Source organism: Micromonospora sp. NPDC047134, from assembly GCF_040643455.1.
Classification (GTDB): Bacteria; Actinomycetota; Actinomycetes; order Mycobacteriales; family Micromonosporaceae; genus Micromonospora.
Map to the genome: position 1 here is coordinate 1 of NZ_JBEYUI010000023.1, position 56,621 is coordinate 56,621.

Consider the following 56,621-nt stretch of genomic DNA (forward strand, 5'->3'; position numbering starts at 1 on the left):
CCTGGGGCACCAGGATCAGTCCCAGGCCGAAGCCGGCGTTCCACACGGTCTCGTCGGTGACCGTGACCGGCCAACGCATCTCCTCTGCGGTGGCCCTTTTGGCCCCGTTGATCATGAGGTTGGCGGCAGTAGTTGATCTCCACGGTGCCGCCAACCTCATGATCAACGAGGCTGGGGTGGAAGTTATCCACAGGGCGGGGATTGGGTTATCCACAGGGGCTGCGGTGGGGGGTGGGGGCGGGTCAGGGTGGTGGGGTGGATCGACAGGGGCGAGTTTCGCGGGTGGCGGGCCGGCAGGACGGGCTGGTTCGTCGGGGGCAGGCGCTGGAGGCCGGCTTCACCCGGCATGAGGTCGACAACCTGGTGACCTTCGGGCGGTGGCAGGCCCTGGCTCGGGCGGTCTACCTTCCGCGCCCGGTCTGGGCGGTGCAGCCCTCCCGGCGTCAGCAGGTCCGGGCAGCGCTGCTGTCCCTGGGGCCGGCGGCGTTCGCGGTCTTCGGCACCGCCGCCGAACTCCACCGGATCGCCGGCCTACCGACGTCCGACGAGATTCACATCGGTCTGCCCTCGGCGGCCGCGAAGCAGGCCCGGATCAGACAACCTCACATCGTGCTGCACCAACTGGATTACCCGGCGAAATCGCTGGTCAGCCTGAGCGGTCTGCTGGCCACCGACCCCATCAGCACGGTCAGCGACGTCATCCTCCGCGTCCAGCGGTACCCGGCCGTCTCGGTGCTCGACTCAGCGCTCAACCGTGGATTACTGAACAAGGAGGACCTCGGGTCGATCGCCCGCCGGATCAGACGCAGGCGAGGCGCGGTCGCCGCGCGGGGCTACCTGACGGAAGCCGACGAGCGGGCACAGTCCCCGCTGGAAACCCGCGCCAGGTTGCGCTGCGTAGACGGCCGGGTGCCGCCCGAGACCCTGCAACTGGAGGTACGCGATGACGACGGCTACCTGCTCGGCATCGGGGATCTGGGCTGGCGCAGACGGAAAGTGATCGCCGAAGCGGACGGCCGAGGCGCGCACGACACCCCGGAGGCGATCTTCTCCGACCGCCGCCGCCAGAACCGCCTGGTCAACGCCGGCTGGTCCGTCCTCCGCTTCACCTGGCAGGACACCCTGGACCCGGCCTACATCCCCTGGGTAGTCCGCCAAGCCCTCTCCACCCCCTAACCCCGCCCGCTCTCCCTCTCATAGAACCCCGTTGATCATGAGGTTGACGGCACCGTGGAGATCGAAAACTGCCGCCAACCTCATGATCAACGGGGCTAGGAAGGGGTCAGGAAGGGGCTAGGAAGGGGACAGGAGGGGGTGGAGGGCGGCGACTATGGGGGTGTCGGCGGGGAGCCAGGTTACGGTGTTCAGTTCGGTGGCGGAGAGCCAGCGGAGTTCGTTGTGCTCCAGGGCTTGGGGGCGGTCGCCGTGCAGGAGGCGGGCGGCGTACACCTTGAGGACGCTGCGGCCGTGGGCCATCCGGACGTCGCGGCCTACCCGCTCGCCGATCTCCACGCGTACGCCTAGCTCCTCGGCGCATTCGCGGACGAGCGCTGCGGTTTCGGTCTCCCCCGGCTCCACCTTGCCGCCGGGAAACTCCCACATGCCCGCCACCTCTGGTGGCGCGGAGCGTGCACAGGCCAGTACCCGGCCGCCATCGATGATCGCCGCCCCCACGATCACCTTCGGCTCGCGTTGGGCGGCCTGTCTGTCACCGTTCGCCCGTTCGGTCCACACGGGCGTCCAGCGTGCCAGATCAATCGGCGGTTTGGGTAGCTTGGTCATCCGTCAGGCCAGGAATCCCCGGAAGTGTGGGCGTGGACACACCCCCCATGCAACGTAAGACTAGGAACACCGACAATGACACGGGGCGGCGACGATTTGGCCACAAGCCGGCAACGAAGCCTGGGAGGCGCGGTGATGCGTGCGCTGTTCGGCGGTCGTACGAAGCACGACTACCTCAGCGACGCCCTGACCCTGCTGAACGGGTGGACGCGTGAGGGCGAACAGATCCGGCGTACGTTGGTAATCGACGACAGTCAGCATGCCGCATTGACGGAGCGAGTCAAGGTGGTTGCGGACGCCCTTCACATCCGGCCGGAGATCAGCCGGCGCTCCGACCACACCACCCAGATTCGGGTCGGCCACGACAACTGTCCCCTCACCGAGGGTGAGGTCCTGTTGGCCGCTCGCATCGAGGACGCGTACCGGGCCGTGGCCGAACCGGGCGAGGGCCTGCCCGGCTGACCGGAAATGGACCGGCAGGTGGACTGGCGTCGGCCGCCTACCGTGGGCCCATGGCCAACCCCACGTACGACCGCAAGGAACAGTTCCAGCAGATCCAGAGCGGCCTGCTCGACCAAGAACAGATCATCGCCGTGTACGACGCCGTCGGCACCGGCACCGGGTTCATCGGGCTGACCGACCGGCGGGTGATCATCCAGGACCGCTCGTTCATCGGCAAGCGGTACGCCATCACCAGCATCCCGTACTCGAAGATCACCAGCGTCAGCGTGGTCAGCAACAAGTCCTGGGGTGGCTCGTTCTTCTCCACCGGCGCCATCGCCATCCACGTCGGCACGCACACCTACGAGGTGGAATTCCGGGGCGACCAGAAGAGCCACCACGTGCACAACGTGATCCTGCACTACATCAGCTGACCAGGCCACAGCCGCCGGGAACACGGGCCGTCGTGGTCGGCGCGCAGCACACACCGCCGGCCACCGACCACCCGCAGGTCACAGAAGACCCGATGGCGTACGCCCTGGGAGTCCTCGGCCGAGACGGTGGTCTCCCCCGGGTCGGTCCGGGCGAGCAGGCTAGCCCACCGCGCCACCACCCGACCCAGGCGTACGGCGGCGGCCAGGTCCCCGGCGACCACCGGCAGGTGGATGACGAACCGCTGACCCATCAGCGCTGCCCCGCGTGGACCCGCTCGGCCTGCTCGGACTGCCAGCAGCGCAGCGCATCCTTGATCCGGTCGGCCTCCTGCCTGCTGACGCCGAGGGCGTCGTAGACGCTGGCCAGGTCGTCGGCCACCTGATCCAGGAACTCACGCACCTCCTCCGGATCGAGCCCACGCCGCCAACGCCGGGTGGACCGGAACTGCCGACCCCGCACCTGCCACGGCCGCAACGGTGAGTACGCCGCCGACCGGTAGTAGCCCGGCTCGTGCGTCTGCCGAACCGACTCGCCCCGACCGGCCCACACCCACCGTCCGATACGCCGGAGGATTCCCACGCCCTCTCCCCTCCCGTTGTGGATCTTCTTGGAAGTGGGCACCCGCCAACCCGGGCAGGCGGGTGCCCACGGCCCTGCCACCGCAGCCCTCACCGGCAGTACGGCACCAGAGCAGCTCACCTAGACGGGTGACAGACGAGATGTCCTTCGTTCGATCACCCTCTGTCTCTGGCACGTTAGCCCAAGGATCATATGCGCACAAGCTCTTAGGATCTTATGCCTGAATGTGGACGTGCCCCGGTGGGGTCAAGGATTGAGCCATGAGCATCGATCCGCGTTCGCACACTCCGGTCTACGTGCAGCTCGCTGATCTTTTGCGCAACCAGGTCGAATCCGGCGAGCTACCTCCCGGGGCGCCACTCCCGAGCGAGGCGCGACTCAGCCAGGAGTACGGGATCGGCAGAGCCGCCGTGCGGAGGGCGATCTCAGTCCTGCGATTTGAGGGTCTGGTCACCACGAGCCGTGGCCAGCTCACGCAGGTGCGGCCGCGTCCCCAACAACGACTGGTCGAAGTGCAGTCGGGAAGCACGATCTCCGCCAGGATGCCGAACAGCAACGAACGCCGGCAGATGGACATGGACGAAGGTGTGCCGATCCTTGAGGTCCGCGCGCCGGACGGGACCGTGCAAACCTTCCCTGGCGACGAGGTAGCGCTTAGCTGCCCTTAGCTGGGCTTTCACGACACGAGCCGTCCGGCACCGACAGATCGTCACGCACTCAGTTGTTGCGTCACACCGACTGTCGCCGCCCCGCACTCGAACGATCGCTCGTGACGTAGACGTCATTGATAACGACGACCGCTAGTGGCCCCGATCGCCGCGTCGGAGCCACGGTCCCGGCCGCACGAAGCAACCGAGCGAGTTGGGGTCTCAAGTGGACGCCTGCCTACTCCAGGATGTCCAAGGGAGGCAGGTTGTCTACGATCTTCATCGTCTCCACACTGACCGTGACGATCCGCTTCAAAAGCGCGACTATGTAGCGCGGATCGTCGGACCAGTCATTCGGATCGTTGACGATGCCAGAATCCTTGTCGGTCTTGACCTGGTAGCGATCGATAATCCACTCGATGGCCGAGCGTGCGCCGAGCTGGTAGCGGTACGCCTCCTCAGGGATGCTACTAAGGGTAACCCTGTGGTTGTAGAGAATCGTTGACCGATCTGTCACGCCCTTCGCCTTAGGGAACTTCATTTTGCTAACCCGGTACAGCTCATCCAACGGAGTGGTCGAGGCATCACCTGCGACAGTCTCGACGATGCCCGGATGCGGCTCCACCCGCTCGTAACCGACATGCAGGTCGCCGAGTTTACGCCCAGCCTCGACGTAACCACGGAAGTCAGCCACCTTTGGGATTCGAGGCAGTGACTTTTTCAGATCAGCCGCGAAACGCTTCCGGTACTCAGGCGAATGCAGCAGACCATAGGAGTAATAAAAAATGTCGTCTTTGGCAATCGACTGGTCGCTATACGTCTCTCGATAATCCCTCAGCGCCACATCGCCGATGTTGTCCACCCGCTCATACTTGGCCGCTTGCTGGGCAGCAGCGAACAGGTCCTCACCGTCTCCGATCTTCTGGTAGCTGTAGCGCGGAAAGAATGCTCCACCGCTGCCAGCACCCGTCACATGAAGATCCGGGATGCTGTCGACCATAAGCACCGAGAAGGGCACCACCGATCCGTAACCGACGTTGTAAAACCCGATGTTCGGATGTTCCGGCGTCGGGAACAGGCGCCCCAACTGGTAGACCATATCGTTAAGACGCGCATCGAAAACCACATGCTGCTTGGCAAAGGGACGATACATCGAAACGAAGAGGCGTCGATCATCGAAGGAGTACCGAACACCCCTCGCAACATTAACTTTATCTATCCGGTTCCAGCTAATCTTAGTCGGATCGAAGTCGACATACTTTTCAGCATCAGCCGACTTAGGGGAAAGAATGGCCCTCGCCTTGCAGAAGGCCTTGAACCCTTCCACCTGCCGATTGTAGAACTCGACCATAGAGCCGATTTTTCGTCTAAGCGCAGACCCGGAATAGCTGTAAACCCAGGGATCACGCCCGGTCTTCAAGCCTCCGGAGTACACACCGAAGATGGCGCTCGCTCGCATGGCCCTATCCTTCTCACCAATAGGGCGGAACTTCAAGAATTGCTCGTCTCGCTGGTTAATCCAGTCACCATCAGCGCTAGGCGTTAGCCTACTCCACTCCACATCGTCGAGGCTTTGTGAGCCAATTATCCGAAGCTTTTCGTCGCGACTCAGATAGTCACCGATATCCCGATAGTGAAGCGCACATCGCCCAGCCTTCTCCACAACCAATCCACCCTTGACCAATATCAATACTGCTACGGTGTTCCGACTACCCGAGTCGAAAATCTTTCCGCCTTCGCGGCGAGACAGTTCACCGGCGGTGCGCTGGTTTCCCCGAAGGTTGTAGCAGTAAATTCCGTCAAATTCGCCAACCAAAGACTTACGCAGACCATCGGCGGTGTTGCCGTCGATGTAGCCGCCGTTGGAAACGAAGGCTATGACACCTTCGTCCTGGATGCGGTCGGATGCCCAGCGAATGGCGCGGATGTAGGAGTCGTAGAGCGAGTTCTTGTTCGTGGCCGTCGAGAGGGCTGCGTACGTTTGCTTGATGCGTTCGTCAAGCACTTCGTACTTAAGATTTTGATTGTTGTCGTTCTGGCTGTCCTGACCTACCGAATAGGGCGGGTTGCCGATGATGACGGTGATGTTTTGTTGTTGTTGGCGCTTGGCGCGTTCGCTGTTGCCTTCTAGGACTTCGAGTCCTTCCAGCTTGGCGGTGCCTTCGGCCAGTTGGAAGGTGTCGGTGAGGACGATGCCTTCGAAGGGGCGGTATTCGCCGCCGGCCAGGTCGTGGAAGGCGGCTTCGATGTTGACGGCGGCGATGTAGTAGGCGAGCAGCACGATCTCGTTGGCGTGCAGTTCGCTCGTGTACTTGCGGAGCAGGTCTTCCGGCTTGATGAAACCGGATTGCAGCAGCCGCACCGGGAAGGTGCCGGTGCCGACGAACGGATCAATGATCTGGACGCCCTCGTCCGACAGCGAGCGGCCGAAGTGCTTGTTCAGCGCCTGTTCCGTCGAGCGGATGATGAAGTCGACCACCTCGACGGGGGTGTAGACGATGCCGAGGGCGTCGGCAGTCTTCGGCAGGGCGGTCTTGAAGAACTTGTCGTACAGCTCGACGATGACCCGCTGGCGGCCCTCGTGGTTGTCGATGCCCTCGGCGCGCACCCGCACCGACTCGTAGAACTCGTCGAGCTTCTTGCTTTCGGCGTCGAGGCCCTGGTCGTCGAGGATGTCGAGCATCCGCTGCATGGCCTTGGAGACCGGGTTGTGCTCGGCGAAGCCGTAATCCTTGAACAGCGCATCGAAGACCGGCTTGGTGACGATGTGTTGGGCCAGCATGTCGATGGCGTCGGCCTCGGTGACGCCCGGGTTGATGTTGGCGCGCAGCTCGCCGATGAACTCCTCGAAGGCGTTGCGCTTCTCCGGCAGGGTCAGGGCGGCTTTGATCCGGGTGACGTGGCGTTCCGCGATCTGGGCGATGTCCCGCGCCCAGTCCTCCCAGTACTGCCGCTGGCCGACCTTGTCGACGATGCGGGCATAGATCGCCTCCCGCCAGTCGGTGACGGAGAAGAGTGCTTCCTGGATGCCCTTGGCGCTCTGGGCTTCCTTCGCCTTGGCGGCCTCGGCGCTGTCGGTCGTACTCGATCCGTCGCGGTCGCCGAGCGACTCGTCACCCGGGCCGATGCTGCCGATGCCGATCTTGTTGTCGGGCTTGTTCTTGTTCAGTTCGATCTGGTTGACGGTCGCGTTGAAGCGGTCATCGTGGGCGCGCAACGCCTGGAGGACCTGCCACACCGTCTTGAAGCGCTTGTTGTCGGCGAGCGCCTTTTCCGGCGCCATGCCGGCCGGAATGGCGACCGGCAGGATGACGTAGCCGTACTTCTTGTCTTTGGCCAGGCGCATCACCCGGCCGACGGACTGGACCACGTCCACCATCGAGTTGCGGGGATGCAGGAAGAGGACAGCGTCCAGGCTCGGCACGTCCACGCCCTCGGACAGGCAGCGGGCATTCGACAGGATGCGGGCGTTGGCCGGGCCGGGGTCCTGCTTTAGCCAGTCGAGCAGCCTGTTGCGCCGGAGCATGTTGAAGGTGCCGTCGACGTGCTCGACCTCGCAGCGCAGCACCTCGTCGTCGGCGTCGTCGTATGCGTCGACCACGTCGTTGAAGCGCTTGGCGATCGCGGTCGAGTCGGCGATCGAGCGGGCGAACGCGACGGCCCGCTTCATCGGTGCCTCGCCCTCGGCGAACCCGGTGCCATCGGCGAACGTGCCGGTGCGCTTCGCCATCGCGTTCCAACAGCCGATGATCTTGGCGGCGTCGTCTAGGCGCAGCTCGGCATCGTCGCCCGCGAACCCCTGTTGCAGCGTCCGCGCAACCCGGCCCTCGTCCACGGTGAGGATGAGCACCCGGTAGTCGGTGAGCAGACCCTGCTCGACGGCCTTGCCGAAGCCCAGCCGGTGAAACTCGGGGCCGAACATCGTCTCGTTGTCCATCGAGGCCAGCACCGCGTCCGCGTTGCGCGCCTCGGCCTTGGTCTCCTCGCTGTAGATGCGCGGGGTCGCGGTCATGTAGAGGCGGCGATCCCCACCGAGGTACGCATCGTCGTGCACCCGGACGAACGCTGACTCGCTAACGTCGGCCAGCGTGACGCCGGTCGTACGGTGGGCCTCGTCGCAGAGGATCAGGTCGAAGCGCGCCAGCCCCTTGCGCTGGGCCGCCGCCACCGTGGCGATGGACTGGTACGTGGAGAAGACGACAGTCATCCCCGGCTCGGCCGCGACCCGGGACATCTGCTCGATCAGCCGGTCCGGGTCGGTGGTGGCGGGCAGGGCCAGATCGTACGTTGCCATGTCGTTGTCGTCGCCCATGGCGGCCCGCTGCTTGCCGACCTTCGCGTCCGAGCAGACCGCGAAGGCACGCAGCGTCACCTCCGACTCGTACGACCATTCGCGCAGGCTCTGCGACAGCAGAGCGATGGAGGGAACCAGGAAGAGGACGTTCGTGTGCTCATTGCCGGATTCGGCGCGTTCCCGTTGCAGCCGTTCGGCGATCTTCAAGCTGGTGAACGTCTTGCCGGTACCACACGCCATGATCAGCTTTCCGCGATCATGCGTGGCGAAGCCGGCGAAGACATCGTCGATTGCCTCACGCTGATGCTTGCGGAGATCATGCTTCTTCCGCAACGTCAACTCGGCCCGGTGACCGTAACTCGGCATATGCCACTCGACCGGGCTCTGCGAGATTTCGACTAACCCGACACGGGTCACCGGCACCTGCTGATCGGCGAGCGCCGCCTCAGCGTGGACGTTCCACTTGTCGGTCGTCGAGATGATCAAGCGTCGGGTAAACCCACCCTTGCCGGAGGCAGTGAAGAAGGAGTCGATATCCCTCTTCTCCACCGTGTGCTGGGGCTCGTAGAACTTGCACTGGATGGCGCAGAAGCCACCCGTCTCCCGATCCTGCGCCACAAGATCGATGCCGGTGTCCCGCTTGTCGGCTGCTGCGCCCGGCCAGTCGGCCCACATCCACACCCGACTGAACTGCTCGGTCCACTGCGGGTCGGTGCTCAGGTATCGGAGCATCAGCTCCTCGAAGCGGCTGCCACGATCCCGATTACTCGGCGAGCTCTCGCGGATCGCCCTGATGACATCGTGCACGCTCGCGGTCGTCGTCACTACGCTTCGAGTCCCGTCACAGTCGGCGGCGAGCCACCAGCCCGCCGGGAAGGATCACCCACCGGAGATTTGCCAAGACTCTACCGCGATCTCCGGCCTCGGCCTGAGGTCGGGACCAAGCTCTAGGCCAGCCGGTGAAGCTTAAAGGTCTCGATAAGAAGCGTTCGAGACATGTGGAGTTACTCTGCTCGACGCGGAGCCGAGCCTGGCGGGGAGCTACCCTTATCGATAAGGCGCGATGCCGCGAGAAGGACCAGCACCAGCCGCGCCTAAACGGGCGAAAGGGTCGTTACCCATACAGGGTCGCCACCCTAGACGGCGGATCGCGATGAGGATGGACGGACTTAACCGACAAGGGGGAAGTCGGCATGCTGACAGATCAACGCCCACGGTTCGCACACATAGGTGCATGTCGAATACCCTCCGCCCATGTCGCAACCACCGTCGCCTCGCCGCCCTCGCAAGTCGACACCGAAGCAACAGCAGAGCAAGCGGCAGACCTCGTCAGATTTCAAGATCGAAGCTCTCCGCCTCCGGTATCAGCTATTCAGCAGGATGATCGATGGTGGGCGGATCTCGCTTTGGATCGCCTCCACCGTGCTGCCACTACGGGTCATCGCGGAGATCACCGAAGATTTCGCCGGCGAGACAACAGAGCTCACGGCCACCGTGAGCGTGACCATCGCCATTTCGATCATGATGTCTGTCGGTTGGACGATGACGGTCATCCGCAGCCAGGGCCGGAAGCGCGAGATCGATCGGCTCAGGTCCAGGAACGACGCCCTCGAGAAGACTTTGACCCAGTTCCGCCTGAGTACTGAACCAGATCAACAACCCGAGCCCGCGTGAGGGGAGGCTTCGAGATGAGTCCGAACACCGTTGTCATGTTCGTCCTGCTGGTCGTGGCGGCGCTTCTACCCCATGGGTTAGTGCTGCAGTATGCCAACTGGCAGCACAGCAAATTCCGCAACCGACTATGGAACCTTCGAGATGGACTGGCCGACGAATTACTGACCGGAAGAATCGAGTTCAGCCCATCAGCGGCCATCCTGCTCGACGTGATGGAGACACACATCCGTAACACCCGTCGTCACACGTTCGTCGATGTGTGGATCGCATACCACTTGCTTCGTGACATCAAGATTGCCTCGATCAGTGACCAGTTGAGGGATGACAGCTTACGCGCCGAGGACCGCGCGATATTGATGCGGTATTTCGAAGAGTTCCGCGAAGTCACCTTTTCTTACCTCAAGCGGAACTCTCCGTCCGGATGGCTAGTCTCGTTGCGACTCAAGCTCAGCCAGCCCGCAGAGCATCGTCAGGCGGTGCCCCGCCGTCCGATCAGCCCCGAACTGAAGCAGCAGGTTGAGCAGGTGGAGCTACGCGGGATACCGAAGCTGACACCACCGAGCCGAACGGTACGGCGTGGGCCGATCCTGGAGAATACAGTGACCGCAGCTTGACGCTTGATGCAGCGACTTTGATGGATGGTCAGTCCTAGCGACGGATTCGTCTTGACAGTCGACGGCTGCGGGCTCGCCGGTAACTGTGCGCGCTGGGGTCGACCCCGTGAATCTGCGGATCAGCGGGGTGTTTGCTCCATCGGTACGGGATGCGAGGCTGAATGCGTGGCCTCCCGGTCGACGGACAGGTGGAGAATCCCCGGCTGCCCAGCACCTTGGGCGCCTCGGTGTATCTGATCGCGGTGGAGTGTCACGGCACCGGGCTCACCCTGCGGCAGGTCGATGACCCCTTCGCCCAGGAGGCGATTCTCGGCTCGTACGCCCACAAGTCCCTGAACCGGCGCGACGTCCGCCCGCCGGTGGCCGGATGAGCTTGGTGGCGACGTTCGTACCGATCTGGATTCTCACCGCGGTCGGTTACGCGGCCTGTCGTTGGGGTTTGCTGGGCGAGGCGGCGGCGTCGGTGCTCGGCCGGTTCGTGTTCCATCTTGCGATGCCGGCCGCCCTGTTCCTGGCCCTGTCCCGGATGCCGCTCTCCGGGTTCGCCAACCGGCCGCTGCTCGCCTTCGGGGTGAGCACTGCCGTGGTCCTCGGATTCGGGTGGGTCGGGGCCAGTCGGCTGTTCGGTCGCCAGCCCGGCGAACGACCCATCTGGGGCATGGCCGCCGGGTACGTCAACTCGGCGAACCTCGGCATCCCGATCGTCACGCAGGTTCTCGGCGACGTGTCGTTCCTGGCGGAGGTGGTGCTGTTGCAGGCCCTGGTGGTGACCCCGGTGATCCTGGTCGCCCTGGACCGGCACAGCGACCCGGCCGGGCGGGTACGGGTCCGCCGGATCGCCTCCCTGCCGGTACGCAACCCGGTGATCCTGGCCTCGCTGCTCGGTGTCGTGTGCTCGGCTGCCGGCCTGCACCTGCCGTCGGCGGCCGAGGCGTCGCTCACCCTGCTGGCGGGCGCGGCGGCGCCGACCGCCCTGGTCGCGCTCGGTGCATCGCTGCACACAACGGCACCGGCGCGGGCAGAGCCGGTCAGGCCGACCGAGCTGGCCGTGATCACCGCGTTGAAGCTGGCCGCGCAGCCGGTCATCGCGTACGCGGCCGGGCTGGCCTTGGACCTGTCCGCGCCGCAGTTGCTCGCCGTGGTGGTGTGTGCTGGTCTGCCGACCGCGCAGAACACCTACATTTTCGGCCAGGAGTACGGCGTCGGCGAGGCGGTGGCCAATCGGGCGGTGGTGCTGACCACGACCCTGTCCCTGGCCACCCTGGCTGCGGTGGCGGCGTTGCTCGGATAGGCCCGTCAGCAGTGCGAACGAGCCGCATGGGTTGCGGAAAGCCCCTGTCCCACCCTCGCCGTCGTGGATCTGCACCCGGTAGTGTGCCGTGCCCTGTGCGCCGTCACCTGTGTGCTGTGCTGGGCGTGCGATGTGTGTCGGGGAGTCGAACCCCTGCGCCTGCCCTCGGCGCACCAGGAGTGAACCGGATTACCCGCCGGTTCTCGGGTTCGTGCACGCCTCCACGTCGGCTACCTGCTCCGCAAACTCTTCAGTCCAGCAGGTCGACCTCCCAATTCGTCCGCTGAATCAGGGTGTCGACCTCGCGGAGTTGCCGGGCGAGGTCGTCGGCCTGGCTGCGCAGTTGCGCCACCGGGAGCGCCGGGATCATCTTCAACTCGGACCGCAACTGACGGAACCCTCGCTGGCCCTCACCGGCAGCGGCGGCGGCAGCGGAGGTGACCATGCCGTGCTGCAAGCGAAGCACGTCGCGGCGGGCCAGCGCGTCGGTCAGGGTGCCACCCTCGACCGGGGTGGCGGCGTTGGTGCGATTGATCCGCCGCATCAGCGACTCCAGTTCACCGAGCACCTGGCCCGCCTCGGTGAGCAGAGCCGCAGCGTCCTCGGCGGGCGTCTCGCCCTCCTGGTATCGAGCGCTGGCGACGATGCGGGCACGGAGTTGTTCGGCACGACGCGCCGCATCCGCGCGCAGCGCAAGAGCCTCGGCAAGCCTCATGGGCGTCAGTATGACCCAGCGAAGATCCACGCCGCCTGCCATTTATCCGGGTAATGGGCAGCCCGCGATGGATGTGGTCAGCACCAATGCGTCGGATCGTCGCTCGGCTATCCGACAGTGGGGCAACTGGACCTCTTCCGGTGATGTCCACCGTACGCCGCAGCCCGTACGCTCCCGGGCGACACCGTGCACGACAGCCGACATGCGCCGCGGGCCTTTCGATCTGCGCGAGCCCTGCATGCACCTCAGGAGCCGACGATGGGTAACGAGATTCAGCTGATCAGCGACGGCGACGGGTTGGCGGTCTTCGGAGATCCGGCGGCGGTGGAACGGTTCCTCGTCTCGGAAGGAATACCACCGCAGAAGCGTCTGGGGCTGCCCCAACTCGGGTCCCTGTTCAGTATCGGGGCCAAGGTCGCCGGGAAAGGCTCCGAGATCTCCGCGGAATCCGGTCAGTGGGTCAAGCTCACCGAGGAGTCCGCGCAGCTCGTCCAGAAGTACGGGTTGATGGAGAGCAAGACTCCCGGGGTCAGTCACGCGATGGTGGGCCAGCCGGGCTCGATCCAGTCATGGATCCAGATCGCGGAGGGGCCCGGTTCTCTCCTCGCCAACCCGGCCGTCCTGGCCGGTGCCGCAGGGGTCATGGCCCAGCTCGCGATGCGGCAACAGATGGAACAGATCACCGACTATCTCGCCGCGATCGACGAGAAGGTCGAGGATGTGCTCCGCGCCCAGAAGGACGCGGTGCTGGCACGCATGATCGGGGTCGGCTTCGTCATCGAGGAGGCCATGACCATCCGGGACAATCGGGGCCGGGTCGACGAGGTCACCTGGTCGAAGGTGCAGACCGTGCCGACGACCGTCGCGGAGACCCAGGCGTACGCCCTGCGTCAGCTCGATGCGCTCGCCGAGAAGCTGGAGCGCAAGGCCGGGATCGGTGACCTGGCCAAGGCGGCCCGGGAAGCCGAGGCGACCAGCCAGGAGTGGCTCGCCGTGCTGGCCCGTTGTTTCCAGCTTCAGGACGCGATCGCCGTACTGGAACTCGACCGGGTGCTGGACTCGTCTCCGGAGGAGTTGGACGGCCATCGCCTCGGGTTGCGGACTGCCCGGCAGAACCGGCTGGCCCTCATCACCCGGTGCACCGAGCGTCTGATGACCCGGATCAACGCCGCTGCGGGCACGGCCAACGCCCAGGTGCTGCTGCATCCGTTCGACGCTCCGGCGGTGGTGCAGTCCAGCAACCACGTCTCGGCCGCCATCGTCACCTTTCAGGGGCGGCTCGGCATCGAACGCGAGCGGCAGGAGGCCGAAGCGAGGCAGTGGGTGGAGGCGGCCGTGGAGATCCGGGACAAGGCGCTGGAGACCGGAGCGGAGGGCGTCGATGTCGCCAAGCGGCTCGGCAACGAGACCCTCGACCGGGCCAAGTCGGTCGGGGGCCTGTTGTCCAACCGGTTCGCCGGGCGTGCGCTGTGGCTGCGCGGAGATGACAAGGCGCGCGACGGCAAGTCCGACTGAGCGCCGGCGCTGGCAGGGTCGAGAGAGTACGAGCGGAGAGGCCCCCGGGCCGGGACGGTGCCCGGCCCGGGGTTGGGCTCACTGGACCAGGGTGACCTGGTAGTCCAGCGTGGTGCCGCTGGCGGTGTAGGTCGCGGTCTGGCCGTTCTGGCAGTACGAGACGAACCGGTTGCCCGGCACGGTGTTGCCGGCGGTGGCGCTGACCACCGGGCGGACGTCGGTGCCCTCGGGGATGTCGGTGGTGGTCAGGTCGATCACGCGCCACTGGTTGATCGGGTACGTGTCGGTGGAGGGCGTCGGGGTGCCGGTGCGGGTCACCACGTTGAAGGACATGGTGAAGCCACCGTTGTTGATCACGGAAATCCGCTGCACGCAGGGTTCCACCTGGGCTTGGGCGGGGGACGCCACAGCCAGGCTGGTTGCGCCCGCGAGAGCCGTGGCCAGGATGCCGTTACGCAGGGTCGAGCGCTTCATAAAACCTCCTGAGTCTGCCAACAGAAACGGTGGTAAGCGACATATCGCCATCAACCACCTGCGAGGTCTCATACCCGAGCAACCAATTGATTAACGTCCGGCAATTATCTGCACGTCCAAGTCCCAGCTCACCGTCCACTGTGACGAATGCCGCACCGATCACGCGAATAGCGAGCCCAACTCGGGTTAGCGAAGCGATCCCACCGAGCCACGGGCTTCGGGAAAAGCGAGTGTTTTGAATCTTGGTACGGGATCACCCCTCTGAGGGCGCTCCCGTACCAAGATCTCAAAGGGGGCCGAGGACGGTGGCCGGATCGGCGGCCAGCGCCAGAGTGTCGAGCACGGTGAGGAGCTGGCGTTCTTCGTAGCGGAAGTGTGACTCCATGATGGCCGCCACGCCTTCCAGGTGCCGGTTCAACTCCTCCGGCGGGGCGGCCCGCGCCACCGCCGCCTGGAGCCCACCCAACAGGTGCGCGATCATCGAATGGTCCTGCTGGAGGTAACGCAGGGTGTCCCGCAGTTGCGGATACTGCTCGGCGATCGCGGGGAACAGCTCACGGTCCTCGCCCTCGTGATGGGCGGTCAGGGCAGCACAGAACCCGTGACAGAACAACAACAGATCTCTGGTCGCCGGCTCCGCCGGCACGCCGTCGGCCAGGGCTTCCCTGGTCACGATCAGCGCTTCGCGGAGTCTTTCGTGCACCCGGCGCAACTCATGACTCCAGGCCACCAGCCTGGTCTGCTCGCCCTCACCCACAGGTGAGAGACGAAGGTACGACGATAAGCATCATCGATTCCCTTCGGTCCGACGCCTCCATGCCTGACACGGTCTGCCACCGGCACGCGACGCTGCGGCCAACGTACCAAAGGTCACCTCGGCGCACCTACCCTCATGGCGCCGCCTGGGAGAATGATCCGCATGGCGATCCGTACCGTTGTGCTGGCCCGGCTGCGTCGGATCCGGGAGAACGGTCGCGGTCGCTGGCTGCGCCGGGCGGTGCTCGCGGGTGCGGTCGGTGCCCTGCTGCTGGTCGCCGCGAGCTGGGCCAGTGTGAGCTGGATCCGGTCCGGCGCCGAAGGGCGGATGCACACCGCGCAGACCGTCCCCGACACCCCGGTCGCCCTGGTGCTGGGCACCCGGGTCCAGCCGGACGGCACCCCGGCGCCCTTCCTCACCGCCCGTCTGGAGATCGCCCGGGAGTTGTACGCCACCGGCAAGGTCCAGGCGATCCTGGTCTCCGGCGACAACATGAACGCCGACTACAACGAGCCCGAGGCGATGCAGCGGTGGCTGGTAGAGCACGGGGTACCGGCCGACAAGGTGATCCTGGACTACGCCGGTTTCGACACGTACGACTCCTGCGCGCGGGCCAAGCGGATCTTCGGGGTGGAGCGGGCGACCGTGGTGACCCAGCAGTTCCACCTGGCCCGTGCCGTCACGGTCTGCCGCCACCTCGGCGTGGATGCCGTCGGGGTCGGCGACGAAACCGCCCGGGAGTACGCCCGCACCTGGCGGATCAGTTCCACCCGCGAGTACGGCGCCAGCGTGAAGGCCGCGCTGGACGTGCTCTCCGGTCGCGACCCGGTGCACCTGGGTCCCCGCGAGCCCGGGGTGGACGACGCCCTCCGTGCCGGTTGACCGACGGGGTTACCGGAGCACGACGCAGATGCCGGCGGCGAGCACGAGGAAGGCGGGGAGGGAGCTGACGAACCCGACCCGGTGAGCCGGGCTCTGGGGTCTCCGGGCGACGATGAGCCCGAGGGTCAGCAGGCTGACGAGCAACGCCACCAGGAGCGCCGGACCACCGTAGAAGAGCCCCGCGACGAGCACACCTTCCCGTAGCGAGGCGCAGGAGGTGTCCTGGCAGTCGGGATCACCGGTGCCCGGCAAGGTGTACGCCAGCGCGACGAAGGCGAACACCACGGCCGCGTACCACAGGAACAGGTGCAGCAGCGCTCGACCGAGATTGTTCTTCCGCGGGCCTTTCGGGGTGACTGACAGCATCTGTCCAGTCTCGCCCCGATCGGCATCGCCGTCGATACGTCCGGCTCCGGATTCAGACGTTGAAACGGAACTCCACGACGTCGCCGTCCTGCATCACGTACTCCTTGCCTTCGATGCGGACCTTGCCGGCCGCCTTGGCCGCCGCCATCGATCCGGCCGCGACCAGGTCGTCGTAGGAGACGACCTCGGCCTTGATGAAGCCGCGCTGGAAGTCGGAGTGGATCACCCCGGCGGCCTCCGGGGCGGTCGCCCCGACCGGGACGGTCCAGGCCCGCGCTTCCTTCGGCCCGGCGGTGAGGTACGTCTGGAGGCCGAGGGTGCGGAAGCCGACGCGGACCAGCTGGTTCAGGCCGGGCTCGGACTGGCCGATCGACTCCAGCAGCTCGCGGGCCTCCTCCTCGGGCAGGTCCACCAGCTCCGATTCGATCTTGGCGTCCATGAAGACCGCATCGGCCGGGGCCACCAGCGCCCGCAGTTCGTCGAGGAACTCGGCGTTGTTCAGCTCGGCCTCGTCGACGTTGAAGACGTACAGGAACGGCTTGGTGGTGAGCAGGTGCAGCTCACGCAGGTGCTCCAGCTCGATACCGGCGTCCTTGGCGCCCGCGTACAGGGTCGTACCGGAGTCAAGGACCTCGACGGCCTGCTTGGCCGCGGTGACCGCGGCGGCCCGGTCCTTGCGGAGCTTGGCTTCCTTCTCCAGCCGGGGCAGCGCCTTCTCCAGGGTCTGGAGGTCGGCCAGGATCAGCTCGGTGTTGATCGTCTCGATGTCGTCGGCCGGGGAGACCTTGCCGTCGACATGCACCACGTTCGGGTCGGAGAAGGCGCGTACCACCTGGCAGATCGCCGAGGCGTCGCGGATGTTGGCCAGGAAGGCGTTGCCGCGCCCCTGCCCCTTCGAGGCACCCCGGACCAGCCCGGCGATGTCGACGAACGACACCGGGGCGGGGATCACCTTCTGCGATCCGAAGATCTCGGCGAGCTTGTGCAGCCGCTCGTCCGGCAGCCCGACCACCCCGACGTTGGGCTCGATGGTGGCGAACGGGTAGTTCGCCGCGAGCACATCGTTCTTGGTCAGCGCGTTGAACAGGGTGCTCTTGCCGACGTTGGGCAGGCCGACGATGCCGATGGTGAGACTCACGACGAGCCAGCTTACGCCGCCGCCCGGCACCCCCGGGCAGCGGTGGGTCAGGTCCGGTTCGTCAGCTGTGGCGGGTCGGGGCGGCCTGCTGGGGTACCAGGGTGTCGATCCGCAGGGTGCCCGGGGCCAGTTCGGCGGCGGCAGCCAGCGGAAGGGTCATTCGGGCGGCGGCGTTGGGGTTGGCCTGGTGCGACTCGCGGAGCATCCAGTGCACCTCGTCGGCCGTCCAGCCGAGCCTCGGGCGGCCGGCGATCTCCCGCAGCAGTCGCAGTGCGGCCCGGGTGTCGTCGTCGTAGAAGCGCATGCACCAGTGGTGCACCCACATGCCGAGCGCCCGTACGCCGTCCTCGTCGAGCGAGCGCAGCAGTCGCCCGCAGGCCGTGTCGGCGAAGGCCCGGGCCGGATCGTCGGCACGGTCCCGATCGATGGCGCCGACCGCTGCCGGCGCTACCGCGCGCATCCGCTCGTAGAAGCGTTGGACCACGGCCTCGTCCAGCGGCGGTTGCCCCTGCCTCGGTTCCGCCGCCCGACCCACCACGCTCGCCATCGCCAGCCCCTTCTTGAGTTGCTGGCGCGCACGCTACCCACCACAACCGACACTTCCCGCCCCACCCACCCCCACCCCGCCCTCACTCCACCTCCCTCCCCGTCCCCACCGCGCCTCCCGCCCCGCCCGCCCCGCCCCCTCGATCTTGCACTTTTGGTCGCTGATTCGCCCAGATAGATCTCTTTTGTCCCGACAGAAACTGCATGATCGACGGGGCGGGGCGGGGCGGGCGGGGCGGGCGGGGCAGCGCGTGAGGGCGGGGCGAGGGCAGCGGGGCGGCGCGTGAGGGCGGGCGGGCGTGGTGTGGGGTGGCGCTACGGGTTCCAGGGCTGGCGGCAGGGTGGGGCGGTGGAGCGAGGGGCAGGGTGGGGTCTGAAAGCCGCCAGTCGGGAGGCCGGGGTGGGGCGGATGATCGGGGGTGTGGAGCTGGACTTTGAGCGGTGTTATCGGGCGGTGGACAGCCGTGACCAGCGGTTCGACGGGTGGTTCTACACCGGCGTGACCTCCACCGGGATCTACTGTCGGCCGTCTTGTCCGGCGGTGACACCGAAGCGGCACAACGTCCGGTTCTTTCCCTCGGCTGCGGCTGCTCAGGGGGCCGGGCTGCGGGCCTGCCGGCGTTGTCGGCCGGACGTGGCACCCGGGTCGCCGGAATGGGACCTCCGCGCCGACGTGGTGGGCCGGGCGATGCGGTTGATCGCCGACGGGGTGGTGGATCGGGAGGGGGTGCCCGGGTTGGCAGCCCGGCTCGGGTACACCGAACGGCATCTGCACCGGATGCTCCGGGCCGAACTCGGTGCCGGTCCGCTGGCGCTGGCCCGCGCACAGCGCGCGCAGACCGCCCGCACCTTGATCGAGAGCACCGAGCTTGGTCTGGCCGAGATCGCCTTCGCCGCCGGATTCGGCAGCGTCCGGCAGTTCAACGACACGATCCGCGAGGTGTACGGGGTGCCGCCCTCCCAGCTTCGGGTCGGGCGACGGACGGCCCTCAGCGAATCGGGCACGATCACGCTGCGGTTGGCGTACCGGCCGCCCCTGCACGCGGGTGCCCTGCTCGACTTCCTGGCCGCGCGTACCCTGCCCGGGGTCGACGAGGTCCAGGGTGGGACGTACCGCCGGGGGTTGCGGTTGCCGCACGGCACCGGCGAGGTGGCGCTGACCCCGGCGGAGGGGCATGTCGTGGCGGCCCTACGGCTTACCGATCTGCGGGACCTGGCCCCGGCCGTGGCCCGCTGCCGGCACCTGTTCGACCTGGACGCGGACCCGGTAGCGGTCGATCAGACCCTGGCCGCCGACCCCGCACTGGCCGCCGCCGTGGCTACCGAACCCGGGATACGGGTCCCCCACGCCGTCGACGGCTTCGAGATGGTCGTCCGCGCGATAGCCACCCAGCAGGTCTCCCTGGCCTCCGCCCGCACCACCCTCACCCACCTGATCGCCACCCTCCGCGCCGACCAACCCGGCAAAGCGCGCCTCATGATCGATTCGACAGGGGGTTTTCCGGGGCCGCAGGAGGTGTTGGCGGCGCCGGATGCGGGGTTTCGGATGCCGGTGGGACGGCGGGAGGCGATTCGGGCGGTGGCGCGGGCGGTGGTGGAGGACGGGCTCGATCTGGAGGCCGGTGGGGAGCGGGATGAGGTGGCGCGGCGGTTGACACAGCTTCCGGGGATCGGGCCGTGGACCGCCGGGTACCTCGCGATGCGGGCGCTCGGCGATCCCGACGTGTTCCTGCCCACCGATCTCGCGGTACGCCGGGGTGCCGCCGCCCTGGGGCTGCCCGACAGCCCTTCGACCCTGGACGGGTACGCCGCCCGCTGGCGGCCCTGGCGCTCGTACGCCCTCGTCCGACTCTGGCGGGCCGCCCCGGCCCGACCACGGCCCGCCATCAGACCAGGTAGGGCCATATCCATCCGACCAGTCAGAGCCGCACCCGTTCAGCCGGGTGGAGACGTGACCATTCGACCGGGGAGAGCAGTGTGAGTACGACCTTGCCGCGTAGCGGCACGTTCCTGGACAGCGCCACCGTGGACACCCCGGTCGGCCCGTTCACGATCCTGGCTGACTCCCAGGGGGCGGTGCGGGGGGCCGGGTTCACCGGCGATCCGGCGCAGGTGCTGGCGGTGATGCATCCCAGTCTGCGCGGCGAGCCCCGCCTGCGGCGCGAACTGGGTCCGGTCACCGCAGCCGTGGCCGCCTACCTGGACGGTGACCTGACCGCGATCGACGAGGTGCCGGTCGAGCAGCACAGCGGCGGGGCCTTCATGGCGTACGCCTGGGAGATGTTGCGCGAGGTGAAACCGGGCCAGCCGGTCACCTACACCGGGTACGCCGCCCTGGCCGGTCGCCCGGCTGCGGTGCGCGCCGCCGCCTCGGCCTGTGCCCGCAACGCCGCCGCCCTGTTCGTCCCCTGCCACCGGGTGCTGCGTACCGATGGGAGGTTGGGCGGCTACCGCTGGGGGTTGCCGGTCAAGGAATGGCTGCTAGCCCACGAGCAGGGTGGTCGGCCGTAGCCCCAGGCAAGGGATCGACGTCAGCCAGGGCCGACACCGCCTACGAGGGGTGGGACCGTAGTCGTCGTTGTCGATAAGGAGAAGGGCAACACCACTGACAACAAGCTGACACATTCACCCTGCTCATTTACCGCTACCGTCGGCTGGTGGCTGCGGGGAGCGGCGACGGCCCGGCCGGACGGGCCGAGGTCAGGCGACATCCACTCGGTAACCTGTGGCGGCTGCGGCGCTATCTGCGTCCGCACGTCGTGGAGTTCAGTCTCCTGCTGCTGGCCGGTCTCGCCGCGACCGGGGCGGGAATCGCCGTACCCCTGGTGGCTCAGCGGGTGGTCGATGGCCCGGTGGCCGACCGGGACCTGGTGGGATTGTTCCAACTGGCCGGGCTGGCGCTGGTCCTCGGCCTGGTCGAGGCCCTGCTGATCTTCATTCGCCGGTGGGTGCAGTCGTCCTCCTCGGTGGCGATGGAGACGAGGATCCGGGACGACCTCTACGCCCACCTTCAGCGGCTGCCGGCCAGCTTCCACGACCGGTGGCCCTCCGGCCAGTTGCTCTCCCGGATCACCACCGACCTGTCGGTGCTGCGCCGATTCCTGGCCTTCGGGCTGTTCTTCCTCGTCCTCAACCTGGCCACCTACCTGGTCGTGATCGTGCTGCTGATCCGGCTGCATCCGGTGCTCGGCCTGCTGGTGGCGGCCAGCGCGGTGCCCCTGTTCCTGATCTCCCGTCGCTTCGGGCGGTACTACCACGCCGCCTCCCGCCGGATGCAGGACCAGCAGGGGGATGTCGCCACCCAGGTCGAGGAGACCGCGCAGGGGCTGCGCACCATGAAGGCGTACGGGCGGGGGCCCCAACTGACCGCCCGGTTCGCGACCAGCACCCGGGCGTTGCACGACACCGGGGTGCGCAAGGGCCGGCTGCTGGGTCGTACCGCCGCCCTGCTCGATCTGGTGCCGAACCTGACCCTGGGCATCGTGCTGGTGGCCGGGGCCGCCGCAGTGGCTCAGGGGCGGCTCAGCATCGGCGAACTGGTCGCCTTCGCCAGCCTCCAGTTGATGCTGATCTGGCCGGTGCAGTCGCTGGGTTGGATCATCGCCAACGGGCAGGAGGCGGCCACCGCCGCCGACCGGATTCAGGAGGTGCTGGACACCCCGCCGGCCATCGTCGACTCCCCCGGGGCCATCGCCCTGCCCCGGTCGGAGGTACGCGGTCGACTCCGCTTCGAGGCGGTCACCTTCCGCTATCCGGGTACCGCCGCACCCGTGCTGGACGGCATCGACCTGACCGTCGAGCCCGGGGAGACCCTGGCGCTGGTCGGTGCCACCGGCAGCGGCAAGAGCACAGTGCTGTCCCTGGTGCCCCGGCTGCACGAGGTCACCGCGGGCCGGATCACTCTGGACGGGCACGACCTGCGGGAACTGCAATTGACCTCGCTGCGTCGGCTGGTCGCGGTGGCCTTCGAGGAACCCACCCTGTTCTCCATGTCGGTGTGGGAGAACCTCACCCTGGGTCGGCCCGACGCCGGTGCCGAGGAGGTGCGGGCGGCCCTGGCCCTGGCCCAGGCCGATTTCGCGTACGACCTGCCGTGGGGGTTGGAGACCCGGCTGGGCGAGCAGGGGCTGTCGCTGTCCGGCGGGCAACGGCAGCGCCTGGCGTTGGCCCGGGCGGTGCTGGTGCGGCCCGCGGTGCTGGTCCTGGACGATCCGCTCTCCGCCCTAGACGTGCACACCGAGGCCCTGGTGGAGTCCGCCCTCAAGCAGGTGCTGCGGGAGATGACCGCGCTGGTGGTGGTGCACCGGCCCTCCACGATCGCCCTGGCCGACCGGGTGGCCCTCCTTCAGGAGGGGCGGATCACCGCCGTGGGGCGGCACACCGACCTGCTGGCCGAGGTGCCGGCGTACCGCAGGTTGCTCTCCGCCGAGCCGGCCGGGGTCGGCCCGGCACCGGGCGGTCCCCCACTGGTGCGCTCGTGACCGGCGGGGCGGATCGGCCGGACGGCCCGTTACCGGGGCGGACACCCGAGCAGCGAGCGGACGGGGTCGATCCGGCGCGCTGGCGGGGGCTGGCCGCCGATCCGCACGCCGACCGCAGTCTCGCCGAGGACAGCTCACCCGAGGCGGTGGCTCGGCTGCGGGTCCGCAGTCGGGCCCTGCTGGCCGAGGTGCTGCGCCCGCATCGGGGCCGGCTGGGCGGGGCGGTGGCGCTGCTGCTGACCCAGAACGCGGCGGCGATGGCCGGGCCGTACCTGGTCATGCTCGGCATCGACCGGGCGATCGACCCGCTGCGCGACGGCGACACCGGCCCCCTGGCGGCCGTCGCGGTGGCCTTCGCCGCGGCCACCGGCATCGAATACGCCGCCCGACGGGCCTTCCTCACCCTCTCCGCCCGGATCGGCCAGGCCGTCCTGCTGGATCTGCGCCAACGGGTGTACGAGCACTTCCTGCGCCTGCCGGTGGCCTTCCACGAGCGGTACACCTCCGGTCGGATGATCTCGCGGCTGACCAGCGACATGGACTCCATCGCCGAGCTGGTCGACGGTGGGGTGGAGAGCCTGGTGATGGCGGCCCTGACGATCGTGTCGGTGGCCGGCATCCTGCTCTGGTTGGATCTGCCGCTGGCCGCGGTCACCCTGCTGGCCTTCCCGCTGCTGTTCTGGTTGTCCCGCTGGTTCGCCCGGGCCTCGGCGGTGGCCTACCGGCGCACCCGGGAGGCGATGGCGCTGGTCATCGTCCACTTCGTGGAGTCGATGCGGGGCATCCGGGCCGTGCAGGCCTACCGTCGGGAGCCGCGCAACCAGGACATCTTCGCCTCCGTCAATGACGAGTACCGCCGCGCCAGCCGGCACGCCTACCGGCTGATCGCCACCTACGCGCCGGGGATCAAGCTGATCGGCAACATCACCGTGGCGGTGGTGCTCTGCTACGGCGGGGCCCGGGTGCTCGGCGGGGAGACCGGGGTGGGGGTGCTGGCGGCCTTCCTGCTATATCTGCGTCGGTTCTTCGAGCCCATGCAGGAGCTGAGCCAGTTCTACAACTCCCTCCAGTCGGCCACGGCCGCCCTGGAGAAGCTGGCCGGGGTGCTCGACGAACGGCCCGAGGTGGCCGAGCCGGCCCGACCGGTGCCCCTGCCGTCGGGGCCGGCCCGGGGGAAGGTCACCTTCTGCCAGGTCGGGTTCGGGTACCGGCCGCAGGCACCCATCCTGGCCGGGCTGGACCTGACCATCCCCGCCGGGCAGACGGTGGCGTTGATCGGGCCGACCGGTGCCGGCAAGTCGACCCTGGCCAAGCTGCTGGCCCGATTCCACGACCCGGTGTCCGGCACGGTCAGCCTGGACGGGGTGGACCTGCGCCAGGTGACCGATGCGCAGTTGCGCCGGGCGGTGGTGCTGGTCACCCAGGAGACCCACCTGTTCGGTGGCACCGTGGCGGAGAACATCCGGTTCGGTCGCCCGGACGCCGACGACGCGGCCGTCGAGGCCGCCGCCCGGGCGATCGGCGCCCACGACTTCATCACAGCACTACCCCAGGGGTACGCCACCGAGGTGCACCGGCGCGGCGGGCGCCTCTCCGCCGGGCAGCGGCAACTGGTCGCCTTCGCCCGCGCCTTCCTGGCCGACCCGGCGGTGCTGATCCTGGACGAGGCCACCTCCTCGCTGGACATCCCGACGGAACGGCTGGTGCAGCACGCCCTGGGCACCATCCTGCGGGACCGGACCGCGGTGGTGATCGCCCACCGGCTCTCCACGGTGGAGATCGCCGACCGGGTGCTGGTCCTGGACGAGGGCCGGATAGTCGAGGACGGTCCCCCGGCCGAACTGATCACCGGAGAGGGCCGGTACGCCGCCCTGCACCGCCAGTGGGTCGAGTCGCTGCTGTAGTAATCCGATGCCCGGCGGCGCGTGGCTGCCTACCATCGACGGATGACTGATACGGCGAGGACGGCCCGCACCGGGGTCCCCGAGCGTCCGACTCTGGACGGGCTCGAGGAGACCTGGTCGCGCCGCTGGCAGGAGGAGGGCACGTACGCGTTCGACCGCTCGAAGGCGGCTGTCCGGGGTCGCGGCGAGGCGTCAGACTCGCCGAGCCCGGATGGCCGTAGCTCGGACGTATACGCGATCGACACCCCGCCGCCGACCGTATCGGGCGAGCTGCACATGGGGCATGTGTTCTCGTACACCCACACCGACCTGGTGGCCCGGTTCCAGCGGATGCGGGGGCGGACGGTCTTCTACCCGATCGGCTGGGACGACAACGGGCTGCCCACCGAACGCCGGGTGCAGAACGTGTACGGGGTGCGCTGCGACCCGTCCCTGCCGTACGACCCGCACTGGCAGGCCCCGGCCGCGCCGGTGGACGACGCCGCCCGCAAGGACCCGACCCCGATCTCCCGGCGCAACTTCATCGAGCTGTGCGAGCGGTTGACCGCCGAGGACGAGCAGGTCTTCGAGGCGTTGTGGCGTCGGCTCGGCCTGTCGGTGGACTGGTCGCTGATGTACACCACGATCGGTCCGCTGGCCCGGGCCGCCTCGCAGCGGGCCTTCCTACGCAACCTGGCCCGGGGTGAGGCGTACCAGTCGGAGGCGCCGACCCTGTGGGATGTCGGCTTCGGCACCGCGGTCGCCCAGGCCGAGTTGGAGGATCGGGAGCGGCCGGGGGCGTACCACCGGTTGCGGTTCCACGCCCCCGACGGGCGGGAGGTGCTGATCGACACCACCCGTCCGGAGCTGCTGCCGGCATGTGTGGCCCTGGTCTGCCACCCCGACGACGAGCGGTACGCGGACCTGGTCGGCGGCGTTGTGCGTACTCCCCTGTTCGAGGTGGAGGTGCCGGTGCGCGCGCACCCGCTGGCGGAGCCGGCCAAGGGCACCGGCCTCGCGATGGTCTGCACCTTCGGTGACCTGACCGACGTGACCTGGTGGCGGGAGCTGGACCTGGACACCCGGGTGGTGATCGGGCGGGACGGCCGGCTGCTGCCGGAGCCGCCGGCCGGGGTGCCGGGGCGACCGTACGCGGCACTGGCCGGGCAGACCGTCAACGCGGCCCGACGCACCATCGTGCAGTCGCTGACCGAGGCGGGTGAGCTGGCCGGGGAGCCGCGCCCGATCAGCCATCCGGTGAAGTTCTACGAGCGGGGTGACCGGCCGCTGGAGATCGTTTCGACCCGGCAGTGGTATCTGCGCAACGGTGGCCGGGACGCCGACCTGCGGGCGGAGTTGCTGGCCCGGGGAGACGAGCTGCGCTGGGTGCCGGAGCACATGCGGCACCGCTACGAACACTGGGTGAGTGGGCTGACCGGGGACTGGCTGGTCAGCCGGCAGCGGTTCTTCGGGGTGCCGGTGCCGGTGTGGTACCGGCTCGACGGCACTGGCGAGCCGGACTGGTCCCAGCCTCTCACGCCGGACGAGGATTCGCTGCCGATCGATCCCTCCGAGGACGCCCCCGCCGGGTACGACGAGTCCCAACGCGGGATGCCGGGGGGTTTCATCGGCGACCCGGACGTGCTGGACACCTGGGCCACCTCGTCGCTGACCCCGCAGATCGCCGCCGGCTGGGAGACCGATCCGGACCTGTTCCGCCGGGTCTTCCCGATGGACCTGCGTCCTCAGGGGCAGGAGATCATCCGGACCTGGCTGTTCGCCACGGTGGTGCGGGCCCACCTGGAACACGGCACCCTGCCCTGGCACACCGCCGAGTTGTCCGGCTGGATCCTGGACCCGGACCGCAAGAAGATGTCCAAGTCCAAGGGCAACGTGGTAACCCCGATGGCCCTGCTGGAGCAGCACGGCTCCGACGCGGTGCGGTACTGGGCGTCCACCGGACGTCCCGGGGTCGACCTGGCCTTCGACCCGGCCCAGATCAAGATCGGTCGGCGGCTGGCCACGAAGCTGCTCAACGCCTCCCGCTTCGCCCTGGGGCTGGGCGCCGCCGAGGCCCTGCGTGCCCCGGCCACCGAACCCCTGGACCGGGCCATGCTCGCCACCCTGGCCGAGGTGGTGACGACCGCCACCACGGCCTTCGAGGCGTACGACCACACCGCCGCCTTGCAGGCCGCGGAGTCCTTCTTCTGGCGGTTCTGCGACGACTACATCGAGTTGGTGAAGGAACGCGCCTACGGCACCGGGGCGGGGGCGGATTCGGCCCGGGCCGCCCTGGCCACCGCGTTGTCGGTGCAGTTGCGGCTGTTCGCCCCGGTGCTGCCGTACGCGACCGAGGAGGTGTGGTCCTGGTGGCGGTACGGCTCGGTGCACCGGTCACCCTGGCCCACCCAATACGAGGTGGGGCGGGCGATCCAGGGCGAGGGGGATCCGGGGTTGCTGCGGTTGGCCGCCGAGGCGCTGGGGCAGGTCCGGCGGGCCAAGTCCGAGCGGAAGCTGTCGATGAAGGCGGCCGTCCCGTTGGCCGAGGCCCTCGGCCCGGCCGCTGTGCTGGACCAGTTGACCCTGTTCGTCGACGACCTACGTTCGGCCGGGCACATCGACAAACTCGACCTCCTTGCCGACCGCACCCCCGAACTCGTCATCGCCTGCGCCTTCTGAGGGGATGCAAGGAAGGGCACCTTATTAACGCCTCGTGCATAGGAAGGGCCCCCTATTAACACGCGCCGATCCACCGCGATCGGGCACTGTTAATAAGGGGCCCTTCCTCTACCGCAGGCGTTAATAAGGTGCCCTTCCTTACACCTCAGCTGGTTTCGCCGGCTACCGAGAAGGAGCGGAGGCGGTTGATTGCCAGCAGGGTGAACCCGACACAGACCAGCACGGTCATCACGGCCGCCACCGGTACGGAGACCGTCGTTTCGAGCAGGTTCGTCGGGGCCAGCCGGTCGGCCAGGGCGATCACGTAGTGCTGGATGGAGAGCACCCGGGTGCCGGTGACCACGTTGCCGAGCAGCCCTTCCCAGATCAGCACGTAGACCAGGCCGAGCAGGACCGGCCGCCGGGTCAGCAGGCTGGCCGCCAGGAACAGCGCCGAGTAGGCCAGGGCGCCCACCGAGGCGGCGACGGCCAGCCCCAGTCCGAGGCGTACCGAGTCGGCCAGCAGGCCGGCGGCGAACAGTGGCACCGCCACGGCGGCCGCGGTGGCGCCGACCGCCACGGCCAGCTTCGGCAGCACGATCTGCCAACGCGGCAGGGGGGTGGTCAGGACGTGTACGACCGTGCCGTCGTCGATCTCGGCACCGAGCACCCCGGTGCCGACGATCAACGCGACCACCGGCAGCACCACGGCCAACCCGAGGCCGACCAGCACCGGCGGCCCCCAGGAGTCAGCTGGCACCCCCAGCCCTCGGGACAGCACGGCCAGTACGACCAGCAGCAGGGGCAGCGGCAGCAGCAGAAGGAACCGGCGACGCCCGAACAGCCCGCGCGCGGTGATCCAGCAGACAGTGGACATCAGGCCTCCACCAGGTAGGAGAAGACGCTCTCCAGGGACTCGTCCTCGGGCAGCAGTTGACGCACCCGTACGCCCCGGGCCAGGGCGACCTTCGGCAGTACCCGGGTGAAGGCGCCGTAGTCGCCGGCCCGTACGGTCAGCCCGTCGCGGCCCAACTCCACGCCGGTCACCGAGGGCTCGGCCATCAGGGCCACGGCCAGGGCCCGGTCGTCCGTGGAGCGGATGGCGAAGACGTGCGGCCGGTTGGTCATCAGCCGACGGATGGTGCGGAAGTCACCGGAGGCGGCCAGCCGCCCGGCGACCATCACCTGTACGGTCCCGGAGACCTGCTCGACCTCCTCCAGGATGTGCGAGCTGAACAGGATGGTGCGGCCGGCGTCGCCGAGGGAGTGCAGCAACTCCATCATGTGCAGCCGTTGACGCGGGTCCATGCCGTTGAAGGGCTCGTCCAGCAGCAGCACCTGGGGGTCGTGCACCAGGGAGGCGGCGACCCGGGCACGCTGCCGCATGCCCTTGGAGTAGGTGCCGATCCGGCGGTCCTGCGCGCTCTCCAACTCGACCATGGCGATCGCCCGGCGGGCCGCCGCCTGCGGGTCGGGCAGCTTGTGCAGCTTCGCGGTGGCCAGCACGAACTCGTACGCGGTGAGGAAGCTGTGCACGGCCTCCCGCTCGCTGACCAACCCCAGCCGTCGGTAGACCTCCGGGTTGCGCCAGGTGGGTTGACCGTCCAGGGTGACCTGCCCACGGGAGGGGGCCAGGAAACCGGCCATCATGTGCAGCAGGGTGGTCTTGCCCGCGCCGTTGGGCCCGAGCAGCCCGGTCACCCCCGGCCCCAGGCTCATGCTCACGTCGTTGACCGCCACCACGTTGCCGTACCAGCGGGACACCCCGGCCAGGTCGAGGGTGCTGGTGGTGGCCGGGGCGGGATTACTGGTCGTGGTCATCGGGCGGCCACCTTCCGGTAGCGGGCCAGCAGCAGGGCGACCCCGGCGGCGACCAGGGCGACGGCGACCAGGGCGTACACCGGGCCGAAGGATCCCAGGTCCGGGCCGCCTTCCCCCTCGGTGATCAGTTGGTCGCCCATGGTCCAGATTCCGACCCCCTGCACCAGGGTGGACGGCGAGGCGATGCCGGCCAGTTGGTTGGCGGCCTGCGAGGGCAGGATCGACAGGACCCCGACGATCGGGGTGGTCATCAGGAACACGGCGACGATGCCACCGGCGGCGAAGGCCCGCTTGCCGGTCAGCGAGGCGATCAGTAGGCCCACCGAGGCGAAGACCACCGCCCACAACCCGGCGTAGAGCAGGCCGGGCAGCAGATCCAGCAGTTCGTCCCAGACCGCGCCCATGCCGTCGCTGGTGAAGGCGGCACCGAGGAACATCAGCAGTTGGGGCGCGCCTAGCAGCAGCCAGAGGGCGGTGACCAGCGCCAGCAGCTTGGCCAACGGGTAGTCGGCGGTGGGCAACGGCCGGGAGAAGTACAGCGGGAGCACCCCGCTGCGCAGGTCCCGGGAGACCAGTTCGGGCGCGGCCACCGCGACGAAGAAGATGACCAGCCAGCTCATCGAGTCCGCGAACTGGGCGTACGTCATCAGGGACTGGCCGATCTGGCTGCTGATCGCGGTCAGCGAGGCGGCCACCATCAGGACGATGCCGACCACCAGCCAGGGGAAGATCTTGGCCTTGGCGCTGCGGCCCAGCCCGAAGGCGGTCCGCACCCCGTGGCGGTACAGCGCGCCGAAGACGTGTCGGCGGCCCAGTCGTGGGCCGGTGTAGCGCTGGTAGCCGATGTCGTGGATGACCCCGGTCGGTTCAGACATGGCTGCCCTCCCTCCGGGCGAAGAGCTCGGCCACCCGGTGCCGGCGCTGGTCGAGCCGGTGCAGCGGCAGGTCCAGGTCGGCGACCGCACCGATGATCAGGTCGTACGTCTGCTGGTCGGCCAGGGGGACGAGCAGCAGCCGCCCCTCCCGGCTGACCGGCAGGTCCAGGGCGGCCAGTCGGGCGGCCAGGGTCTCGGTGCCCTCGCTGACCTCGACGGCGAGCACATCGGTCGTCGAGGTCATCGCGGCGATGTGGTCGGCGCGCAGCAGCCGGCCACCGTCGATGGCGACCAGGGTGTCGCAGATCCGCTCGACCTCGCCGAGCAGGTGGGAGCAGACCAGTACGGAGATGCCGAACTCCGTACCGATCCGGTGCACCAGGGCCAGCATGGCGTCCCGGCCGGCCGGGTCTAGGCCGTTGGTGGGCTCGTCGAGCAGCAGCAGGTCGGGGTCGTGCACCAGGGCCTGAGCGAGCTTCACCCGCTGCTTCATGCCGGTGGAGTAGCCCCCCACCGGACGATGGCGTTCCTCGTGCAGCCCGACGTGCCGCAGCGCCTCGGAGGCCCGTTCCCGGGCGGCGGTACGCGGTAGGCCGCTGATCTGCCCGAGATGGGTGACCAGTTCGGCGGCGGACAGGTCAGGTGGCAGGCAGTCGTGCTCCGGCATGTAGCCGACCCGGGCGCGGACCCCCGCCGGGTCGGTGGTCGGGTCCATGCCCAGCACCCGGACCCGGCCACGGGTCGGGGTGAGCAGGCCGAGCAGGAGCTTGATCAGAGTCGACTTGCCGGCACCGTTGGCCCCGACGAGGCCGACGATTCCCGGCTGGACCGTGACTGTCAGTTCCGACAGCGCGGTCACCCCACCGCCGTAGACCTTGGTCAACGACTCGGTTTCGATCAGTGTCACGTCGACAGCCTAGAGACGGAGGCCAACATGGTCTGTCCGGTACACGCCCCGGATTTCCCTGATCCTGCCTCCGGCGACTCCCCTAGGAGGGCGCCGCATCCGGCGCGATCGCGGGGCGGTCGTATACCCACCCCGCCCTGGAAAGATCGATTGTCTGGTTCAGACTGATCACCAATCAGTCTTCCGACGGCCACGATGGGTAGTGGTGAGCCATGACGGGCGAGGTCAGGGTAAGTGTGGTGGTCACGACGTACAACTCGGGCGGCCATCTCCAGCAGTTGATCGACTCGCTGTTGCGCCAGTCGATGCCGGCGACGGACTTCGAGATCATCTTCGCGGATGACGGCTCGACCGACGACACCCCCGCCCGACTGGCGGAACTGGCCGCCGCCCACCCCAATGTCGAGGTGCTGCACTGCCCGCACTCCGGTTGGCCGTCGCGCCCGCGCAACCTGGCGCTGGCCCGGGCCCGTGGCGAGTACGTGCAGTTCGTCGACGACGACGACTGGCTGGCCGAGGAGGCCCTGGAACGGCTGTACGGCTATGCGGTGGCCAACGGTGCCGACATCGCCATCGGCAAGATGACCGGGCACGGCCGGTCGGTGCCCCGGGATCTGTTCCGGATCAACCGTCCCGACGCCCGGCTGGCGGACTCGCCGCTGATCGGGAGCCTCACCTGCCACAAGATGTTCCGCCGGGCCTTCCTGCTGGAGCACGACCTGCGCTTTCCCGAGGGGCCCGGCCAGCGGCTGGAGGACCATCACCTGGTCGTCCGCGCGTACCTGCTCTCCCGGCGGACGAGTGTGCTGTCCGACTACACCTGCTACCACCACGCTCGGCGGCCGGACGGGGGCAACGTGACCGCCACCCGGATGGAGCCCGCCGGCTACTTCCGCAGCCTGCGTGAGGTGCTGGACATCGTCGACGCGCACACCGAGCCGGGGCCCGTGCGCGACAAGCTGCACCGGCGGTGGCTGCGCACCGAGATGATCCGCCGGCTGCGCGGCAACCGGTTGCGTAACGCTCCCCGGGACTGGGTCGACCAGGTAGCCACGGAGGTGCGGAAGACCATCCAGGAGCGGTTCGCCCCGACGGTCGCGAGCCAACTGCCGGCCTTCGAGCGTACGGTCGTCGGGCTGGTCACCGAGGGACGGGTGGAGGACCTGCTCAGGTTGGCCGAATGGGACGCCGGCATCCGCGCCCGGACCCGCCTGAAGGCGTACGAGTTGACCGGCTCGATCCTGACCGTGCTGCTCAACAGCCAGCTCCGCAGCGGCGAGGAACCTCTCACGATCCGGCAGGTCGACGGCCGGGACCGGCTGGTCGTACCGGTCGAGGTGCCGGACGAGTGGGTCGACTGCACCGAGGACCTGGGCCGGGCCCGCCTCGACGTGGTCGCCCGGCACGCCACCGGGCACGAGGAGTTCCTCCTGCCGGTGCACTTCGAGGTGGATCGGGTGGCCGGTGCCGGGGGCGAGTTCCAGGTGCACTACCGGGGCGCGGTCACGGTCGACTTCGCCGGCCTCAACGGCGGTCGTACCCAGGGCGGGTGGATCCTCAAGGCCCGGGTCACCGGCTACGGCTGGTCCCTCGACACGAAGCTGCCCCTGGAGATCACCTGCCCTGCGGACGGTGCCCGGCCGGTGGTGGTGGACAAGCGGAAGAAGAAGACCCCGGCCCCACCGCAACCCGGACCCGGCCGATTGCGGCGGATGGCGGGGTCGGTGCGGCGCCAACTGGGTCTGACCCGAACCTAGGCGGGTACGCCGCCGAGGCTTTTGTCCGGCAGTAGTGAACGTGATCGGGCCGGTGGCGGTGGTGCCCTCGACCGATCGGCGGTCGGCTGCAAAACTGTGTGCCGGTCGCCGGAGTTGGGGGTCTGATGAGCAACGGGTGGGTGCTGCCCGACGAGGTGCTGCGGGACGCACCGGCGTACACGCCGCGTCCCGGCGAGCTCGCTGATCTGGAGTTGCTGCTGACCGGTGCGTACGCACCCTTGACCGGCTTCCTGACCCGGGCCGACCTGGTCTCGGTCAGCCGCCGGGGCCGACTCGTCGACGGCACCCCCTGGCCGGTGGCGGTGACCCTTCAGGTGCCCGCCGCCCTGCTGCGCGACATCGACCTGGCCGACCCGAACGGACGCACCCTGGTGCTCACCGACGGCGAGGGGGCCCCGGTGGCGGCCCTGGAGGCCACCGACGCCTGGCAGGTACGCGAGGGGGTGGCCGGGGTGGGCGGCAGCGTACGCCGCCTCGGTGACGGGGGGCACGGGCCGTTCCAGCGGTTACGGCGTACCCCGGAGGAGATCCGCGCCCTGCTGCCACCGGGACGGGTCCTCGGCGTCATCGCCGACCGGCCCCTGCACCGGCCGCAACTGGCCCAGATCGCGCACGCCGTACGCACCCTGAGCGCCCACCTGCTGGTCATGATTCCGGTCGGCGAGGACGGCACCGGCGGGCTGCCGCCGGAGGCGCTGGTGCGCTGCGTGTTCGCCGCGCGGGACCGGATGCCCCCGGCGACCGTGGTGGCGGTGCCCCTGGCCCGCCGACGGGACGAGATCGGCGACGCCCTGCTCCGGGCCCGGGTCTCGGCCGCGTACGGCGTCACCCACCTGCTCTCCACCAGCGAGATGCTCTCCGGGGGCGGGCTGCGGGTGCTGGTGCCGCGGGAGTTGGCCTACGACAACCGGGACGGCCAGTGGCGCTGGCGGGAGGACATCCCGCCGCGCAACCGTCGCCTCGCCCTGACCCACGACGAGATCGAGGACCTGCTGGACCGGGGCTTCCCGCTGCCGGAGTGGCACACTCCCCCCGCGGTGGCCAAGGAGCTCAGCCGGGCCCGGCCACCCCGACGGCACCGGGGCCTGGTGGTCTTCCTCACCGGCCTCTCCGGTTCGGGCAAGTCGACCATCGCCCGAGGGCTGGCCGACGCGCTACGGGAGCAGGGCGAACGCACGATCACCCTGCTGGACGGGGATGTGGTGCGCCGGGAACTGACCGCCGGGCTGGGCTTCAGCAAGGCCGACCGGGACACCAACGTACGCCGGATCGGCTGGGTGGCCGCCGAGCTCGCCCGGCACCGGGGCATCGGCATCTGCTGCCCGATCGCCCCGTACGCCCAGGCTCGGGCGACCGCCCGGGAGATGGCGGTGGCGGCGGGCGCCGGGTTCGTGCTGGTACATGTGGCCACCCCGCTGGAGGTCTGCGAGCGGCGCGACCGCAAGGGCCTGTACGCGCGGGCGCGGGCCGGGCTGCTGACCGGGATGACCGGCATCGACGACCCGTACGAGGAGCCCACCGACGCCGACCTGGTCATCGACACCAGTGACCTGGACGTGGACGAGGCGGTCCAGCAGGTCCTGATCCACCTGACCGAGACCGGCTGGATCGAGCCGCGCCTGCAGTCCTTCTGATGCGGCGTACCGCCATCCGGCTGGCCGACGGCCGGGAGCTGATCTACTACGACGAGCGCGACGATGTCGTCCGGGACCAGCCGGACCGGCGGGAGCTGCCGCCTCCCCCGCTGGCCTCCCAGCTGCGCTACGACCCGCTGACCGACGAGTGGGTGGCGCTGGCCGTACACCGGCAGACCCGCACCTTCCTGCCCCCGGCCGACCAGTGCCCGCTCTGCCCCTCCACCCCCCAGCGGCTCAGCGAGATCCCGGCCCCCGACTACGCCGTCGTGGTGTTCGAGAACCGATTCCCGGCCTTCAGCGCGCGGGTGGTCGCCGAACCGGCGGAGATCACCCCCCTTACCCCGGCCCGACCCGGCCGGGGCCGCTGCGAGGTGGTCAGCTTCACCGCCGACCACCAGGCCTCTTTCGCGGACCTGCCGCCGCGCCGGGTCCGCACCGTCCTGGACGCCCTGGCCGACCGTACGACCGTGCTGAGTGAGCTGCCCGAGGTCGAGCAGGTCTTCTGCTTCGAGAACCGGGGGGTGGAGATCGGGGTGACCCTGCACCACCCGCACGGGCAGATCTACGCCTACCCCTTCCTACCGCCGCGTACCCGGTCACTGCTGGCCGCGGCCCGCCGCCACGCCACCCGCACCGGCGGGCGCAACCTCTACGCCGACGTGCTGAGCGCCGAACGCACCTCCGGCGAGCGGGTGGTAGCGGCCAACGAACACTGGACGGCGTACGTCCCGGCGGCCGCCCGGTGGCCCTTCGAGGTGCATGTCGCACCGCACCGGCCGGTGCCGGACCTGCCGGCGTTGACCGAGGCCGAACGGGATGCCTTCGGCCCCCTCTACCTGGACCTGCTGCGCCGCTTCGACGGGCTGTTCGACGGCCCGATGCCGTACATCGCCGCCTGGCACCAGGCCCCGGTACGCATCGACCGCGAACTCGGGCACCTGCATCTGCAACTGTTCAGCATCCGGCGGGCGGCGGACAAACTGAAGTACCTGGCCGGGTCGGAGTCCGCGATGGGCGTCTTCATCAACGACATCGCCCCGGAGCAGGCCGCCGCCCTGCTCCGGGCCGCCGCACCCGCAGCCTCCTGATCCGCAGCCAGAAGCCCCTACCCGCCTGATCTCACCGCCGCCAGGCTGCTCTCACCGCTGGCCGGCCGCGCCCTCTCTCGCTCCTTCTCCGCACCCTCCCCGGACCTGCCCGCGACCTCACCTCCCCCGGACCTGGCGGCGCACTTACCGACACCCCCTTCTGCGGCGCGGGACCCTCTTTGCGCCTGGCAGCGGCAGGTCCTGGAGACGGAGCGCAAGGCCCGGACAGGGCGCAAGGGCGCGGGGGGCCCGGGACAGGGCCCCCCGCGGGGAAGGGACGGCTGGCTGTGCTCGACAGCCGGGAAGGCTGGCTGGGCACTCGGACCGCACGGCGGCCACGATCAACCTTCCAGGGACGGGACTGGCATCACGTCCACTCAGGTCAACGAGGCACGCCGGGGCAGGTGACGCCAGATTGCGCGTCTTGTCCGAACACGCCGGTTGTGCCGGGACCAGCCGTGGCGGGATTCAGGGCTGGCCGGGGCCGGGACCAGCCGAGGGCCGGCGAGGGGAAGCCGAGCCGGGGGCCGGGGAACGAGCGAGCCCGCCGGCCCCGGAGGGGTCGACGGGCTCGCTCGGTACGACGGATCAGGCGGCGAGGCGGCGCGCCAGGTTCTCGTCGAGCGCGTTCATGAACTCGTCGGTGGTCAGCCACGGGGCGTCCCGCGAGATCAGCAGCGCGAGGTCCTTGGTCATCTGGCCGCCCTCGACGGTGTCGACGATGACCTGCTCCAGGGTGTTGGCGAACTCGGTGACCGCCGGGGTGCCGTCCAGCTTGCCCCGGTGGGCCAGGCCCCGGGTCCAGGCGTAGATCGAGGCGATCGGGTTGGTCGAGGTCTTCTCGCCCTTCTGCCACTGCCGGTAGTGCCGGGTGACCGTGCCGTGGGCGGCCTCGGCCTCGACGGTGCGGCCGTCGGGCGACAGCAGCACCGAGGTCATCAGGCCGAGGGAGCCGAAGCCCTGCGCGACCGTGTCGGACTGCACGTCACCGTCGTAGTTCTTGCAGGCCCAGACGTAGCCACCCTCCCACTTGAGCGCGGCGGCGACCATGTCGTCGATGAGCCGGTGCTCGTAGGTGAGGCCGGCGGCGTCGAACTCGGCCTTGAACTCGTTCTCGAAGACCTCGGCGAAGATGTCCTTGAACCGGCCGTCGTACGCCTTGAGGATGGTGTTCTTGGTCGACATGTAGACCGGGTAGCCCCGGTCCAGGCCGTACCGGAACGACGCCCGGGCGAAGTCCCGGATCGAGTCGTCGTAGTTGTACATGCCCATGGCGATGCCGCTGCCGGGGAAGTTGGCGATCTCCATCTCGATCGGCTCGGCGCCGTCGGCCGGGGTGTAGGTGATGGTCACCTTGCCCGGGCCGGGCACGACGAAGTCGGTGGCCCGGTACTGGTCACCGTGGGCGTGCCGGCCGATGATGATCGGCTTGGTCCAGCCGGGGACGAGCCGCGGCACGTTGGACATGATGATCGGCTCGCGGAAGACGACGCCGCCGAGGATGTTGCGGATGGTGCCGTTCGGCGACCGCCACATCTTCTTGAGCCCGAATTCTTCCACCCGGGCCTCGTCCGGGGTGATGGTCGCGCACTTGACACCGACGCCGTGCTCCTTGATGGCGTTGGCGGCGTCGACGGTCACCTGGTCGTCGGTGGCGTCGCGGTGCTGGATCGACAGGTCGTAGTAGTGCAGGTCGACGTCGAGGTAGGGCAGGATCAGCTGCTCCCGGATCTGCTTCCAGATAATCCGGGTCATCTCGTCGCCGTCGAGCTCCACGACCGGGTTGTTTACCTTGATCTTCGCCATCGGCCGGCGCTCCTCTCGGGGGACACATGCTCAAGCAGTACGAGCGTACTGGACGCGCCCGAACCGGGAACGTCGCGGCCACCGGTTGGCCGACCGCCCGGGACTGAAACCCTCGGGACCACCCGGCTCCCGGACCCTCGCGTCACGAGCGGGCTGCCGGTCCGGCATTTCGGTCAGCGCGCTCGGACGGGCCGCCGGGCCCGGCGCGGAATTACCCCACCGGGCCCGGAACATGCAGGTACGCGCGCCGCGCTCAGCCAGCCTGCGCCGGGTCGTGCATCCACTGCACCAGCTGGAGGATCACCCCGTTGGGGTCGGTGACCTGGAAGAAGCGCTCTCCCCAGGGTTCGGTCTGGATGGGTGTGGTGATCGGCACACCGGCCGCCTGGATCTTGGCGTACTCGGTGTCGATGTCGTCGACCACGAAGGCGACGAGCACCCCCTCGGCCCGCTGGGCCTTGAGGCTCGGCGGCTGAAGGCTGGCCAGCCCGGTACGCAGGAAGACCAGGTTGAAGCCCACCCCCTCGCGGGTCAGTGACACGAACCCGTCGGCCGACATCTCCTCCCGGAACCCGAAGTGCTGCTTGACGAACTCGGCCGAGGCCGAGACGTCCTGGACGTTGAGCGAGATGGCCGATCCGGTGATCTGCACGTGCCCTCCCAGAAACGAAATCTTCGTACATTGTACTACGTACTACGTACGGTGATTTGACCTGCGAGGATCCAGGGATGCCCCACCGGACCGGAGGCGGAGATCCCGCCCACACCCTGCGACTTCTGTGGCGTCGAACCGAGGAGGGCCCGCGGCGCGGCCCACGCCAGGGCCACTCGCTGGACGACATCGTGCAGGCCGCGATCGAGTTGGCCGACGGTGCGGGGTTGGACGCGGTGACCATGCGGTCGCTGGCCAAGGCGATCGGGGTGGCGCCGATGACCCTCTACACGTACGTGCCGGGGAAGGCCGAACTGCTCGACCTGATGCTGGACTCGCTCTACGCGCAGATGCCCCGGCCGGACCGTTCCGGCCAGTCGTGGCGTACCCGGGTGGCTGCGGTGGCCCAGGACAACCGGGAGCTTTTCGCGGCCCATCCGTGGGCTGCGGAGGTCGCCACCGGCCGGCCGCCGCTGGGGCCGGGCCTGATGGCCAAGTACGAGTACGAGCTACGCGCCTTCGACGACACCGGCCTGGACGATGTGACCCGGGACGCCGCGTTGACCTACGTCCTCGACTTCGTCCGGGCGGCGGCCCGCTCCGCGATCGAGGCCCAGTCCACCCGGCAGGCCAGCGCCTGGACCGACGAACAGTGGTGGACCGCCAACGCCCCCCTGCTGGCCGAGGTCCTCGACGAGCGGCGCTACCCCACGGCCGTCCGGGTGGGTGCCGCCGCCGGCGCCGCCCACAACGCCGCCTACCACCCCGATCACGCCTACACCTTCGGCCTGGCCCGAGTCCTGGACGCCCTGACCACCCTGATCAATCCCCCTTCTTCCCCCTGACGATCAAGAGGTTTGCGTCTCGGATCGGTTCCTCCGAGACGCAAACCTCTTGATCAACTCAGCAAAGGGGGTGCGGGGTTACATGGAGGCCACGTCGGCCTGCTTGGCGCGGACGGCCTCGGCGGCCTCCTTGAGGGCGGCCAGCTCGTCGGCGTCGAGGTCGGTCTCGACTACCCGCTTGACGCCCTGGGCACCGATCTCGGCCTCGACCCCGAGGTAGACCCCGGAGATGCCGTACTCACCGTCGACCCAGGCGCAGACCGGCATGACCTCGCCGGAGTCCTCCGCGACGGCCTTGGCCATCCGGGCGGCGGCGGCCGAGGGGGCGTAGTACGCCGAACCGGTCTTGAGCAGCGCCACTACCTCGGCGCCACCGTTGCGGGTCTTGACGACCAGCTCCTCGATCTGCTCGGCGGGCATCGCCTCGCGCAGCGGCTTGCCGTTGACCGAGCTCTTGGAGGGCACCGGCACCATGGTGTCGCCGTGCGAGCCGAGGGTCAGGGTCGTGACGGTCTTCACCGGTACGTTCAGCGCCTCGGCCACGAAGTTGGTGAACCGGGCGGTGTCCAGCATGCCGGCCTGGCCGAGCACCCGCTGGTGCGGGAACTGGGTGGCGAGCTGGGCCAGCGCGGTCATCTCGTCCAGCGGGTTGGAGACCACGATCACCACGGCGTTCGGGGCGTACTTGGCCACGTTCTCGCTGACCTGGCGGACGATCTTCGCGTTGGTCTCCAGCAGGTCCATCCGGCTCATGCCCGGCTTGCGGGGCAGGCCGGCGGTGATGACCACCACGTCCGAGCCCTCGATGGCCTCGTAACCCTCGCCGTTCGGGCCGGTGGTGACGCCAACGATCTTGGTCTCGAAGCCCTCGATGGCCCGCGACTGGTTGAGGTCCAGGGCGAGACCCGCGGGCTTGCCCTCCACGATGTCGGTGATCACGACGGTGTCGAAGACGTCGTACTCGGCCAGGCGCTGTGCGGTGGTGGAGCCGTAGAAACCGGCGCCGACGACAGTGACTTTCTTACCCATGGTCGTCCCACTCCCTGATACCAGTCGGTTTTCCGGACCGTATCAGCCATGGTGGCACCGATCAGGCCAGGGGCGGACGGTTATGAGCAGCTTGGGGGTTCCGTTGCGCCGCCTTGGGTGTTAATAGGGGACCCTTGCTCTACCGGAGGCGTTAAGAAGGTGCCCTTCCTTACACCTCAGCCGCGTTCGGCGCGCTCCACCACGTTGCTGAGCAGCATGGCGCGGGTCATCGGGCCCACGCCGCCGGGCATCGGCACGACCTTGCCGGCCACCTCGGCGACCTCCGGGTCCACGTCGCCGGTGTAGCGGCCCTTGCCGTCCGGGCCGATCACCCGGGTGATGCCCACGTCGACCACTACCGCCCCCGGGGTGATCATGTCGGCGGTGAGCAGCCCGGGCACCCCGGCGGCGACGATCACGATGTCGGCGGCCCGGGTGTGCGCGGCGAGGTCCAGGGTGCCGGTGTGGCACAGGGTCACGGTGGCGTTCTCGCTGCGTCGGGTGAGCAGCAGGCCCAGCGGACGGCCCACGGTGTTACCCCGGCCGACCACGGCGACCTTGGCCCCCCGCAGCGGCACCTCGTGCCGGCGGAGCAGTTCCACGATGCCGCGCGGGGTGCACGGCAGGGGCCCCTCGTAGCCGAGCACCAGCCGCCCCAGGTTGACCGGGTGCAGACCGTCGGCGTCCTTGTCCGGGTCGATCAGCTCCAGCACCCGCTGGGTGTCCAGGTGGCCGGGCAGGGGCAGTTGGACGATGTAGCCGTGGCAGGCCGGGTCGGCGTTCAGCTCGGCCAGGGTCTCGTCGACCTGGGCCTGGGTGGCCTCGGCCGGCAGTTCCCGCCGGATCGAGGCGATGCCGACCTCGGCGCAGTCCCGGTGCTTGCCGTTGACGTACGCCTGGGAGCCGGGGTCGCTGCCGACCAGCACCGTGCCGAGCCCGGGCACGATGCCCCGCTCCGCCAGCGCCTTCACCCGTGCCCGCAGTTCGTCCTTGATCTCAGCTGCGGTCGCCTTGCCGTCCAGAAGCGTCGCCGTCACGCCTCAGATCGTCTCATGACCGGTACGTCCGGCTGGCGTGGACCAGGCCAGCTCACCGACACCCGGGCCGAGGCACCACTCTCCGCAATGTGCATATCATCACGCTAGGTGATCGCCTGGCGGGGTGTTCGGTCCTCGGGCCGGACAATCAGGCGAGAAAACCCCGGAGCCCGGCAGGCCGACGCACCGGCCCCGACTCGCCACCAACCTCCCCCAGCCTCCCCGAAACCTCGCAGACTTTTGCCCGCTGATGTCGCGATAAAGCGGGAGGAACTTATAGCACGGGCAGGGCTACCCGACCAGCATCAGAACCCCGTTCCGTTATCCGTTCGCAACCGGCACGTGGTCGACCGCAGCTCACGGATCTACCGTTGCTTCTCGTTACGCAGAGTCACCCAGTGCCGGGTCCGGCTGCGTTGCGTAAGGAGATGAGGAGGCCTGATGCGTGTTCGTAGGCTCGCGGCCTGGACCGCTATCCCGCTCGCGGTGACCCTGGGCCTGGTGGCCTGTGGCTCGGGTGGCGGCAGTGGGTCCGGCGAGAGCGACCCCCATGCGGCCGTGCGGATCGAGATCGCCGAGCCGCAACACCTGGTGCCGACCAACACCAACGAGACCAGCGGCTCCCAGGTGCTGTCGGCCCTGTTCAGCCCGCTGGTCGACTATGACGCAGCGCACAAGCCGTACGAGGTGGCGGCCGAGTCGATCACGTCCGAGGACAACACCACCTGGACCGTGAAGCTCAAGGACGGCTACACCTTCCACAACGGCGAGAAAGTCACCGCCGACAACTACATCGACGCCTGGAACTACGGCGCGTACGCCCCCAACGGGCAGAACTCCAGCTACTTCTTCGAGAAGATCGCCGGCTACGAGGACCTGCAGGGCGAGACCCCCAAGGCCACCACCCTCAGCGGGCTGAAGAAGGTCGACGACCAGACCTTCACGGTCACCCTGTCCCAGCCGTACAGCGAGTTCAAGTCGATCCTCGGGTACACCGCCTTCTACCCCCTGCCGAAGGCCGCCTTCTCCGCCCCCGGGGTGCTGGCCGAGGGGTACGAGCAGGCGCCGATCGGTCAGGGCCCGTTCAAGATGAAGGGCACCTGGCAGCACGACGCCAAGGTCGAGGTCGAGCGGTACGACGCCTTCCCCGGCGAGCAGCCGAAGGTGGCCGGTGTCGAGTTCCGGATCTACCAGCAGCTCACCGCCGCGTACGCGGATGTGCTGTCGGACAACCTGGACGTGATCAAGACCATCCCCACCGAGAACCTGTCGACGGCCTCCGTCGACCTGGGTGACCGGTTCCGGCAGACCCCGGCCTCCTCGCTGCACTTCCTGGCCTTCCCCACCTTCCAGGACGAGTTCAGCAACCCGGACGTGCGCAAGGCCATCTCGATGGCGATCGACCGCGAGGAGATCACCAAGTCGATCTTCAAGGACTCCCAGCAGCCGGCCCGCTCGTTCGTCTCGCCGGTCGTGGCCGGGTACCGGGACAACACCATCGGCACCGCCGGTGAGTTCGACCCGGTCAAGGCCAAGGAGTTGTACGAGGCCGCCGGTGGCCCCTCGAAGATCACCCTGTCGTACAACGGCGACGGTGGTCACAAGGACTGGATCGACGCCACCTGCAACCAGCTCAAGGCCAACCTGGGCGTGGAGTGCGTCGGCAACGCCGAGCCGAAGTTCGCCGACCTGCTGACCAAGGTCAAGGACAAGCAGTCGGTGGGCCTGTTCCGGATGGGCTGGGTCATGGACTACCCCTCCATGGAGAACTACCTGGGCCCGCTGTTCAGCAGCAACGGCTCGTCGAACTACTACGGCTACAGCAACCCCGAGTTCGACAAGCTGCTCGCCGAGGGGGTCAGCGCCTCCAGCGAGGAAGAGGCGATCAAGAAGTACCAGGCCGCCGAGGACCTGCTGGCCCAGGACATGCCGGTGGTGCCGCTGCGGTTCGGTCAGAACAACTTCGGGCACTCGACCAAGGTGAAGAACGTCGAGGTGGACGTCTTCGACCGGGTCGACCTGCTCAAGATCGAGGTCGTCAAGTAACCCAGGCAGGAAAAGGCGGGTCGGGTCATCGCGTGATGACCCGACCCGCCACGGCATTCGCCCTTTTTCAGGGAGACTGCCAAGTATGTTCCGCTTCATCGTGCGGCGGCTGCTCCAGATGGTCGTGGCCTTCTTCGGCACCACCCTGATCGTCTACGCCCTGATGTTCGCCGGTCAGGGCGACCCGATCCAGGCCCTGGCCGGCGAGCGTCCCGTCACCGCCGCCCAGCGGGCGTACCTGACCGAGAAGTACCACCTGGACGCGACCGGTGTCGGCGGCTTCTTCTACCGCTACTTCGACTATCTGAAGAACCTGGTCCGGGGCGACCTGGGCGAGTCGCTGACCGGCCGGTCCATCGGGGAGATCCTGGCCAACGCCTGGCCGGTCACCATCAAGTTGGCCCTCATCGCCATAGCGGTAGCCGTCATCTTCGGGGTCACCGCGGGGGTGCTCGCCGGCATCCGGCGGGGCAGCATCTTCGACAACTCCACCCTGCTGCTGACCCTGCTGGTGCTCGGCATCCCGACCATCGTGCTGGCCCCCCTCGCGCAGTACCTCCTGGGCGTCAAGTGGCAACTCTTCCCGGCCACCTCCGGAGCCGACCCGGACTTCTACGCCCTGCTGCTGCCCGGCCTCGTGCTCGGCTCCCTCTCCCTGGCCACCGCGCTGCGGCTGACCCGTACCTCGGTGGCGGAGAACCTGCGCGCCGACTACGTGCGTACCGCCCGGTCCAAGGGCCTGCCGAGGCGACGGGTGGTGAGCGTGCACGTGCTGCGCAACTCGCTGATCCCGGTGATCACCTTCCTCGGGGTGGAACTGGGCAACCTGATGAGCGGCGCGATCATCACCGAAGGGGTGTTCAACATCCCCGGCGTCGGCTTCAACCTCTTCCGTGGCATCCGCACCGAGGACGGCCCCCTGGTGGTGGGCATCGTCAGCGTGCTCGTCGTGGTCTACCTCGTCTCCAACCTGGTGGTGGACATCCTGTACGCCGTACTCGACCCGAGGATCCGGTATGAGTGACTTCGAAACGGTGGCGTCCACGGAGAACCAGGACGCCCGACGGGGGGTGTCCGGCGATCCGCGTACCCCGGGTCGGATCGGCCAGTCCAACAAGCCCCGCAGCCTGGCCGGCGACGCCTGGCGGGACCTGCGCCGCAAACCCATCTTCTGGATCAGCCTGCTGCTGGTGCTGCTGATCACCGCGATGGCGGTCGCCCCCGGGCTGTTCACTCGCAACGACCCGGCGGACTGCGTACTGGCCCGCCAGCATGCCGCCCCCTCGGGCGGGGCCTTGTTCGGGTACGACTTCCAGGGCTGCGACACGTACGCCCGGGCGGTCTACGGGGCCCGGGCCTCGTTGCTGGTCGGCGCCCTCTCGGCCCTGCTCACCGGAGTGGTCGCGCTGGTCGTGGGAATGCTGGCCGGCTACTTCGGCGGCTGGGTCGACGCGGTGCTGTCCCGGATCGTCGACATCGTGCTCGGCATCCCGCTGCTGCTGGCCGCGATCGTCCTGCTCAAGCGGGTGGCCAGTGACAGCGCCACGGTACGACTGGCCTCGGTCATCTTCGTGCTGGCCGTGCTCGGCTGGACCACGACCGCCCGGGTGGTCCGCTCCTCGGTGATCACCGCCCGGCAGCAGGACTACGTGGCCGCGGCCCGGATGCTCGGCGCCGGCAACGGCCGGATCATGTGGCGGCACATCCTGCCGAACGCGCTGGCCCCGGCGATCGTGGTGCTGACCATCGCCCTGGGTTCCTTCATCGCCGCCGAGGCGACCCTGTCGTTCCTCGGGATCGGGCTGAAGGAACCCACCATCTCCTGGGGCATCGACATCAACAACGGTCGGGTGCACATGCGGGAGTCGGCCACCCCCCTGGTGGTCCCGTCGACCTTCCTGGCCCTGACCGTGTTGGCGTTCATCATGCTCGGCGACGCGATCCGCGACGCCTTCGACCCGAAACTGCGGTGACGCCGTGCGAGCGCGAGGAGTGAGCGCAGCGAGCCCCGCAGTCGCGAGCGAAAGGCCAGCACAGCCATGAGTCAGCACACGGTCGAGCCGACGCCAGCCTCCCCGACACCCCCCGGCGGCGGCCACCTGCTCGAGGTACGGGATCTGCACATCGAGTTCCGTACCGGGGAGGGGGTGGCCAAGGTGATCAACGGGGTCAGCTATCACCTGGACCCCGGGGAGACCCTGGCCGTGCTGGGCGAGTCCGGCTCCGGCAAGTCCGTCACCGCCCAGGCCATCATGGGCATCCTGGACATTCCGCCGGCGAACATCCGCTGCGGCGAGATCTACTACCAGGGCCGGGACCTGCTGGCCCTGCCCGAGGAGCAGCGCCGGCAGGTACGGGGCAAGGAGATCGCGATGATCTTCCAGGACGCCCTGTCCGCGCTCAACCCGGTCTTCCCGGTGGGCTGGCAGATCAGCGAGACCCTGCGCCTACGGCTCGGCATGTCCCGGGCCGACGCCCGCCGTCGCGCGGTGCAGCTGATGGAGCTGGTGCAGATCCCGGGGGCGGCCGGTCGGCTGGGCGACTACCCGCACCAGTTCTCCGGGGGTATGCGCCAACGGGTGATGATCGCGATGGCGCTGGCCATGGAACCCAAGGTGCTGATCGCCGACGAGCCGACCACCGCCCTGGACGTCACCGTGCAGGCCCAGATCATGGATCTGCTCGCCGACCTGCGGCGCGACCTGGACATGGCGATGATCCTGATCACCCACGACCTGGGGGTGGTCGCCGACGTGGCGGACCGGATCGCGGTCATGTACGCCGGCCGCATCGTCGAGCACGCCCAGGTCCGTCCGCTGTACCGGGCGCCCGCCCACCCGTACACCAAGGGGTTGCTGGAATCGATCCCCCGCCTGGACCAGCGCGGCGGGAAACTCTCCACCATCCCGGGGCTCCCCCCCAACCTGATGCGCATCCCCGGCGGCTGCCCCTTCCACCCCCGCTGCCCGTACGTGCAGCAGGTCTGTGTCGACGTGGTGCCGCACGACCTGGTCCTCGCAGACGGCCGGACCAGCGCCTGCCACTTCGCGCAGGAGGTGCACGATGACCGCGCCAGCTGACCCCGCCACCGTCCGGGGCGAGAAGATCCTCGACGTCGACCAGGTGGTCAAGCACTTCCCCATCACCCGGGGAGTGCTGTTCAAACGGAAGGTCGGCGCGGTCAAGGCGGTCGACGGGGTCAGCTTCACCCTGCAGCGGGGCGAGACCCTGGGCATCGTCGGTGAGTCCGGCTGCGGCAAGTCCACCCTGGCCCGCCTGCTGATGCGGCTGGAACGCCCGACCGCCGGGCGGGCCACCCTGGCCGGACGCGACCTGTTCGCCGCCTCCGGGGGCGAACTGCGCCGGATCCGGCGCAACATGCAGATGGTCATGCAGGATCCGTACACCTCCCTGAACCCCCGGATGACGGTCGGCGACATCATCGGCGAGCCCTTCGAGATCCACCCGGAGGCGGCGCCGAAGGGCAGCCGGCAGCAACGGGTCCAGGAACTGCTCGACGTGGTCGGGCTCAACCCGGAACACATCAACCGGTACCCGCACCAGTTCTCCGGGGGACAACGGCAGCGCATCGGCATCGCCCGGGCCCTGGCCCTGCGCCCCGAGGTGATCGTCTGCGACGAGCCGGTCTCCGCGCTGGACGTCTCCATCCAGGCCCAGGTGATCAACCTGTTGGAGGAACTCCAGGACGAGTTCGGCCTGTCGTACATCTTCATCGCCCACGACCTGTCCGTGGTCCGGCACATCTCCGACCGGATCGCGGTGATGTATCTCGGTCGGATCGTGGAGATCGGCACCGAGGAGCAGATCTACGAGCGGGCCACCCATCCGTACACCCAGGCGCTGCTCTCCGCCGCACCGCTGCCCGACCCGGAGGCCCGGGACCGCCGGGACATCATCCGGCTGACCGGCGACGTGCCGAGCCCGGCCGACCCGCCGAGCGGCTGCCACTTCCGCACCCGCTGCTGGAAGGCGCAGGAGATCTGCGCGATCGAGGATCCGCAGGCGGTACCCCGGGCGGCCGACCCGCACCCCTCCGCCTGCCACTTCGCCGCCCTCCGGGAGTAAGGAAGGGCCCCTTCCTAACGCCTCGCGTAGAGGAAGGGACCCTTCTTAACATCGGGCACCGCCGGGCGGTGCCGGGACGCCGGGCGGCGCCGGAGGTCAGTGGAAGAAGTGGCGGGTGCCGGTCAGGTACATGGTGACCCCGGCCTGCTTGCAGGCGGCGATCACCTCCTCGTCGCGGATCGAGCCGCCGGGCTGCACGATGGCCCGGATGCCGGCGTCGATGAGGATCTGCGGGCCGTCCGCGAAGGGGAAGAAGGCGTCCGAGGCCGCTACCGCCCCGCCGGCCCGGTCGGCACCGGCCCGGCTGACCGCCAGGCGGGCCGAGTCGACCCGGTTGACCTGACCCATGCCGACACCCACGGTCGCACCGTCGCGGGCCAGCAGGATGGCGTTGCTCTTGACCGCGCGTACCGCCCGCCAGGCGAAGGCCAGATCGGCCAGGGTGGCCTCGTCGGCCGCCTCGCCGGTGGCCAGCCGCCAGGTCGCCGGGTCGTCGCCGCCTGCGTCGATCGCGTCGCGCTGCTGCACCAGTACCCCGCCGGTGACCTGCCGCCACTCGGCCGACTGCGGCCGGAACTCCGGCGCCCGCAGCAACCGGATGTTCTTCTTGGCCTGGAGCACCTCGGCCGCACCGGGCTCGTACCCGGGGGCCACCACGACCTCGGTGAAGATCTCCGCGATCTGCCCGGCCAGCTCGACCGAGACCGGCCGGTTCACCGCGATGACCCCGCCGAAGGCGGAGACCGGGTCGCAGGCGTGGGCCTTGCGGTGGGCGTCGGCCACGTCCGTGCCGACCGCGATGCCGCACGGGTTGGCGTGCTTGATGATGGCCACCGCCGGCTGGTCGGCGAAGTCGTTCGCGGCCCGCCAGGCGGCGTCGGCGTCGACGTAGTTGTTGTACGACATCTCCTTGCCGTGCAACTGCTCGGCCTGGGCCAGCCCGGCCGGGCTGGCCGGGTCGGCGTAGACGGCCGCCCCCTGGTGCGGGTTCTCGCCGTAGCGCAGCACCGCCTGGCGGCGCAGGGCCAGCCCGGCGAACTGCGGCCACCCCTCGGCGGCGGGGACCAGGGTGGTGGCGAACCAGTCGGCGACGGCCACGTCGTACTCGGCGATGTCGGCGAAGGCGCGGGCGGCCAGGGCCCGGCGCTGCGCCAGGGTGAAGCCACCCTCGTCGAGGGCGGCCAGCAGCAGGGGGTACGCGGCCGGATCGGTCACCACCGCCACGGAGGCGTGGTTTTTGGCGGCGGCCCGCACCATCGCCGGGCCACCGATGTCGATCTGCTCGACACACTCGTCCTGGCTCGCGCCGGAGGCGACCGTGGCCTGGAAGGGGTACAGGTTCGACACCAGCAGGTCGATCCCGGCGATGCCGTGCTCGTCCAACTGGGCGGTGTGGGTGTCCTTGCGCAGGTCGGCGAGGAGCCCGCCGTGGATCTTCGGGTGCAGGGTCTTCACCCGGCCGTCGAGGATCTCCGGAAAGCCGGTCACCTGCTCCACCGGGGTCACCGGTACCCCGGCGCCGGCGATCGTCGAGGCGGTGCTGCCGGTGGAGACGATCTCCACACCGGCGGTGTGCAGCGCCTGGGCCAACTCGACCAGCCCGGTCTTGTCGTAGACGCTGACCAGTGCCCGCCGGATCGGGCGGCGCCCGTCATGGATGGAACTCACTCCAACTGTGACCTTTCTTCCGGTGATCGTCCAGCCCTCGCGGACCAGTCGGCCCACCTGCTCGACGAGTTGCTGCCGCTCGGCTTCCTTGATGCGCTCGGTGAGGGTGTCGACGTCGTCGTCGTCGAGGACGGGCACCGCCACCTGAGCGACGATCGGGCCGGTGTCCATTCCGGCGTCGACGAAGAAGAGGGTCGCCCCGGTGACCTTCACCCCGTAGGCGAGGGCGTCACGCGGGCCGTGGATACCGGGGAAGGCCGGCAACAGGGTGTTGTGGGTGTTGAGGTAGCGGTCGCCGAAGGCGGCCAGGAAACGCGCGCCGACCAGCTTGAGGAAACCGGCCGAGATGACCAGGTCGGGTCGGTGCTCGGCGACCCGGTCGGTGAGCGCGGCGTCCCACTGCTCCCGGGTCGGATGGTCGGCGACCCGCTCCACGAAGGTCGGCACCCCCGCGGCGACCGCCCGGTCCAGCCCGGCGATGCCGTCACGGTCCGCACCCACCGCGACCACCCGGGCTCCGTACGCCTGGTCGGCGGTCGCGTCCAGCAGGGCCTGAAGGTTACTTCCGGAGCCGGAGATCAGGACGACGATGCGGGCGGGCTCGTTCACCGGCACACCCTATCCGGCCCCCGACCGAGGTCCGGACGCTGGGCGCAACCGGATCGGCAACTGCCGAATTGGCGTGGACCAGGTACGCTGCCGGTCGCTCGGGCCCGGCGCGCGTCCGGCCCGCACCCGTCAGTGAACGCAACCTGAGGAGCACATCGAGATGCAGCCCGGATACCCCTCGCAACCGCCTCAGCAGATCGACAACAACATGACGATGTCGATCGTCGCGATCTTCCTCTTCTGGCCGCTGGCCATCCCCGCGCTCATCAACGCCTCGAAGGTCAACACACTGCTCCAGCAGGGTGACTACGCCGGTGCCCAGGCCGCCTCGGCCGAGTCGAAGAAGTGGTCCAAGTGGGCCCTGATCGTCGGCATCGCCTGGATCGCGATCATCCTGGTGTGCTGCGTGGGCAGCAGCCTGGTCGGCGCGCTCAACAGCAGCACCGCGATGAGCTACTGATCCGGATGCAGCCTGGTAACCCCGGTCAGGACCCGTACGGCCAGCAGCCGCCGTACGGCGACCCGACCTCCTCGCCGCCCGCCAATCCGTACTCTCCGCCGCCGGCCAACCCGTACGCCCCGCCGCCGGCCAACCCGTACACCCCGCCGGTGGATCCGTACAGCCCGGCGGCGGATCCGTACGCGCCGTCCGAGTCGGCCCCGGCTGATCCGTACGGTCAGCAGCCGGTCTCCTCCCCTCCGCCGGTGTCCCCGGCGCCGCACGCTCCGTACTCCCCGGCGCCGCACGATCCGTACTCCTCGCCGCCGGCCAACCAGCCCCCGGCCTACGGGCAGCCGAACTACGGGCAGCCCGCCTATGGGCAGCCGACCTACGGACAGCCGCCGATGTCGGGCCAGCCCTACGGCGACCCGTACGCGGCACAGCAGTCGTACGGTGGCGGACCGATGTACCCGCAGGCCGGCTTCGCCGCCCCGGGTGGCCAGCAGAACACCCTAGGCCTGGTCTCGATGATCCTCGGCATCGCGGCGATTCCGCTGTTCTGCTGCTATCTCGGCATTCCGCTGGGCGCGGCCGCGCTGATCACCGGGTGGCTGGGCAAGCAGAAGGCCGACCAGGGTCTGGCCAGCAATTCGGGGCAGGCGCTGGCCGGCATGATCTGCGGTGGTGTCGGGGTGCTGCTCGGCCTGCTCCAGATCGTGCTGCTGGTGATCAATATCAGCCTGCCGACACAACTCTGAGCACCACGCATCGAGGGGCGTTCCGGATCACCGGGACGCCCCTCAGCCGTCTGCCCACCGGGCTGAGCGATCCGCGCCGGACCCGCGGAAGGCGGTGGCGACAGCCTCCGCCTTCCGTCGTCAGGCGGCTGCCCGGGCCAGCCAGCGAACGGCGGCGGCGCCGAGCACCGCGCCGGCACCGATGACCAGAGTCGAGGCGAGGGCCACCTGCCAACCGACCGGGCCGAGGTCGGCCAGCCGCCCCCCACCCAGCGGCCCTCGGGAGGCCTGGGCGGCCACCCCCATCAGCAGCCCGGTCACCGGCCCGGTCGACACGGCCGACAGGAACAGGGTCCCCCAGCTCAGGGTCGTCCGCTGGGCCATGACCCCGCGGAGCAGCCGACGGGCGAGCAACCCGCCGACGACCATCCCCACCAGGGCCGGCAGGGCCAGGATTGACACCGACCAGAAGCCGTCCACCGGCCCACCGGGCAGTCCGGCGAACAACGGTATGGCCGGCAGCGCTCCGACGGCCACCTCGCTGGTCCGTACCGCGGTGTCCGTGCCGACCGCGAAACCGGGACCCAGCAGGTAGCTGGTGGCCCAGACGGTGGCGTTGGGGGCGTAGGCCAGACTCACCAGGGTGATGCCGGCCTGACCGGCCACCCCGGTGCGGTACGCGCCGATCAGATCGGCCGCGTCACCCCCGCCGGTCGCCACCGCCAGCCCGGCCACGGCCGCACCCACCCCGAGCAGCACCAGCCCGGCCACCAGCCCCGCCTGGGCCCCCTCCCGCAAGGGCTTCGGGGTCCGGGCGGCGAGCAGTTCGGAGACCCGGCTGGTGCGGGCCGCCCCGACCCCGGCGGCCAGCAGGCCGAGCAGGCCGAGGGTCAGCCCGGCCCGCACGGCCGACACATTCATGCCGCCGGCCCCGACCAGCAACGCCCCCAGCACCCCCAACAGGGCGTACGCGACCCCGACCGCGACCGCGGCGACCAGGGTCCGGCCCGGTGACCGGCTGCCTCGGGCACCGATGGCACGGGTGACATGCACCCCGGCCCGGGACAACCGCCACAGGGCCAGGGCGGTGACCGCCAGCGGCACCAGGCCCAGCGGACCGGTGGCGGTGTCCAGGGGCACCCCGTGGCCCAGCAGCCACCCGGCCGTGCCCGCGCGTACCGCACCTAGCAGGCTGGCGGCACCCTCGCTGAGCTGGAACAACCAGATCACGAAGGCCACCGGGAGCCAGGAGGTCAGGGCGGCGCCACCGGCGGCCACCAGGGCGGCGATCACCAGCGGGGCGTGGTTTCGACCGGTGGTCTGACCACGGGGGGACGGCACCCGACGCGGCGGGCCGGCACGACCGGGCGGCCGGTCGCCGGCCTCCCGGGCTTCGTGGGCCCGCCGGGGCTGGTCAGGGGTGACGGATGACATCGGTTCTACTCTGGCATGCCGCGCCGAGGTCGGCTGTCCGACACCACGCCACCCGGATCATCAGTTGCCCAATTCCGCGTGGCACCGCGGGTCCTGCTCTAGCCTCGGCACCAGGCAGCCGTGACACCTCGCGGCGACTAGCGTTCGGAGGAAGCCGTGTCCACTGCTTATCCGCCGCCCCCGCCACCACCGCCGGCCGGCCGGGACCGCACCACTTTCTGGGGGGTGCTGGGGATCGTCACGGGCCTGCTCTGCTGCGGCATCCTCGGCATCGTCTTCGGCTGGCTGTCGATCCGTGACGCGCGGCGCTTCCGCCAGTCCCCGGTGCTGGGTTACGTGGCGATCGGCCTGGGTGTGCTCAACATCGTGCTCAGCCTGATCCTGCAGGCGACCGGGAACTACCCGTACTGGAACCGCTGAGGGGCCGACCGACCGGTCAGCCCCTCAGCGCGGTTCAGCGGTCCTCTCAGCGACCGGACATCAGCTCCCGCATCAGCTTGGCGGTCTCGGTCGGCGTCTTGCCCACCTTGACGCCGACCGCTTCCAGTGCCGCCTTCTTGGCGTCGGCGGTACCCGCCGAGCCGGAGATGATCGCACCGGCGTGGCCCATGGTCTTGCCGGGAGGCGCGGTGAAGCCGGCGATGTAGCCGACCACCGGCTTGGTGACGTTGGCCTTGATGAACTCGGCCGCCCGCTCCTCGGCGTCACCACCGATCTCACCGATCATCACGATCGCGTCGGTGTCCGGGTCCGCCTCGAAGGCGGCCAGGGCGTCGATGTGGGTGGTCCCGATGATCGGGTCACCGCCGATGCCGACGCAGGTGGAGAAGCCGATGTCGCGCAGCTCGTACATCATCTGGTAGGTCAGGGTGCCGCTCTTGCTGACCAGACCGATCCGGCCCGCACCGGTGATGTCGGCCGGGATGATGCCGGCGTTGGAGGCGCCCGGCGAGGCGATGCCGGGGCAGTTCGGGCCGATGATCCGGGTCCGCTCCCCCTTGGCGACGTTGTACGCCCAGAAGGCGGCGGTGTCGTGCACCGGCACCCCCTCGGTGATCACCACGGCCAGCGGGATCTCGGCGTCGATCGCCTCGATCACCGCGCCCTTGGTGAACTGCGGCGGTACGAAGATGACGGTGACGTCCGCACCGGTCTCCTTCATCGCGTCGGCGACGCTGGCGAACACCGGCAGTTCGGTGCCGTCGAAGTCGACCGTGCTGCCCGCCTTGCGGGGGTTGACCCCACCGACGACGTTCGTGCCGGCGGCGAGCATCCGTCGGGTGTGCTTGGAACCCTCGGAACCGGTCATCCCCTGAACGATGACCTTCGAGTCCTTGGTCAGCCAGATTGCCATGATCAGACCCCCGCAGCCGCCAGCTCGGCGGCCCGCTCGGCCGCGCCGTCCATGGTGTCGACCCGCTCGATCAGCGGGTTGTTCGCGCCGTCGAGGATCGCCCGACCCGCCTCGGCGTTGTTGCCGTCGAGTCGGACGACCAGCGGCTTGGTGACTTCCTCGCCGCGCTGCTTGAGCAGGTCCAGTGCCTGGACGATGCCGTTGGCCACCGCGTCGCAGGCGGTGATGCCGCCGAAGACGTTGACGAAGACGCTCTTGACCGAGGGGTCGGAGAGCACGATCTCCAGACCGTTGGCCATCACCGCGGCGCTGGCGCCGCCACCGATGTCGAGGAAGTTGGCCGGCTTGACGTTGCCGTGCCGCTCCCCCGCGTAGGCGACCACGTCGAGGGTCGACATGACCAGACCCGCGCCGTTGCCGATGATGCCGACCTCGCCGTCGAGCTTGACGTAGTTGAGGTCCTTCTCCTTGGCGGCCTGCTCCAGCGGGTCCACCGTGGCCTGGTCGACCAGGGCCTCGTGGTCCGGGTGCCGGAAGCCGGCGTTCTCGTCGAGGGAGACCTTGGCGTCCAGCAGCAGCAGCTTGCCGTCCTTGGTCTTGGCCAGGGGGTTCACCTCGACCAGGGTGGCGTCCTCGGCCACGAAGGCCTGCCACAGGCCCACCGCGGTCTCGACGACCTGGTCGGCGACCTCGGCCGGGAAGCCGGCCGCCTCGACGATCTCCCGGGCCTTGGCCTCGTCCACGCCCTTGACGGCGTCGATCGGGGCCTTGACGACCTTGTCCGGGGTGTCGGCCGCGACCTGCTCGATGTCCATACCGCCGGCGACGCTGGCGATGCAGAGGAAGGTACGGTTCGCCCGATCGAGCAGGTATGAGAAGTAGTACTCCTCGGCCACGTCGGCGGTCACCGTGATCATGACCTTGTGGACCGTGTGACCCTTGATGTCCATGCCGAGGATGTCGGTGGCCCGGGCCACCGTCTCCTCCGCGCCCTCGGCCAGCTTGACGCCGCCGGCCTTGCCTCGGCCGCCGACCTTCACCTGTGCCTTGACGACCACCCGGCCGCCGAGGCGTTCGGCGATCGCGCGGGCCTCCTCTGGGGTCGTTGCGACGCCGCCGGCGAGCACGGGCAGACCGTGCCGCTCGAACAGGTCCCGCCCCTGGTATTCGTACAGGTCCACGATTGCGCGTCCCGTCCCGTCTCTGCGGCGCACCGTCGCGCCGCCACCAGCGTATGGAAAGAAAACAGTGCGATGCCTGACATCAGTGGAAGTTGAAGCAGGCCATTGGGCGCAGCCTAGCGAGGACAGCACGAGGGGCAACCGAGCGGGTGCGCGGTGTGCCCTAATCCACAGCCTGCCCGAAGTCCCGCACCACGACGGTCCGGCGGCCCGGCACCAGGTCACCCGTTCGAGCGATCTGGCCGGTCCGCAGAGGGATCTCGCTGCTGGTGCGTAACCCCGCCGGAAGGGCTTCGTTGAGTCAGATGTCGGCGCGCTGGAAAGCGCGAGGACAGGAAAGCGGCCGATGCCCTGTCGGTCGAGGGGTGGCGGCGGGGCATCGTGCATAGAGGGGCCGGACGTGTGAGGGGTGCGTCCGGCCCCTCACTCTGCCCGTCGAACATCCGGGTCCCGGCGTACCGGCCGGTCGAACCCGGCCTCAGGCCACCGGCTGGGCCACGTTCTCCCGCACCCACTCCACGATGGACTGGGTGGTCGCGCCCGGGGTGAAGATCTTGGCGACGCCGAGCTGCTCCAGCTCCGGAAGGTCGGCGTCGGGGATGATGCCGCCCCCGAAGACCACGATGTCGCGGGCGTCGCGCTCGTCGAGCAGTTCGAGCACCCGCCGGAACAGGGTCATGTGCGCCCCGGAGAGCACGGACAGGCCCACCGCGTCCGCGTCCTCCTGGATCGCGGTCTCCACGATCTGTTCCGGGGTCTGGTGCAGGCCGGTGTAGATGACCTCCATGCCGGCGTCCCGCAAAGCCCGGGCCACCACCTTTGCGCCACGGTCGTGACCATCCAAGCCTGGCTTGGCGACGACGACCCGAACACGAGAGCTCATCTGCGCATCCCTTTCACCGGCATAGCGGCAATCACCTGAACGAACGGTAACCCGCACAGCCTGGCCCGGGAAACCGGGGCGAGAGAGATCGCACACCAGCCTCCGACCCCCGAGGAAAATCGCGGGACCTTTTCACCCTCCGGAACTGCACTGCGGGCACCTGAGCCGTCAAGGAGGACGACTCAGCCGAACGGTCACGGTGCGCTACGAAAGGATGATGACCCGGACAGCCAGGAGAGGCCCAAAGACCTGACAATGGTGGACGGAAAGGGACAGAATGGAGCGGTGAATTCGGCGCTCCGGCTTGTGGCTCGCCTGACGGTTGGCTACCGTGTCCACGGTTGTCATCAGGTCTACGGACGGGTGACGACGCGGCACCAGCCACCACCGGGATCTCGGTCCGGGTGGGGGCCAGGCCGCATCGGAACCCCGACAACGGAGGGTATGCGTGCGTCAGCGCCTGTCGTCTGAGCCCGATCGATATCGCGGCCGCCGCCGCGTACCCACCCCCCCACGCAGCCGCTACGCGGCAGTCGTCACCACCGCCTTCGTCGGCGCCGGTGTGGTGGCCCTGGGCGCCGGAGCCCTGCCGGACGCCAAGAGCGTCAACCCCTCGGTGCTGGACGAGCTGAAGCAGGCGTCGATCAGCAGCCAGGGTGCGGCGGACCGCGCCGACGCCGCGGACCGCGCCTCCCGGGACGGCCGGGGCGCTTCGGAGATCGTCGCCGACTCCGGTGTCTGGCTGCTCCCCCTGCAGGGCTACGACTTCAACTCCCCGTACGGCATGCGCTGGGGCAAGCTGCACACCGGCATCGACCTGGTCGCGCCGGAAGGCACCCCCTACGTGGCGATCCACGAGGGCAAGGTCACCAAGGCAGGCTGGTTCGGCGGCTACGGCTACGCCGTGATCGTCCAGCACGCCGACGGCAGCGAGGCGATCTACGGTCACTCCTCGGCACTCAGTGTCCGGGAGGGCCAGCAGGTCAAGGCCGGTGACCAGCTCGGCCTGGTGGGCAACACCGGCCACTCGTACGGCTCCCACCTGCACCTGGAGATCCATGTCAAGGGCTCGCCGCTCGACCCGGTGCCCTGGCTGCAGGAGCGCGGAGTGGACATCAAGCTACAGGTCGAGGCAATCTACAGCGACGTAGCCGACTCCTGACCATCAGTAAGGCCCGTTGACCGCCCGGATCAGTCGATCCGGGCGGTTTTCTTCTGCCGGCAGGACCGGAAAGTGTCTCAGCCCACAGTGGCGACTGTGTCCGATGCCACATCGACCCTGGGTGACGGACCCGGTCAGTCGGCCCCGGCAGCGGACAGACCCGGACAGCGCAACGGGCCTGCCGTACCGGCCCGTCAACCCCCGGTACCCCTGGCCAGGCGGATCGACACCAGGATTTCGAGGTCACGTGCCACTTCGATCCAGTGAGGTCTGCCCGTGCAGGACGAGAACCCCGCCCCGTACCGGAATATCCCCGACGCTCCGGCCCGGCACCGGCGTCAGATCGGCTGGCGCAACCGCAGCCTGGTCATC

General features: G+C 69.0%; 51 protein-coding genes and 2 pseudogenes (1 of these 53 running past the window's edge). 29 read left to right on the plus strand and 24 right to left on the minus strand.

The genetic code is table 11. From position 1 onward, the window contains the following. Positions 1 to 282 precede the first annotated feature (282 nt). Positions 283 to 1,176: a DUF559 domain-containing protein gene (locus ABZ795_RS23435; protein WP_357531886.1), complete on the plus strand. Its 894-nt coding sequence runs from the start codon at positions 283 to 285 to the stop codon at positions 1,174 to 1,176. Between the two features lie 117 nt (positions 1,177 to 1,293). On the opposite strand, the gene ABZ795_RS23440 is transcribed toward ABZ795_RS23435, so the two are convergent. Further along, positions 1,294 to 1,680 carry a (deoxy)nucleoside triphosphate pyrophosphohydrolase gene (locus tag ABZ795_RS23440; protein ID WP_357531933.1) on the minus strand — a complete coding sequence of 129 codons (387 nt, stop codon included), beginning with the start codon at positions 1,678 to 1,680 and terminating at the stop codon, positions 1,294 to 1,296. Positions 1,681 to 1,917: 237 nt separating this feature from the next. Between ABZ795_RS23440 and ABZ795_RS23445 the strand changes: the two genes are divergently transcribed. Further along, the gene (locus ABZ795_RS23445; RefSeq protein ID WP_357531887.1) at positions 1,918 to 2,244 is read left to right on the plus strand and encodes a 4a-hydroxytetrahydrobiopterin dehydratase; all 327 of its coding nucleotides are present in this window, start codon (positions 1,918 to 1,920) and stop codon (positions 2,242 to 2,244) included. Positions 2,245 to 2,294: 50 nt separating this feature from the next. After that, positions 2,295 to 2,657 (plus strand): PH domain-containing protein, encoded by a 363-nt coding sequence (locus ABZ795_RS23450; RefSeq protein ID WP_327024164.1) that lies wholly within the window; start codon positions 2,295 to 2,297, stop codon positions 2,655 to 2,657. Here the strand turns inward: ABZ795_RS23450 and ABZ795_RS23455 are convergent. Together ABZ795_RS23455 and ABZ795_RS23460 are read right to left on the minus strand one after the other, a co-directional pair. Then, positions 2,645 to 2,908 (minus strand): hypothetical protein, encoded by a 264-nt coding sequence (locus ABZ795_RS23455; RefSeq protein WP_357531888.1) that lies wholly within the window; start codon positions 2,906 to 2,908, stop codon positions 2,645 to 2,647. The two genes, ABZ795_RS23450 and ABZ795_RS23455, sit on opposite strands and share 13 nt — an antisense overlap. Further along, positions 2,908 to 3,207, minus strand: coding sequence for a DivIVA domain-containing protein (locus tag ABZ795_RS23460; RefSeq protein ID WP_357531934.1), 300 nt, complete (start codon positions 3,205 to 3,207; stop codon positions 2,908 to 2,910). The genes ABZ795_RS23455 and ABZ795_RS23460 overlap by 1 nt, the downstream gene beginning before the upstream one ends. A gap of 290 nt (positions 3,208 to 3,497) precedes the next feature. On the opposite strand from ABZ795_RS23460, the gene ABZ795_RS23465 reads away from it, so the two are divergent. Beyond that, complete coding sequence (locus ABZ795_RS23465; protein ID WP_357531889.1) at positions 3,498 to 3,905, plus strand: GntR family transcriptional regulator; 408 nt, start codon at positions 3,498 to 3,500, stop codon at positions 3,903 to 3,905. A gap of 217 nt (positions 3,906 to 4,122) precedes the next feature. On the opposite strand, the gene ABZ795_RS23470 is transcribed toward ABZ795_RS23465, so the two are convergent. After that, complete coding sequence (locus tag ABZ795_RS23470; protein ID WP_357531890.1) at positions 4,123 to 8,985, minus strand: DEAD/DEAH box helicase; 4,863 nt, start codon at positions 8,983 to 8,985, stop codon at positions 4,123 to 4,125. Positions 8,986 to 9,432: 447 nt separating this feature from the next. Here ABZ795_RS23470 and ABZ795_RS23475 point away from each other — a divergent pair, with 447 nt between their 5' ends. From ABZ795_RS23475 to ABZ795_RS23490, 4 genes are all read left to right on the plus strand, one after another. Beyond that, positions 9,433 to 9,852 (plus strand): hypothetical protein, encoded by a 420-nt coding sequence (locus ABZ795_RS23475; protein ID WP_357531891.1) that lies wholly within the window; start codon positions 9,433 to 9,435, stop codon positions 9,850 to 9,852. A gap of 14 nt (positions 9,853 to 9,866) precedes the next feature. Continuing rightward, entirely contained in the window at positions 9,867 to 10,466 is a 600-nt protein-coding gene (locus ABZ795_RS23480) for a hypothetical protein (protein ID WP_357531892.1), read from the plus strand. A 161-nt stretch (positions 10,467 to 10,627) separates the two neighbouring features. Further along, on the plus strand, positions 10,628 to 10,837 hold the full coding sequence (locus tag ABZ795_RS23485; protein ID WP_357531893.1) for a hypothetical protein: 210 nt from the start codon (positions 10,628 to 10,630) through the stop codon (positions 10,835 to 10,837). Further along, on the plus strand, positions 10,834 to 11,757 hold the full coding sequence (locus ABZ795_RS23490) for an AEC family transporter (protein WP_357531894.1): 924 nt from the start codon (positions 10,834 to 10,836) through the stop codon (positions 11,755 to 11,757). Before ABZ795_RS23485 ends, ABZ795_RS23490 begins: the two co-directional genes overlap by 4 nt. A 250-nt stretch (positions 11,758 to 12,007) precedes the next feature. Here the strand turns inward: ABZ795_RS23490 and ABZ795_RS23495 are convergent, their stop codons facing one another. After that, positions 12,008 to 12,472, minus strand: coding sequence for a DIP1984 family protein (locus ABZ795_RS23495; RefSeq protein ID WP_357531895.1), 465 nt, complete (start codon positions 12,470 to 12,472; stop codon positions 12,008 to 12,010). 258 nt (positions 12,473 to 12,730) lie between these two features. On the opposite strand from ABZ795_RS23495, the gene ABZ795_RS23500 reads away from it, so the two are divergent. After that, on the plus strand, positions 12,731 to 13,987 hold the full coding sequence (locus ABZ795_RS23500; RefSeq protein ID WP_357531896.1) for a hypothetical protein: 1,257 nt from the start codon (positions 12,731 to 12,733) through the stop codon (positions 13,985 to 13,987). A 78-nt stretch (positions 13,988 to 14,065) separates the two neighbouring features. On the opposite strand, the gene ABZ795_RS23505 is transcribed toward ABZ795_RS23500, so the two are convergent. Both ABZ795_RS23505 and ABZ795_RS23510 read right to left on the minus strand, forming a co-directional pair. After that, on the minus strand, positions 14,066 to 14,461 hold the full coding sequence (locus tag ABZ795_RS23505) for a hypothetical protein (RefSeq protein WP_357531897.1): 396 nt from the start codon (positions 14,459 to 14,461) through the stop codon (positions 14,066 to 14,068). Positions 14,462 to 14,747: 286 nt separating this feature from the next. Beyond that, entirely contained in the window at positions 14,748 to 15,218 is a 471-nt protein-coding gene (locus ABZ795_RS23510) for a hemerythrin domain-containing protein (RefSeq protein ID WP_357531898.1), read from the minus strand. Positions 15,219 to 15,371: 153 nt separating this feature from the next. On the opposite strand from ABZ795_RS23510, the gene ABZ795_RS23515 reads away from it, so the two are divergent. After that, positions 15,372 to 16,100: an ElyC/SanA/YdcF family protein gene (locus ABZ795_RS23515; protein WP_357531899.1), complete on the plus strand. Its 729-nt coding sequence runs from the start codon at positions 15,372 to 15,374 to the stop codon at positions 16,098 to 16,100. A gap of 9 nt (positions 16,101 to 16,109) precedes the next feature. On the opposite strand, the gene ABZ795_RS23520 is transcribed toward ABZ795_RS23515, so the two are convergent. The 3 genes from ABZ795_RS23520 to ABZ795_RS23530 form a co-directional block, all read right to left on the minus strand. Beyond that, complete coding sequence (locus ABZ795_RS23520) at positions 16,110 to 16,466, minus strand: hypothetical protein (protein WP_357531900.1); 357 nt, start codon at positions 16,464 to 16,466, stop codon at positions 16,110 to 16,112. Positions 16,467 to 16,518: 52 nt separating this feature from the next. Beyond that, positions 16,519 to 17,604 (minus strand): redox-regulated ATPase YchF, encoded by a 1,086-nt coding sequence (ychF, locus tag ABZ795_RS23525; protein ID WP_357531901.1) that lies wholly within the window; start codon positions 17,602 to 17,604, stop codon positions 16,519 to 16,521. A 61-nt stretch (positions 17,605 to 17,665) separates the two neighbouring features. Next, on the minus strand, positions 17,666 to 18,151 hold the full coding sequence (locus ABZ795_RS23530; RefSeq protein ID WP_357531902.1) for a hypothetical protein: 486 nt from the start codon (positions 18,149 to 18,151) through the stop codon (positions 17,666 to 17,668). Between the two features lie 420 nt (positions 18,152 to 18,571). Between ABZ795_RS23530 and ABZ795_RS23535 the strand changes: the two are divergent. The 5 genes and pseudogenes from ABZ795_RS23535 to valS all read left to right on the plus strand — a co-directional run. Continuing rightward, a pseudogene (locus ABZ795_RS23535) lies at positions 18,572 to 20,014 on the plus strand (AlkA N-terminal domain-containing protein); the annotation flags it as partial. A gap of 113 nt (positions 20,015 to 20,127) precedes the next feature. After that, positions 20,128 to 20,661 carry a methylated-DNA--[protein]-cysteine S-methyltransferase gene (locus ABZ795_RS23540; RefSeq protein WP_357531903.1) on the plus strand — a complete coding sequence of 178 codons (534 nt, stop codon included), beginning with the start codon at positions 20,128 to 20,130 and terminating at the stop codon, positions 20,659 to 20,661. Between the two features lie 146 nt (positions 20,662 to 20,807). Then, positions 20,808 to 22,631, plus strand: coding sequence for an ABC transporter ATP-binding protein (locus ABZ795_RS23545; protein ID WP_327024148.1), 1,824 nt, complete (start codon positions 20,808 to 20,810; stop codon positions 22,629 to 22,631). Beyond that, complete coding sequence (locus ABZ795_RS23550; RefSeq protein WP_357531904.1) at positions 22,628 to 24,535, plus strand: ABC transporter ATP-binding protein; 1,908 nt, start codon at positions 22,628 to 22,630, stop codon at positions 24,533 to 24,535. The genes ABZ795_RS23545 and ABZ795_RS23550 overlap by 4 nt, the downstream gene beginning before the upstream one ends. A gap of 42 nt (positions 24,536 to 24,577) precedes the next feature. After that, positions 24,578 to 27,193: a valine--tRNA ligase gene (gene valS, locus ABZ795_RS23555; protein WP_357531905.1), complete on the plus strand. Its 2,616-nt coding sequence runs from the start codon at positions 24,578 to 24,580 to the stop codon at positions 27,191 to 27,193. A 145-nt stretch (positions 27,194 to 27,338) separates the two neighbouring features. Here the strand turns inward: valS and ABZ795_RS23560 are convergent, their stop codons facing one another. Genes ABZ795_RS23560 through ABZ795_RS23575 form a run of 4 tightly spaced genes read right to left on the minus strand, consistent with a single transcriptional unit; the run spans position 27,339 to position 30,775 of the window. After that, positions 27,339 to 28,049: an ABC transporter permease subunit gene (locus ABZ795_RS23560; protein WP_357531906.1), complete on the minus strand. Its 711-nt coding sequence runs from the start codon at positions 28,047 to 28,049 to the stop codon at positions 27,339 to 27,341. Continuing rightward, positions 28,049 to 28,993, minus strand: a complete 945-nt coding sequence (locus ABZ795_RS23565) for an ABC transporter ATP-binding protein (protein ID WP_357531907.1) — start codon at positions 28,991 to 28,993, stop codon at positions 28,049 to 28,051. Before ABZ795_RS23565 ends, ABZ795_RS23560 begins: the two co-directional genes overlap by 1 nt. Further along, entirely contained in the window at positions 28,990 to 29,868 is an 879-nt protein-coding gene (locus tag ABZ795_RS23570) for an ABC transporter permease (protein WP_357531908.1), read from the minus strand. Before ABZ795_RS23570 ends, ABZ795_RS23565 begins: the two co-directional genes overlap by 4 nt. Beyond that, positions 29,861 to 30,775, minus strand: coding sequence for an ABC transporter ATP-binding protein (locus tag ABZ795_RS23575; protein WP_357531909.1), 915 nt, complete (start codon positions 30,773 to 30,775; stop codon positions 29,861 to 29,863). Before ABZ795_RS23575 ends, ABZ795_RS23570 begins: the two co-directional genes overlap by 8 nt. A 239-nt stretch (positions 30,776 to 31,014) precedes the next feature. Between ABZ795_RS23575 and ABZ795_RS23580 the strand changes: the two genes are divergently transcribed. The 3 genes from ABZ795_RS23580 to galT all read left to right on the plus strand — a co-directional run bounded on the left by ABZ795_RS23580 (position 31,015) and on the right by galT (position 35,278). Further along, positions 31,015 to 32,532 carry a glycosyltransferase family 2 protein gene (locus ABZ795_RS23580; RefSeq protein ID WP_357531910.1) on the plus strand — a complete coding sequence of 506 codons (1,518 nt, stop codon included), beginning with the start codon at positions 31,015 to 31,017 and terminating at the stop codon, positions 32,530 to 32,532. Between the two features lie 125 nt (positions 32,533 to 32,657). Next, the gene (gene cysC / locus ABZ795_RS23585) at positions 32,658 to 34,187 is read left to right on the plus strand and encodes an adenylyl-sulfate kinase (RefSeq protein WP_327024140.1); all 1,530 of its coding nucleotides are present in this window, start codon (positions 32,658 to 32,660) and stop codon (positions 34,185 to 34,187) included. After that, entirely contained in the window at positions 34,187 to 35,278 is a 1,092-nt protein-coding gene (gene galT, locus ABZ795_RS23590) for a galactose-1-phosphate uridylyltransferase (RefSeq protein WP_357531911.1), read from the plus strand. Before cysC ends, galT begins: the two co-directional genes overlap by 1 nt. Before the next feature lie 588 nt (positions 35,279 to 35,866). Here galT and ABZ795_RS23595 read toward each other — a convergent pair. Then, positions 35,867 to 37,084, minus strand: a complete 1,218-nt coding sequence (locus ABZ795_RS23595) for an NADP-dependent isocitrate dehydrogenase (RefSeq protein WP_327024138.1) — start codon at positions 37,082 to 37,084, stop codon at positions 35,867 to 35,869. 253 nt (positions 37,085 to 37,337) lie between these two features. Further along, complete coding sequence (locus ABZ795_RS23600; RefSeq protein WP_357531912.1) at positions 37,338 to 37,736, minus strand: VOC family protein; 399 nt, start codon at positions 37,734 to 37,736, stop codon at positions 37,338 to 37,340. A 77-nt stretch (positions 37,737 to 37,813) separates the two neighbouring features. Between ABZ795_RS23600 and ABZ795_RS23605 the strand changes: the two genes are divergently transcribed. Continuing rightward, on the plus strand, positions 37,814 to 38,581 hold the full coding sequence (locus ABZ795_RS23605; protein ID WP_357531913.1) for a TetR/AcrR family transcriptional regulator: 768 nt from the start codon (positions 37,814 to 37,816) through the stop codon (positions 38,579 to 38,581). Positions 38,582 to 38,659: 78 nt separating this feature from the next. Here ABZ795_RS23605 and ABZ795_RS23610 read toward each other — a convergent pair whose 3' ends face one another. Then, complete coding sequence (locus ABZ795_RS23610; RefSeq protein WP_357531914.1) at positions 38,660 to 39,610, minus strand: malate dehydrogenase; 951 nt, start codon at positions 39,608 to 39,610, stop codon at positions 38,660 to 38,662. 176 nt (positions 39,611 to 39,786) lie between these two features. Continuing rightward, the gene (locus tag ABZ795_RS23615) at positions 39,787 to 40,647 is read right to left on the minus strand and encodes a bifunctional methylenetetrahydrofolate dehydrogenase/methenyltetrahydrofolate cyclohydrolase (RefSeq protein ID WP_327024134.1); all 861 of its coding nucleotides are present in this window, start codon (positions 40,645 to 40,647) and stop codon (positions 39,787 to 39,789) included. 441 nt (positions 40,648 to 41,088) lie between these two features. Between ABZ795_RS23615 and ABZ795_RS23620 the strand changes: the two genes are divergently transcribed. From ABZ795_RS23620 to ABZ795_RS23640, 5 genes are all read left to right on the plus strand, one after another. Beyond that, positions 41,089 to 42,693 (plus strand): ABC transporter substrate-binding protein, encoded by a 1,605-nt coding sequence (locus tag ABZ795_RS23620; protein WP_357531915.1) that lies wholly within the window; start codon positions 41,089 to 41,091, stop codon positions 42,691 to 42,693. 85 nt (positions 42,694 to 42,778) lie between these two features. Further along, positions 42,779 to 43,717, plus strand: coding sequence for an ABC transporter permease (locus ABZ795_RS23625; RefSeq protein ID WP_327024132.1), 939 nt, complete (start codon positions 42,779 to 42,781; stop codon positions 43,715 to 43,717). Further along, positions 43,710 to 44,666 (plus strand): ABC transporter permease, encoded by a 957-nt coding sequence (locus ABZ795_RS23630; RefSeq protein WP_357531916.1) that lies wholly within the window; start codon positions 43,710 to 43,712, stop codon positions 44,664 to 44,666. Before ABZ795_RS23625 ends, ABZ795_RS23630 begins: the two co-directional genes overlap by 8 nt. A 66-nt stretch (positions 44,667 to 44,732) precedes the next feature. Beyond that, entirely contained in the window at positions 44,733 to 45,773 is a 1,041-nt protein-coding gene (locus ABZ795_RS23635; RefSeq protein WP_357531917.1) for an ABC transporter ATP-binding protein, read from the plus strand. Continuing rightward, positions 45,757 to 46,779: a dipeptide ABC transporter ATP-binding protein gene (locus ABZ795_RS23640; protein WP_357531918.1), complete on the plus strand. Its 1,023-nt coding sequence runs from the start codon at positions 45,757 to 45,759 to the stop codon at positions 46,777 to 46,779. The genes ABZ795_RS23635 and ABZ795_RS23640 overlap by 17 nt, the downstream gene beginning before the upstream one ends. Before the next feature lie 96 nt (positions 46,780 to 46,875). Here ABZ795_RS23640 and purH read toward each other — a convergent pair whose 3' ends face one another. Beyond that, a complete protein-coding gene (gene purH, locus ABZ795_RS23645; RefSeq protein WP_327027426.1) occupies positions 46,876 to 48,447 on the minus strand; it encodes a bifunctional phosphoribosylaminoimidazolecarboxamide formyltransferase/IMP cyclohydrolase in 1,572 nt (523 codons plus the stop codon). A gap of 3 nt (positions 48,448 to 48,450) precedes the next feature. After that, positions 48,451 to 49,062 (minus strand): annotated as a pseudogene (gene purN, locus ABZ795_RS23650) (phosphoribosylglycinamide formyltransferase); the annotation flags it as partial. Positions 49,063 to 49,216: 154 nt separating this feature from the next. On the opposite strand from purN, the gene ABZ795_RS23655 reads away from it, so the two are divergent. Further along, entirely contained in the window at positions 49,217 to 49,516 is a 300-nt protein-coding gene (locus ABZ795_RS23655; RefSeq protein WP_327024128.1) for a CD225/dispanin family protein, read from the plus strand. A 5-nt stretch (positions 49,517 to 49,521) separates the two neighbouring features. After that, the gene (locus ABZ795_RS23660; RefSeq protein ID WP_327024127.1) at positions 49,522 to 50,256 is read left to right on the plus strand and encodes a DUF4190 domain-containing protein; all 735 of its coding nucleotides are present in this window, start codon (positions 49,522 to 49,524) and stop codon (positions 50,254 to 50,256) included. Between the two features lie 120 nt (positions 50,257 to 50,376). Here ABZ795_RS23660 and ABZ795_RS23665 read toward each other — a convergent pair whose 3' ends face one another. Further along, on the minus strand, positions 50,377 to 51,669 hold the full coding sequence (locus tag ABZ795_RS23665; RefSeq protein WP_327024126.1) for a DUF6350 family protein: 1,293 nt from the start codon (positions 51,667 to 51,669) through the stop codon (positions 50,377 to 50,379). 156 nt (positions 51,670 to 51,825) lie between these two features. Between ABZ795_RS23665 and ABZ795_RS23670 the strand changes: the two genes are divergently transcribed. After that, on the plus strand, positions 51,826 to 52,089 hold the full coding sequence (locus ABZ795_RS23670) for a DUF4190 domain-containing protein (protein WP_357531919.1): 264 nt from the start codon (positions 51,826 to 51,828) through the stop codon (positions 52,087 to 52,089). 46 nt (positions 52,090 to 52,135) lie between these two features. Here ABZ795_RS23670 and sucD read toward each other — a convergent pair whose 3' ends face one another. From sucD to ABZ795_RS23685, 3 genes are all read right to left on the minus strand, one after another. After that, positions 52,136 to 53,023 (minus strand): succinate--CoA ligase subunit alpha, encoded by an 888-nt coding sequence (gene sucD / locus ABZ795_RS23675; RefSeq protein ID WP_357531920.1) that lies wholly within the window; start codon positions 53,021 to 53,023, stop codon positions 52,136 to 52,138. A gap of 2 nt (positions 53,024 to 53,025) precedes the next feature. Beyond that, positions 53,026 to 54,204 (minus strand): ADP-forming succinate--CoA ligase subunit beta, encoded by a 1,179-nt coding sequence (gene sucC, locus ABZ795_RS23680; protein ID WP_357531921.1) that lies wholly within the window; start codon positions 54,202 to 54,204, stop codon positions 53,026 to 53,028. Positions 54,205 to 54,682: 478 nt separating this feature from the next. Continuing rightward, positions 54,683 to 55,087 carry a cobalamin B12-binding domain-containing protein gene (locus tag ABZ795_RS23685; protein WP_327024122.1) on the minus strand — a complete coding sequence of 135 codons (405 nt, stop codon included), beginning with the start codon at positions 55,085 to 55,087 and terminating at the stop codon, positions 54,683 to 54,685. A 448-nt stretch (positions 55,088 to 55,535) separates the two neighbouring features. On the opposite strand from ABZ795_RS23685, the gene ABZ795_RS23690 reads away from it, so the two are divergent. Next, positions 55,536 to 56,249: a M23 family metallopeptidase gene (locus ABZ795_RS23690; RefSeq protein ID WP_327024121.1), complete on the plus strand. Its 714-nt coding sequence runs from the start codon at positions 55,536 to 55,538 to the stop codon at positions 56,247 to 56,249. A gap of 276 nt (positions 56,250 to 56,525) precedes the next feature. Next, positions 56,526 to 56,621: the start of a peptidoglycan DD-metalloendopeptidase family protein gene (locus ABZ795_RS23695; RefSeq protein WP_327024120.1), read on the plus strand. 720 nt of this gene lie beyond the right edge of the window; only the first 96 of its 816 coding nucleotides appear in the window; its start codon is at positions 56,526 to 56,528; the stop codon falls past the right edge of the window.

Excerpts from the sequence above, each read along its gene's own strand:
- ABZ795_RS23450 (WP_327024164.1), top strand. The coding sequence starts at position 2,295 with ATGGCCAACCCCACGTACGACCGCAAGGAACAGTTCCAGCAGATCCAG.
- valS (WP_357531905.1), top strand. The coding sequence starts at position 24,578 with ATGACTGATACGGCGAGGACGGCCCGCACCGGGGTCCCCGAGCGTCCG.
- ABZ795_RS23595 (WP_327024138.1), bottom strand. The coding sequence starts at position 37,084 with ATGGCGAAGATCAAGGTAAACAACCCGGTCGTGGAGCTCGACGGCGAC.
- ABZ795_RS23605 (WP_357531913.1), top strand. The coding sequence starts at position 37,814 with ATGCCCCACCGGACCGGAGGCGGAGATCCCGCCCACACCCTGCGACTT.
- ABZ795_RS23610 (WP_357531914.1), bottom strand. The coding sequence starts at position 39,610 with ATGGGTAAGAAAGTCACTGTCGTCGGCGCCGGTTTCTACGGCTCCACC.
- ABZ795_RS23665 (WP_327024126.1), bottom strand. The coding sequence starts at position 51,669 with ATGTCATCCGTCACCCCTGACCAGCCCCGGCGGGCCCACGAAGCCCGG.
- ABZ795_RS23620 (WP_357531915.1), top strand. The coding sequence starts at position 41,089 with ATGCGTGTTCGTAGGCTCGCGGCCTGGACCGCTATCCCGCTCGCGGTG.
- ABZ795_RS23660 (WP_327024127.1), top strand. The coding sequence starts at position 49,522 with ATGCAGCCTGGTAACCCCGGTCAGGACCCGTACGGCCAGCAGCCGCCG.
- ABZ795_RS23530 (WP_357531902.1), bottom strand. The coding sequence starts at position 18,151 with ATGGCGAGCGTGGTGGGTCGGGCGGCGGAACCGAGGCAGGGGCAACCG.
- cysC (WP_327024140.1), top strand. The coding sequence starts at position 32,658 with ATGAGCAACGGGTGGGTGCTGCCCGACGAGGTGCTGCGGGACGCACCG.
- ABZ795_RS23490 (WP_357531894.1), top strand. The coding sequence starts at position 10,834 with ATGAGCTTGGTGGCGACGTTCGTACCGATCTGGATTCTCACCGCGGTC.
- ABZ795_RS23455 (WP_357531888.1), bottom strand. The coding sequence starts at position 2,908 with ATGGGTCAGCGGTTCGTCATCCACCTGCCGGTGGTCGCCGGGGACCTG.
- ABZ795_RS23485 (WP_357531893.1), top strand. The coding sequence starts at position 10,628 with ATGCGTGGCCTCCCGGTCGACGGACAGGTGGAGAATCCCCGGCTGCCC.
- ABZ795_RS23655 (WP_327024128.1), top strand. The coding sequence starts at position 49,217 with ATGCAGCCCGGATACCCCTCGCAACCGCCTCAGCAGATCGACAACAAC.
- ABZ795_RS23520 (WP_357531900.1), bottom strand. The coding sequence starts at position 16,466 with ATGCTGTCAGTCACCCCGAAAGGCCCGCGGAAGAACAATCTCGGTCGA.
- ABZ795_RS23505 (WP_357531897.1), bottom strand. The coding sequence starts at position 14,461 with ATGAAGCGCTCGACCCTGCGTAACGGCATCCTGGCCACGGCTCTCGCG.
- ABZ795_RS23635 (WP_357531917.1), top strand. The coding sequence starts at position 44,733 with ATGAGTCAGCACACGGTCGAGCCGACGCCAGCCTCCCCGACACCCCCC.
- ABZ795_RS23640 (WP_357531918.1), top strand. The coding sequence starts at position 45,757 with ATGACCGCGCCAGCTGACCCCGCCACCGTCCGGGGCGAGAAGATCCTC.
- ABZ795_RS23445 (WP_357531887.1), top strand. The coding sequence starts at position 1,918 with ATGCGTGCGCTGTTCGGCGGTCGTACGAAGCACGACTACCTCAGCGAC.
- ABZ795_RS23560 (WP_357531906.1), bottom strand. The coding sequence starts at position 28,049 with ATGTCCACTGTCTGCTGGATCACCGCGCGCGGGCTGTTCGGGCGTCGC.
- ABZ795_RS23480 (WP_357531892.1), top strand. The coding sequence starts at position 9,867 with ATGAGTCCGAACACCGTTGTCATGTTCGTCCTGCTGGTCGTGGCGGCG.
- ABZ795_RS23500 (WP_357531896.1), top strand. The coding sequence starts at position 12,731 with ATGGGTAACGAGATTCAGCTGATCAGCGACGGCGACGGGTTGGCGGTC.
- ABZ795_RS23570 (WP_357531908.1), bottom strand. The coding sequence starts at position 29,868 with ATGTCTGAACCGACCGGGGTCATCCACGACATCGGCTACCAGCGCTAC.
- ABZ795_RS23495 (WP_357531895.1), bottom strand. The coding sequence starts at position 12,472 with ATGAGGCTTGCCGAGGCTCTTGCGCTGCGCGCGGATGCGGCGCGTCGT.
- ABZ795_RS23515 (WP_357531899.1), top strand. The coding sequence starts at position 15,372 with ATGATCCGCATGGCGATCCGTACCGTTGTGCTGGCCCGGCTGCGTCGG.
- ABZ795_RS23565 (WP_357531907.1), bottom strand. The coding sequence starts at position 28,993 with ATGACCACGACCAGTAATCCCGCCCCGGCCACCACCAGCACCCTCGAC.
- ABZ795_RS23685 (WP_327024122.1), bottom strand. The coding sequence starts at position 55,087 with ATGAGCTCTCGTGTTCGGGTCGTCGTCGCCAAGCCAGGCTTGGATGGT.
- ABZ795_RS23625 (WP_327024132.1), top strand. The coding sequence starts at position 42,779 with ATGTTCCGCTTCATCGTGCGGCGGCTGCTCCAGATGGTCGTGGCCTTC.
- ABZ795_RS23465 (WP_357531889.1), top strand. The coding sequence starts at position 3,498 with ATGAGCATCGATCCGCGTTCGCACACTCCGGTCTACGTGCAGCTCGCT.
- sucD (WP_357531920.1), bottom strand. The coding sequence starts at position 53,023 with ATGGCAATCTGGCTGACCAAGGACTCGAAGGTCATCGTTCAGGGGATG.
- galT (WP_357531911.1), top strand. The coding sequence starts at position 34,187 with ATGCGGCGTACCGCCATCCGGCTGGCCGACGGCCGGGAGCTGATCTAC.
- ABZ795_RS23475 (WP_357531891.1), top strand. The coding sequence starts at position 9,433 with ATGTCGCAACCACCGTCGCCTCGCCGCCCTCGCAAGTCGACACCGAAG.
- ABZ795_RS23630 (WP_357531916.1), top strand. The coding sequence starts at position 43,710 with ATGAGTGACTTCGAAACGGTGGCGTCCACGGAGAACCAGGACGCCCGA.